Raw genomic sequence first — 57,671 nt, forward strand, 5'->3', positions numbered from 1 at the left:
CCGTCGAAAGCGGTCTGGTTTACCATATCTTATCGCTTCCGCGGCATCACCCGGCCACGATGCCTATTGCCGATCATATGCGCTCCAGCGCTTCGCCCAGCGCCGCCCTGATGCGGCTTGCGATCCTTTTTGCGGTCATGGCGATTCCGGCCATGGCCCGCGCCGAAAGCGCGGTGCCCAGCGATGTCTATGTCGAGCGGCAGGAACATCGTGCGGACGGCAGCCGTCAGATTCGGCTGGAGCCTGCCGCGCAGGTGCGCAGCGGCGACACCCTGGTCTTTCGCCTGCGCTATCAGCCCGGCAATCAGGGCAGTAACAGCCGCAAATTGCTCACCAGCGCCGTTCCAGAGGGCGTGCGCTTCACCGGCGGCGGAGACATTGTATCGGTGGATGGCGGCGCCAGCTGGGGCCGCCTGGATGATCTGGTTCTGCGGGGCCGCGATGGCCGCACACGGCGCGCCACGCCCGAAGACGTGACCCATGTCCGCTGGACCGTCGATGGCGCGGCCACGAGGCGTGCCGGCCTGCTGTTCAGAGGCCAGGCACGCTAAGCAGGCCGCATATCAGTCTGCAAACAGCAGCACCGGTGTTTCCACCAGCTTTTTGAGCGCCTGAACGAAGCTGGCGGCATCCCAGCCATCGACCACGCGGTGATCGCAGCTGATCGATAGGTTCATCAGCTTGCGCGCTTCCAGCACGCCATCGACAAAGGCCGGGCGTTCGACGATCTTGTTGGGGCCGATGATGGCCACCTCCGGCTTGTTGATCACCGGCGTGGTGGCAATGCCACCGAGCGGCCCGAGCGAGGTCAGCGTCAGCGTGGCCCCCTGCAGCTCATCGGCCTTGATGCTTCCATCGCGCGCGGCATTGGCCAGGCGGTCGATCTCGCTCGCCAGCTGCCAGACATTTCGGTCCTGCGCATTGCGAATCACCGGAACGGTCAGGCCCTTGTCGGTCTGCGCGGCCATGCCGAGGTGGATGGCGCCATGGCGCGTCACCACGCCGCCCTCGTCATCGTAGCGCGCGTTGATCATCGGAAAATCCGGGATGGTCTTTGCGATCGCGACGATCAGCAGCGGCAGCACGGTCAGCTTGGGCTTCGCACCGCGCGTCTTGTTGAGATCGGCGCGCAGATCTTCCAGCGCGGTAACGTCCAGTTCTTCGACATAGGTGAAGTGCGGGATCGCGCGCTTGGACGCAGCCATGTTCTGCGCGATCTTACGGCGCATGCCGATGACCTTGATGGCCTCGTCTTCGCGCTTGGCGGAGGCGCCTGCGGGCCGATAGCCCTGCGCGCCGCCATAATTCAAATAGGCATCCAGATCGCCATGCCGGACATGCTCGCCTTGATGTTTCACATCGGCCAAGTCGACGCCCAGCTCCTCGGCACGCTTCCGCACGGCAGGCGATGCCAGAATCCGCTCGGCCGGCTTGGCGGAATCGGAAGGCGTGTGTCTGTCGTCGCCGCCCTTTGCCGGGGCACCGTCAGCCTCTTTAGCCGGAATGCTGGCCCCATCCTTGGGCGAAACCTCGGTGCGCGGGGTATCGACCTGATTGTCCTGCACACCGGGATCTTCCGCCGCGACGGTCGCCACGTCCATGCCCGGGCCGGCATCCGCCGCTTCGGCCACGCCTTCACGGTCTGCCGGCTGATCGTCCACGCGTTCGGCCGAGCCATGGCCGTCATCCTCGACCTCGCCTTCCGTCTCGATCACTACGAGCATGGACCCGATCGACACGGTATCGCCCGCCTCGCCGGCCATTTCCACGATCTTGCCGGTGGCCGGGGCTTCCATTTCGACGGTGGCCTTGTCGGTCATCATGTCGGCGATCTGCTGGTCTTCCTCGACCATATCGCCGAGTTTCACATGCCATTCGACGATTTCCGCCTCGGCAATGCCCTCGCCGATGTCCGGCAGGTTGAAGGTGTAACGTCCCATCGAATTAATCCTTCATGATCCGGTCGAGCGCGTTGCCGATACGGACCGGCCCCGGGAAATAGCCCCATTCCAGCGAGTGCGGATAGGGCGTGTCGAAGCCCGTCACGCGCTCGATCGGCGCTTCGAGATGATAAAAACAGCGCTCCTGAACGAGGGCGCTGAGCTCTGCGCCAAAGCCTGCGGTGCGCGTGGCTTCATGGATGATCATGCAGCGCCCGGTCTTCTTCACCGAGGCTTCGATCGTCTCGATATCAACCGGAACGATAGACCGCAGATCGATCACTTCGGCGTCCACCCCATGCTCGGCCACCACGCCAAGGGCGACATGCACCATGGTGCCATAGGCCAGGATCGTCAGATCATTGCCTTCGCGCACCACGTTCGCCTTGCCCAGCGGGATACGATAGGCCTCTTCCGGCACTTCGGACGCCGGGTGCTTGGCCCAGGGCTTCACCGGGCGATCATAATAGCCGTCGAACGGACCATTATAGATACGCTTGGGCTCGAAAAAGACGACCGGGTCGTTATCCTCGATCGCCGAAATCAGCAGGCCCTTGGCGTCATAGGGCGTGGACGGGATGATCGTTTTCAACCCCGACACATGGGCGAAGATCGCTTCCGGGCTCTGGCTGTGCGTCTGTCCGCCGAAGATACCGCCGCCGAAGGGCGAGCGGATCGTCATCGAGCTGGTGAACTCGCTGGCCGAGCGATAGCGCATGCGCGCCGCCTCGCTGATGATCTGGTCGAGCCCGGGATAGATATAGTCCGCAAACTGGATTTCCGGCACGGGCCGCATGCCATAGGCCGCCATGCCCACGGCCACGCCGATGATACCGCATTCGGAAATGGGGGTATCGAAACAACGCGTCTTGCCGTGCTTTTCCTGCAGGCCGGCGGTCGCGCGGAACACGCCGCCGAAAAAGCCCACATCCTCGCCCATGATGACGACATCGGGATCGGCGGTCATCGCGCAATCGAGCGCGCTGTTGATCGCCTGGATCATGTTCATGCGTGCCATTATTCGTTCCCCCGCGGCAGGCCCTTGGGAAATTTTTCCTTGCGCTCCGACACCGCCATTTCAGCCTGCTCCTTCAGATGCCAGGGCATTTCCTCGAACACATCCTCGAACATGGTGCGGAAGGGCTGATGCATGCCATGGCCCAGCACACCGAGCTTCTCGGCTTCCTTGCCGGTGACGCGCACCAGCTCGGCCAGCTCCTTGTCCTGCGCGGAATGGCGCTCCTCGTCCCAGATGCCCCGGGCGATGCAATGTTGCTTCAGCCGGTTGATCGGATCCCCGAGCGGCCATTCATCCTGTTCCTGCGCGCTGCGATAGCCCGAAGGATCGTCCGACGTGCTGTGCGCTTCGGAGCGGTAGGTGAAATATTCGATGATGGTCGGGCCGTTGTTGGTGCGCGCCCGGTTGGCGGCCCATTGCGTGGCGGCATAGACCGCCAGCGCGTCATTCCCGTCCACCCGCAGGCCGGCAATGCCATAGCCCACGGCGCGGGCGGCAAAGGTGGTGCGCTCGCCCCCCGCAAAGCCTGAGAAGCTGCTGATAGCCCACTGATTGTTCACGATATTCAGGATCACCGGCGCGTTGTAAACAGCGGCAAAAGTAGCCGCCGAATGAAAATCGCCCTCGGCTGTCGAACCCTCGCCCGTCCAGGCGGCAGCAATGCGCGTATCGCCCTTGGCGGCGCTCGCCATCGCCCAGCCCACCGCCTGCGGATATTGCGTCGCCAGATTGCCGGACACGGTAAAGAAGCCATCCTCGCGGGAGCAATACATGATCGGCAGCTGACGGCCTTTAAGTTTATCGCCGCTGTTCGAGAAGATCTGGTTCATCATCTCGATCATCGGATAGCCGCGCGCGAACAGGATGCCCTGCTGGCGATAGCTCGGGAAGCACATATCCTCCCGGTCCAGCGCGAAGGCGGCGGCCACGGAGGTCGCCTCCTCGCCGGTGCATTTCATGTAAAAGCTGGTCTTGCCCTGCCGCTGCGCGCGGAACATGCGCTCGTCGAACGCGCGGGTCAGCGCCATGGTACGCAGCATTTCGAGCAGCTGATCGTTGCTCAGGCGTGGATCCCATGGCCCGCCCGCCTGATGCTCCTCATCCAGCACGCGAACCAGGCCATAGGCCAGTTCGCGCATATCATCAGGAGCGGAGGATTCATCGGGCCGCGGAGTCTCGCCCACGGCAGGGATCGGAATGCCACTGAAATCGGCCTTGTCGCCGGGGCGAAATTTGGGCTCTGGCACATGCAGCTGGAGCGGCGGAAGATTGGACTTTTCAGATGCGGCCATCTCGTTCGAAGCTCTCTCCTGTGCGTCGGGCTTTTGCCCTCCGCTGCAATTGCAATATTACTGCGCCTTATAATTATGTTACCGCTTGCGCAAGACGTGGCAGGCGGCATTCCGCTACGCTCAAACAGCGACGGGCGCGCGGATATGTTCCTGCGGCGCATAGTCCGTCACTGAAAAATCCTCGATGGCATAATCATAGATACTGCCGGGCGTCCGCGCGATATGGAGGCGCGGTGCGCCCGCTGGTGTGCGGGACAATTGCTCCTCCACCAGATCGGCATGATTGAGATAAAGATGCACATCGCCGCCATTCCAGACGATCTCGCCTGGCGCCAACCCCGTCTGCTGCGCAAGCATCCGCGTAAACAGCGCCAGCGAAAAGATGTTGAAGGCAAAGCCGAGGCCCAGATCACAGCTGCGTTGATATAACAGGCCGGATAATTTTCCATCGGCCACGTAGAATTGATAGGTCTTGTGGCAAGGCGGCAGCGCCATGGCGCCAAGCTCCGCCACGTTCCAGCCCTCTATGATATGTCGCCGCGAGCCTGGGTTCGTCTGCAGGCTATGGACCAGCTCAGCGACCTGATCATGGCCCCGCGCACGTCGCCGGAACAGCCCCTCGCCAGCCTCTTCATAGACCGGCCAGTCGGTCCACTGCTTGCCATAGACCGGCCCCAGATCGCCCCAACGCTCGGCAAATGCCGGGTCCGCCACGATGCGGGCCTCGAACTCGTCCTGCGCAATCGCCTCCCCCGTTTCGCGCCGATAGCGATCGAGCGGCCAATCGGTCCATATGCGCACCTTCTGCTCCAGCAGCGGCCGGATGTTCGTGCCCCCGGACAGGAACCACAGAAACTCCCGCGCCGCTGTTTTCCAGAACACCCGCTTGGTGGTCAGCAGCGGCACTGCATTATCGGCGAGCGAAAACCGCATGTCGGCCCCGAACACCGCGCGGGTGCCCACACCGGTCCGGTCCGATCGCTCGTCTCCCTCGGTCCAGATGCGGCGCATCAGATCGAGATATTGCTGCTCATAATGCTGTGCCATGACGGCGACGCTAGGCGGTTGAGCCGGTGCGCTCAAGTGGTCTCCGGCAGCTTAGAATTATGGTTGCAGCCCCCGCGCGCCCTGACTATAGCGCACGCCTTGCCTCGCGCCGGAGCCCGTCTCCGGCTCGGTCGGGGAGTAGCTCAGCCTGGTAGAGCACTGTCTTCGGGAGGCAGGGGCCGGAGGTTCGAATCCTCTCTCCCCGACCAATTTCAACAGCTCATCCCTCGCAGCAAGCTCAATCCTCCGTGGAGCAGCCTGGCGTCCAACGAAGCCGTTTTGCATCGGCCAGCGCGGCGCGTCGTAGTGCCACGCCGCGACATCAGCTCCGTTAGAAATAGCGAGTCATGGCAAAACGGATGCGGGGGTCCTGATTATCCGTGTCGTAGCGATCGCCTGACAGGGGAACGGCAATCTCCAGACCTGCGTCGGTGCGGCTATTGACGTCTGCGCGAATGCCGCCACCGGTCGAAAATAGCGTGCCGCTACCGAAGCCGCCTTCCAGGTTCATGGCCTTGCCGCCATCGGCGAACGCATAGAATTCAAGTCCCCTGACCACGCCAAGGTCATGTTTCCAATCATAATTCAGTTCGAAATAGCCGGTGACCGATTGATCACCGGAACGCTCGCTATAATCATAGCCGCGCACGAAACTGGCGCCGCCGATGCCCATCTCCTCCGAAACCAACAGCGGCTGGCTGGCAAGCTGGGAACGGACGGCGATGTTCGTGCCGAAGTTGCTGACGATTTCTTTTTTCCAGTCGGCGAAAAAAGTGATCGTGGTGAAGGTGCCGTCCGCATCGTCCCGAGATGAAAGCGGGTTGGAGCCCTTGGTTGCTCCAAAAAGGTCCAGACCCTGTGCAAGCGATGTGTTGATGCGAAGGCGCCCTCCGGCTAGATCGGTATAGCCATAGAGGCCCAAGCGCGCGACCGTCAGCCGGTCCTTTCGCGCCAGAATATCCGTGCGGCGCTGCGCTATTTCGCGATAGGACAGGGATGCATCCAGCCACAGACTGGTCTGGCGGGAACGTTTCAGCGGATGAAGTGCGCCGATGGCTGCAAACCAGCTTTCGCCCTCAATATCGAACGCCTCAAGATATGCGCCGGGCGCGTTGCGTGAGTATGATCCGGTCAACGAGATTTCCGTCCCGCCCGGGCTGACCCTCTTGCCATATCGCAGGCGTGCAAACGACAGTTCGCTGAGCTGCGGCACCGTGTTGAGCGCAAATATCTGCAAGCTGTCGTCAGCGGCAAGAACGCCATTGAACCGAGCGGTGCCGAACAACTCCAGCGGGCCAAGCGGTTTGCTGCTGTCATTATCGAAGGTGATCTGCGCCCGGAAAGCGTCATGCCCCACTTTGACCAGCAGGATCGTCTTGCCGTCCTGTCGCTCTATGCGTGTTTCCCCCAAGGAAATTCCGTCGATGTCGCCAGCGATCAGCAGTCGCCGTTCAAGTTGTGCGGTTGTAACAGGCTGCCCGCTCGCAAGCGGCTGCAGAGCAGCCATCACCGCCGAATTTTGCACGCCGTCCAATCTGATCTCGTCGATCAGTCCTTCGTCGATGCGAACCCTCAGAACGCCCGCTCGCAACGCTTGAGGTTCGATTGCCGCGCTCGCCATGGGGTATTGCTGGCGTGCACGACGTGCGATCTGATCGGTCAGGGAAGCAAGGTCGTCCGAAGTGAGTGATCGACCGATAAAGCTTCCGACAATATCGGAAAACGCGCTTCTGGACATGCCCTGCAGGCCCACGATATCGATCGCGCCCACATCATAACTAAGATCGGGTTGCGCAGCAGCGACCTCGGTCCGGCCGCCATTTTCGGTAAAGATTTCTTCTTCGACTACAAGCTGCGGGACGTTGTCCGTTTCTTCGGAGATCTTCTCGAGCGATTGATCCTCCAGACGCGCGGGGTTCACCCTGTCCAGGTTCTGCTGGCTATGTGCAGGGCTGGAGGCAGCGATGAATACAATCGCCAAGAGAAATCGATAACGCACGCCGACCTCGAAGAGTAACGGTTTCAAAGCCCTTCATCTATCGCGAAGATCTTTAAAAAACGTCAAAGTGAAGGACTTTGCTAACCACTTCCGGAAAGCGACGATGAACACCTGACGAGCTATTGGATTATGCAAGGGAGCGTAATTCCATGTTCAAGTTCACACGTCGTCTGGCTGCTACCGCCTTTTTGTTAGGTGCCAGTACGCAGGCTATCGCCGGTTCCGAAGGCTGGAGCGTGAGCGAAGCCAGCGGCAGCGTGTTTCTGCAGCATGATGGCAAACGGGTTATCGCCAAGCGCGGCGCCAGTGTCCAAGCTGGAGATAGCATCGTCACCGGCCAGGGTGGCCGCGCGGTGCTAGTGAAGGGACAGGACTTTGTAACGGTTGCTTCCAACAGCCGGATAAGCATCCCGCAGGAACAGGCGGGCTCCGCGTTCACGCGTTTCGTTCAGGACCTTGGCAACGCCATTTTCCGCGTGGAAAAACGCGCGTCACCCCATTTTTCCGTCGATACCCCCTATCTGGCCGCCGTCGTCAAAGGCACGACGTTCTCCGTGACAGTTGGCCGTGACGATACTTCTCTCCAGGTGATCGAGGGTGTCGTGGAAGTCGCCACCGTGGATGGCGGCGCACGCGAGCTTGTGCGCCCGGGATCGGTGGCGATGATCGCCGCATCCGATCGCTATCGCCTTTCCATCAATGGTGACCAGGCACGCGTCGTGGATTCGCCGCTACGACCGGACAGCACAGTGACGGTGCCGGAACCGCAGTCCGGCGCAACGGATATGTCGGTGCCGGTCGCGCCGGCTCCGGCCGTACCAGAGAGCAACGCGGCTCCGGGCAGTTTGCTGATGAAGGACATGGCGAGCGCTGTGCAACCCTCCGCAAACGCTTCTGGCGCGAGGTTCATCGAAGCCGCCATAACCAGCAAACCCGTCGATATGGGCAAAGCGACCGACGGCATGGTAACGGGCAATGTGCCGACCATCATTGCGTCGAGCCTGGTCAGTCCGGCCACGAACCCGACATTTGCCAAACCTGCCGAAAAGTCTCCGTCGGACACCGCTTCCGAATCCAAAGCTGGTCAAGATGACGGCAGCATTGAACCGGCAACGGATCCCGGCAAGGCGGATGACAAGGGTGATCAGTCCGACAAGGATGACGGCGAGGACAAGGGCGGCAAGTCCGACAAGGACGACGGCGAGGACAAAGGCGGCAAATCCGACAAGGATGACGGCGAGGACAAAGGCGGAAAGTCCGATAAGGACGACGACAAGGACAAGGGCGGCAAGTCCGATAAGGATGACGGCGAGGACAAGGGCGGCAAGTCCGACAAGGACGACGACAAGGACAAAGGCGGTAAGTCCGATAAGGATGACGGCGAGGACAAGGGCGGCAAGTCCGATAAGGACGACGCCGAAGACAAGAGCGGCAAGCCCGACAAGGACGACGCCGAAGACAAGAGCGGCAAGCCCGACAAGGACGACGCCGAAGACAAGGGTGGCAAACCGGACAAGGACAACCCCGAAGACAAGGGCGGCAAACCCGACAAGGACGACGCCGAAGACAAGGGCGGCAAGCCCGACAAGGATGATGGCAAGGATAAGGGCGGCAAGGCCAGTGCAGCGAACGGCGACACGCCAGTCAAAGACGTGGACGACGTTACGATTGCCAAGCCAGGCAAGGATTCGAATGTTGGGAACGACAGCAAAGCCGACAAGGGCAGCAAGCAGCGTGGTATCCAGAAACTACAGTTTGACGTCATGAACAAATTGTAAAGCTGTCCCAGTGTATCGTCGGGCTTCCGATAGGCGCACCCAATGGTCGCTTGGTTGTACGGGCGAGCGGAATTTTGATCCACCTACGCGTTCCACTACTCATCGCACTGATCATGGCGTTGCTCGGAGTCACGGCTTCGGCCACCGGTGCGACGGACGAGATTGAAAACGCGTTTCGAGCCCCGTTTTTTGCAGCGCAATCCCACCCTGCAAGCGGGCAATTGCACATCGTTGAGATGGACGCGGCGAGCCTGGCCAAAATCAAGCGCTGGCCATGGTCCCGAGATCACTATGCCAGGGTCGTGGACCGTCTGAACGCGGCGGGCGTCCGCTCGATCACGTTCGATGTAGACTTCTCCAGCCCCTCCGAACCGGTGGCTGATTCAAGGCTGGCCGCTTCCCTGGCCAAGAGCAGAGCGGTGATAACGCTGCCGACCTTTGGGCAAGTCGCCGGATCCAGCGATATGCGGACCCTCGATGCCTTGCCCATAGCCGTGCTCCGCAAACATGCCGTCATCGCGTCGGTGGCGGTTCTGCCCGATCGAGATGGTCTGGTGCGACGCATGCCGCTCGGTACCATGACCGATGGCGTTCCACGGCCGTCGCTAGCGGCGCAGATTGCTGGACGGGGCGGCACCGTCGGGCACCCCTTCCCCATTGATAGTGCCATCGAACCGGAATCGATACCGCGCCACAGCTTTGTCGCTATCGAGAACGGGAATTTTGATCCGTCACGGCTTGTGGGCAAGGATGTCCTGATCGGCGCTACAGCCATCGAAATGGGCGATCGCTATGCCACGTCCCGTCACGGCGTTCTTCCCGGCGTCGTGATCCAGGCCATGGCGGCTGAGACCCTGTACTCCGGCACGCCCGTCGAGGCCGGGAGCGCATTTCTTTTGCTCGCCGCGACCCTGCTCACCATCTGGATATTGCTGGCTGCGTCGCGCAAGACCGGACTGGTAAGAGGGGCCGCTTCGCTGTTCCTTCTTGCCATGCTCCACTGGCTCGGCTGGTCGGCGGCGAGAATGCTGTTCGACATTGTTCCAGCCTTTGCGATGATCCTCGGCGCCACCATGATCATGCTGGTGCAGCAATTCCAGGCGGATCAACGGCATCGGCGGATGCATGACACAAGAACGGGATTGCCGAACCGGTTTGCCTTCGACAGCAGGATGGGTGACCCGGCCATCTTCACGATCGCGGCGACCATCGGCGGCTATGAGCGGCTGGAGACGGTGCTGGGGGATACAAAGGCAGATCAGCTGATTTGCCGGATCACCGAGCGCCTGACCATGGGAAATGGCGGCGAAAGCGTGTTCCGGGTCGAGGACCGCGCCCTCGCCTGGATATTCAATGGCGAGCAGGACGAGCTGAAATCGACGCTGTCAGGGCTTGCCGCCCTGATGCGCTCCCCGCTGGAAATTGGCGGGCGCATGGTCGATGTGCAGATGGGCTTCGGCATTGGGCAGGGCCGGGCGCTGTCCGAGGCAGTCCATGCGGCCAGCCAGGCGCTGCAAAAAGGTGAACCCTGGAGCTATCATGTCGCCGCGGAGGAGGCCGCGCTCGAACGCGAGATATCGCTGATGGGTGAGCTCGACGCGGCCATCGCCGATAACCAGCTGGAGGTTCTTTATCAGCCCAAATTGGCGCTGGCAGATGATCGCATCACCAGTGTCGAAGCGCTCGTCCGCTGGAACCACCCGGAGAGAGGCTTTTTACGGCCCGATCTTTTCATTCCGATGGCCGAAGAGACCGACCGTATCAACAGCCTGACCTTGTTCGTTCTGCAAAGGACGATCGACGACAATCTTTCGTGGCGCGCAAAAGGTTTGCAGGTCAGGTCCGCCGTCAACATTTCTGCGCGCCTCGTCGTTTCTGCCGCGTTTCTTTCGGCCGCCGAAGCGATGCTGTCGCGATCGACGATCCCGCCGGAAAACCTGATATTCGAGGTCACTGAGTCCGCCGCTATTGCAGATCCGAAGGCTGCAGCCGCCGCATTGACCCGGTTTCGCGACATGGGCGTATCGATTTCCATGGATGATTACGGCACCGGCCAGGCAAGCCTCACCTATCTAAAGAACCTCCCTCTGTCGGAGCTCAAGATCGACCGCAGCTTCGTGCAGTTCGCCCATCGCGATTCCGGCGACGCCATGCTCGTACGCTCCACGGTCGGCCTTGCCCATGAACTTGGTCTATCGGTCGTTGCAGAGGGCGTGGAAGATGAAGAATGCCTCGAATTCCTGCGCACGGTAGGCTGCGATTATGCCCAAGGCTATCTGATCGGGAAGCCGATGCCAGCGGAGGCATTGTTCGCTTTGGCGCGCGAGGCCAGACGCGCTGCAGCCTGAAATCTTGCGGTCGCTTGAGGGCAAAAAAGCTTTCCGTTGGATCGCGCTATGTTAGTCCGCTTCCACCATCTAAACAGACCGGTGCTGATGCTCCCGGTCGTCGCTATGATCCTTGGCGCGCTTGCAGGCAGGGGTGGACTGCAAGCCTATCGTTCATGGCCTGATGGCTCAAACTCACCCCTGCCCGCTCTCACCGCGCCCTAGAACCCGGCAGTGATGGAAGCCTTTACCGCGCGCGGCCCGCCCTGCAGCAAGGCGTTGGAGAAGCTGTCGAAGGCGGAGGCCCAGTAGCGATTGTCGGCGATATTTTCTGCAGAAACCCGCACCGTCACCGGCACGTCTCCTGCGGCCAGAACATAGCGGGCACCCAGGTCGAACCGGGTCCAGCTGTCGATTTTCAACGTGTTGACCGCATCCACCCATTGTTCGCCGGTGTGGATTACCCGGCCCGTCAATGTCAGGCCCGGCACGAAGCCCAGATCCCATTCGACATCGGCATTGGCGGTATATTCCGGCACGCCGGGCACATGGCTGCCGCCGTCCAGCTTGGCATCGGTATAGGCAGCGCCGCCGATCAGCCTCAGCCCGGGCGCCAGAGAACCGTTGACGGTGAACTCCACGCCCTGATGCCGCTGATCGCCTAGATAGCCAAAGCTGCCATCATTCAGCACGCCCTCGCCCGGCCGTTCGATATGATAGCCCGCCAGGCCGAGAAAAACGTCCCCGAGCCGAACCTTGCCGCCAATCTCATATTGGACCGAGCGGCGCGGAGCGAGGACGGCGCCGGGATTGGTCACGATGTTCGGATCGAGCGGGGCCGTCGGTCCTTGCTGCAGCGCCTCGATACGATTGGCGTAGAGCGAGACGCCGCCGGCCGGTTTCACCACTATCCCGGCGACCGGGGTGACTGCATCCTCATGATATTCGCTATCCAGCGCGCCCGTGAAATAGCTGTATGTTTCAACATCGATGGTCTGCAGACGAAGTCCGCCGGTCAGCAGGATGCGATCGTCCAAGAAGCCAGCCGTATCCGACGCAAACACGCTGGCGAGCCTTGTGCGTGCGATCGGGAAGGGATCGTCCAGATCGCCGCCAACCAGGGTCGACGTTGGCAGCGCCAGCTGCGGCGTATCGTACAGATTGGTGGCGAAGCCGGCGAAATTGGGGCCGTAGAGAAAATCATAGGCATTGCGGTTCACCTGCCAGCTGGCATTGCCACCGAAATTCACCTCATGCGTCACCGCCTCACCCAGCTTGACGCGCAGCCCCGCCTCTACCGCTTCGTTATTGTCGGTGCGCGGCACGATGAGCGCATTGCCATTGGCCGCGCCTGTCGCGGTGTCGGTGACGGTGATATTGCCGTAAATGCCCTCCTCGCGTCCGTCACGCGCACCGGCGCGGGCATATAGCAGGGCATTATCGGCCACATCATATTCCAGGCTGAGCGTTCCGAAGACATCGCGCAGATCGGTATAGGTATAGGCCTGCGCATAATTGGCATCCGCATCCGGCACGGTGGGCACCGCGGCGCTGCCGATCGTTACCTTATGCCGCAACCGATCGACGCGGATGTTCTGCCAGGCCACGTCCAGGGCGGCGCGGAAGGGGCCGCTGTCATAATCGAACGCGCCGCCGATCACCGCCGTGCGCCGGTCCTCCCCGTCGATCGCGGTCTCGCCGTCGCGATAGGTCGCGTTCAGCCGCACACCCCATTCACTGCCGGCGCCGAAACGCCGGGACACATCCACGCCGCCGCCGAAGCGGCTCTTCGCCTCATAGCTGGCGGTGACGCGATTGATATCCTGCTGCCCTGCCCGTTTCAGGCGCAGATTGACGCTGCCGCCAAGACCTGTGCCGCCCGGTGCTGCACCGTTCAGAAAAGCGCTCGCCCCGTTCAGGACCTGCACGCTCTGCAACAGTTCGGGCGCGACCAGTTGCCGCGGCGTGATGCCATATAATCCGTTCAGCCCGATATCATCGCCGAACAAGGGAAAACCCCGGATGACGAACAGTTCGGCGGCCGTACCGAAGCCGTAGCTCGTGCGAATGGTCGGATCATTCTCCAACACATCTCCCAGCGTCTGTGGCTGCTGGTTGAGGATCAGCGTCTCGTCATAGGCACGCAGATTGAACGGCAGATCCTCGGCCGCCTTGTCGCCGAACACGCCCAGGTCGCCGCCATTGGTGATCTGGGTGGCGTTGTCGCGCTGCGCCGTCACGATGATTTCGTCCTCGGCCATGTTTTGCGCATGGGAAGCGGTGGCCAGTGTGCCCGCCAGAATGAGGAGCGAGGAGCGAGCGAGGAAACGCGTCATAAGGGACCTTTTGGATTGTGCGATTTAAGGGAGGATTGGGAAGAATATAGTTTCAGCAGAAGCATGAGCGGCGCGATGGCGGTCAGGGTCCAGGCGGCAACATCGCCTATTCCATCGCCCGTCAGGCCCAGGATGAGCCCGGCGATCATGGCCATGCCGATAGCGAGCGGCGCGGCGAACAGGCGCGCGAGCGATTGCCGCGGCCGGATCATGCCGACACCGCAGCGCGGCCGCCGCGATAGATTTCATCCACCCGCCGATCGACATAACCGCGCCCACGCCGCCACCAGAGAAGCAGACCCGTCCAGAGCACCCAGATGGTGGCCATGGTAAGGGCCGCCCAGATGATCTTGAGCGGCAGACCGCCATAATCGCCGAAATGCAGCGGCTTGGACATCATCAGCGCCTGATTGAGCGCCGGCATGTCGCGCGCATCGCTCAGCTGCCCGGTGCTGGCATCCACCAGGGCCGGTGTCAGCAGGTTCTCGGTCAGCTTGCTGTCGCCCTGGAAGAAGATCGCATAATGATGGCCGGTCGACCAGTCGCCGCCCGGAAAGCCGATGAATTGCGGGCTTCGACCGGGCAAGGCAGACTTGGCAGCCGCCATGGCGCGGTCGATCGAGCCATAGTAGGCTGGGGCCAGCGGGGGCTTATCGGCAAAGGCTGCGGTCATGTCCGCCAACGCATGGTCGCGCCAGCGATCGGTCAACGGATCGGCAAAGGCGTTGATTGCGCCGGTGATGCCAATCACCAGCATCCAGGCAAGGGCCACGATGCCAAAAAGATTGTGCTGATCGAGCCGCTTCACGCGCAGGCTGCGCCCGCGCCGGACGGTGCCAAAGGCCAGCCGCCGCATGAACGGAGCATAGAGCACGGTGCCGGAGACCAGCGCGGCAATGAACAGCACGCCCATCACCCCCAGAAACAGCATGCCAGGTAGCCCGAGGAACAGATCCGTGTGCATATCGAGCAGAAACGCGATCAGCGGATTGACCGGCGCCGGCCCCAGAGCCGCGCCGCTCGCACGGTCGTAGAAAAGAAGCAACATATCCTTGCCCGCCGCGTCCGCGGTGGGGCCGAGTGTTACCGTGATCAGCGGGCTTTCCTGGCTGAAGCCGATGAACAGCGGCACATTGCCGGGTTTTTCCAGGAGCGCCTGCCCCACGATGCCGTCGAGCGGAAGGCCGCTTTGGGCGGAGGGCGATCCCGTCAAGGCAGCGGCGCTATCGCCGACCGTTGCTGCTTCGATCTCGTCGCTGAAAATCAGCGGCAGACCGGTCACGCACAGCATCAACAGAAATGCGGTGGCGATCAGGCTGGTCCATTTGTGGATCAGAAACCAGGTGCGGATGGTGCGGCGCGTCACGACGGGCGACCTACCGACACGCCTGCGCAAGGTCAATGCGAATGATTTGCAATAGACGCCGGAGCCTATGTCCGGTCAGATGCCTGCTTGGACGGCGCGCTGAGACGTGTCGACGAGCGGGCTTTTGACCTCATTTCCCGGTCGGGAGACGTGCCCCGCATTCTGTCGGTTGGGTTTTAGCGGCTTGTCAGCTCGGCGCATACAAAGGGGCCTGCCCCAGCGATTGGAGCAGGCCCCTTTTTTACTTCATGCAATCTTGTGCGTTCAGGCGGCGAACTGGTTCATGGTGTTGTCCTTGCCGCCCGCCTTGAGCGCCGCTTCGCCAGCGAAATATTCCTTGTGATCGTCGCCGATGTCGCTGCCCGACATGTTCTGATGCTTCACACAGGCAATGCCCTGACGGATCTCTTCGCGCTGAACGTTGAGCACATAGCCCAGCATCGCTTCCTCGCCGAAATAGCGCTTGGAAAGATTGTCGGTAGACAGCGCCGCGGTGTGATAGGTCGGCAGCGTGATGAGGTGGTGGAAGATGCCCGCCTCGCGCGCCGCATCCTTCTGGAAGGTGCGGATGCGCTCATCGGCTTCCTTGGCCAGCTCGGTGCTGTCGTAATCGACATTCATCAGCTTGTCGCGATCGAACTGCGAGACGTCCTTGCCCGCTTCGCTCCACGCATCGAACACCTGCTGACGGAAGTTCAGCGTCCAGTTGAAGCTGGGGGAGTTGTTATAGACCAGCTTCGCGTTGGGAATAACCTCGCGGATACGGTTCACCATGCCACCGATCTGGCCGATATGCGGCTTCTCGGTTTCGATCCACAACAGGTCTGCGCCGTTCTGCAGCGACGTGATGGAGTCCAGCACGCAGCGGTCCTCGCCCGTTCCCGCACGAAACTGGAACAGGTTGGACGGCAGACGGCGTGGCTTCACCAGCTTGCCATCGCGGCTGATCAGCACATCACCATGACCGACATTACCCGCATCGACCTCTTCGACGTCGAGGAAACTGTTATACTGGTCGGCCAGGTCGCCCTCTTCCTTCACGAAGGCGATCTGCTTGGTCAGACCTGCGCCAAGCGAGTCGGTACGCGCCACGATGACACCGTCTTCGACGCCCATTTCGAGGAAGGCATAACGGACCGCGCGGATCTTCTGCAGGAAATCCTCATGTGGCACCGTAACCTTGCCGTCCTGATGGCCGCACTGCTTTTCGTCGGACACCTGGTTTTCGATCTGGATCGCGCAGGCACCGGCCTCGATCATCTTCTTGGCCAGCAAATAGGTCGCCTCGGCATTGCCGAAGCCGGCATCGATATCGGCAATGATCGGGACAACGTGCGTCTGGAAGTTGTCGATCTTGTTCTGCAGATCGCGCTCCTTCACATCATCGCCCGCCGCCTTGGCCGCGTCGAGATCGCTGAACAGCAGCCCCAGTTCGCGGGCGTCTGCCTGCTTGAGGAACGTGTACAGCTCCTCGATCAGCATGGGCACGCTGGTCTTTTCGTGCATCGACTGATCGGGCAGTGGGCCGAACTCGCTGCGCAGAGCGGCGACCATCCAGCCGGACAGATAGAGATATTTGCCCTTGGTTTCGCCGAAATGCTTTTTGATCGAGATCATCTGCTGCTGGCCGATGAACCCGTGCCATGCGCCGAGCGACTGGGTGTAGTGCGTAGGATCGGCATCATAGGCATCCATATCGGCGCGCATGATCTTGGCCGTATATTTGGCGATATCCAGACCGGTCAGGAACCGATTCTGGAGCCGCATGCGGGCAACGGCTTCCGGCTCGATATCGGCCCAGGGCGCGCCGTTCTTGCTGATCAGCGTCTGCGCCTCGGTGATCGAATTGGTGTAGGTCATGATAGTACTCCAAACTTCCAATATGATTTACAGCATGTTCACCATGGCCGGACGGTATGAGCGGACGACAACACTGGAAAACTGTTGCCTCAGTCTATGGATGGCGCCGGACCATCCCGTCAAATCTTTGTTGTAAAAATCGTGTGGATTGGTATGGGATATGCCGTTTTATTCTGTAAATCTGTAAAGATGTTTACTTATGATCGACACCCTTTCCCTCCCCGATCGCAAGATTTTTGCTGGCCCCAGAGTCCGGCGCCTGCGCGGTCGGCTCGGCCTGGCCCAGAAACGCATGGCGGAAGAACTTGGCGTGTCGGCCAGTTATCTGAACCTGATCGAACGCAATCAGCGGCCATTGACGGCCCCTTTCCTGTTGAAACTGACCAAAACCTATGACGCCGATCTGCGCGAGCTGATTGCCGAGGACGATGAGCAGGTGGAGAAGGACGTGGCGCAGGCGCTGGCCTCGCCCGCTCTGGCCGGTCTGGATATCGGCAAGACGGAGCTGCAGGAGTTCGTCGCAGCGCAGCCTGGCATTGCCCAGGCTCTGATTCGCCTGCACCACATCAGGGATAGCGACGCCGACAGCGCCCCCACGCGCGGAAAGGGGCGCACGCCATTGAACGCGGTGAGCGAATTCATCGAAGGCGCGCGCAATCATTTCGCAGAACTGGAAGAATTGTGCGAAGCGCTGGCAGAAGAGCTGCGCTTGGCCGGACCGCATTTCCTCAGCAGCGTGTCCGATCGCCTGCGCGTGAAGCATGGCTTTACCGTGCGGATCATGCCGGCCCATGTGATGCCACGGCATCTGCGGCGCTTTGATATCCACAATCGGCAGGTGCAGCTGTCAGAGGTGCTGGACAATGCCAGCCGGTCTTTCCAGGCGGCCTATCAGCTGGCCGGGTTCGAGCTGAAATCGTCCATCGAAGCCATCGCCGCGCGGGCCGATATGCCGTCCAAGCCCGCCGAGCGTCTGCTGGTGCAGAACCTCACCAATTATGCCGCCGCCGCCTTGATGATGCCCTATCGGCGCTTTCATGACGCAGCGGAGGAGACAGGCTATGACATCGCCCTGCTGGAGGCGCGTTTTGGCGCGGGATTTGAGCAGGTTGCCCATCGGCTCACCACCTTGCAGCGTCCGGGCACGCGCGGGGTGCCCTTTTTCCTGATCCGGCTGGACCGGGCCGGCAATATTTCGAAACGCTTTTCTGCCGGCAATCAGCCCTTTGCACGGGCCGGTGGCGGCTGCGCGCTCTGGAACGTCCACCGCGCGTTCGAACGGCACGGACAGATGCTGACCCAGCTGGTCGAGCTGGAGGATGGCACCCGCTTCCTTACGCTGGCGCGCACGGTGACCGCCTATCGCCAGCCCTTCGGCCAGACCGCGCCGGAATATGCCGTCGCGCTGGGCTGTGAGACCCGCCATGCGCATAGCCTGACCTACGCCGCCGGGCTGGATCTGGACGGTGCGGCCATGCCGATCGGCCTGAATTGCCGCGCATGCACCCGGCCGGACTGCCGCCAGCGCGCCGTGCCGCCGGCCCATCGGCAATTGCTGATCGACGAAACCCAGCGCGGCGCCAATGCCTTCGATTTCTCACGGGAATGAGCTGCGCACCGATGCAGTCGTCCCGGCGTGCTTTCGGAAGCAGTGCTGGCCATAGGCTGGCTCGCTGCGCTAGCACTGATGCCCTCAGACGATGCCCATGCGCTGCGCCAGACAGGAATTTTACGACCCGATGATGCCCGAACGCCTCAATATCATGCTGCAGCATCTGCTGCCCAAGAAGCGGCTGACCCTATTGGCCGGGCGCATTGCCGGGGCAAAGGGCGGCGCGGCAACCACCCGTCTGATCCGCTGGTTCGTGCGCAAATATGGCGTCGACATGACGCAGGCGGCCAACCCAGATATCGGCAGCTATGCGAGTTTCAATGACTTCTTCACCCGCCCCCTGCGGGACGGTGCTAGACCGCTGGCCGATGCGGCGTTCATCTGCCCGGTCGATGGCGCGATCAGCCGCTTTGGCACGATCGACGATCATCATATCATCCAAGCCAAGGGCCATCGCTTCACGACCACGCAGCTTCTTGGCGGAGACCCCGGACTTGCCGCGCGGTTCCGGCATGGCAGCTTTGCCAATCTGTATCTCTCGCCCAAGGATTATCACCGCCTGCACATGCCCTGCGACGGCATGCTGACCCAGATGATCTATGTGCCTGGGTCTCTCTTCTCGGTGAACCCGGTCACGGCCCGCGGCGTACCGAACCTGTTTGCCCGCAATGAACGCGTGGTCTGCCTGTTCGAATCCGAAGAACATGGCCCATTCGCCATGGTGCTGGTTGGTGCCACCATCGTGGGCAGCATGGAAACCGTGTGGCACGGCGTGGTCAATCCCAAGCGCACAGGCACCGTGGCGCATTGGCGCTATGAAACGGGCGAGGTGATGCTGAAAAAGGGGGAGGAAATGGGGCGCTTCCTGCTAGGCTCCACCGTGATCATGCTCTGGCAACCGGGCGTCATCACGTTCAACCCCGATTGGGAACCGGAACGCCCGGTGCGCTTGGGCGAGGCCATGGGACAGCAAGACATCTGACCGATCATTCTTCCGCCTATGGATCGCTCGCCGGCGAAATGGCGCGGCATGCAGCCGATCAATCGATCGTCATAACGTGATAAAGCTGGCGCGCCTTCAGCTGCACAACAAATGCTATTCGAAAAGCCGGTCACGGAACACATGCGGTCGTGACACGCTGTCCTTTCACACCAACCAGGAGAGACCGCATGGCCCTTAATTCCCTTAAAGACGTCTATATCGACCAGCTGCAGGACATGCACAGCGCCGATCGTCAATCGCTCGACGCGACCAAGAAGATGCTCGACGTTGCCAAGAACAAAGAGCTGCGCACTGCTCTGGAAAACGGCGTGAAGGGTATTGCCAGCGGCATCGAGACCCTCGAAGCCATCCTGAAAGGCCATGACGCCGATCCGAAGGGCGAATTCTGCAAGGGCATGGAAGGCCTCGTCAAAGAAGTGCATGCCCATGTGCTGAAAGCGGATTTCGGGGATGACGATGCGCGCGATGCGATGATCATTTCACAATATCAGCGCATGACCCATTACGGCATCGCCGGCTATGGTTGCGTGGCCGCTTTTGCCCGCCGCCTGGAGCTGAACGACAATGCCGATCGCCTGCAGGAATGCCTGGACAGCACCTATGAAGGTGACCGGGAAATGAGCCGCATTGCAGAAGGTACGGTCAACGCCGACGCGGTCTGATCGCCGCAAGTAGCCGAGAGTATAAGAAAAGGGGTTCGCCGAGAGGCGCGCCCCTTTTTTATTGCCCTCTTGGGACAGTGGTTAATGAGCGTACCGGCATGAAGATGTCTGGGCTATCGTCTGCAAAGATCCCCGTGGGCAGCGACTTGCTCTTGCACTGACGATGCGTCACACATCTCACGACGATGATGCAGCCGATGGCATGTATCGCAACCTTTGATCCGGCAAGCGACAGGACCGCTTTATGACCATTGCAACGAAAGCTTCCCTCCTGAGCCTTGCCATAGGAATGATGATGACAGCAGCGCCTTCACAAGCTCAGGACAGCCATGTGCCTGGCCCCGATTCCGATCCCTTCATCTGGCTGGAGGAGGCGCGCAGCGACAGGGCGCTGGACTGGGTACGCGCCGAAAATGCACGCACCGAGACCGAGCTGACCAGCGATCCGCGCTTCGAAACGCTGAAGGCCGAGGCGCTGGCCATCCTCGATTCGGATGACCGCATCCCTTATGTGTCCTTCGGCCCGGACGGCATGATGTACAATTTCTGGCAGGATAAGGAGAACCCCAAGGGCATCCTGCGCCGCACCAGTTTGGCGAGCTATCGCAGCGACAATCCCGCGTGGGAAACGGTACTCGACGTCGATGCACTGGCCGCCGCCGAGGGGCGCGAATGGGTTTATGGCGGATCGACCTGCTATAAGGATACGCCATTGTGCATGGTCGCGCTGTCCGATGGCGGCAAGGACGCCAATGTGCTGCGGGAGTTCAATCGCAAGACCGGCCAGTTTGTCGAAAATGGTTTTGTGCTTGCAGAAAGCCAGGGCGGCGTTTCCTGGATCGATGAAAACACGCTGATGGTCTCGCGCGATTTTGGCGAGGGCACGCTGACCGAGAGCCAATATCCCTTCGTCACCAAGATATGGACGCGCGGCAGCGATCTGGCCGATGCGCAGGAATTCTATCGCGGCGCGCCCAATGATGTGTCTGCCGGTGCCTATCCGCTGCGCGACAACAAGGACGAGATTCAGGCCATGGTCGCCTATCGCGGCCTCAGCTTTCACGAACGGCAATATGCGCTGCGCAAGGATGATGCATGGGTGACGCTGAACATGCCGAAAAAGGCCGGACTGTTCGGCATCATCGATGGCCAGATCCTGTTTTCGACCGATGAGGACTGGACGGTGGGCGAGCAGACGTTCCCCGCCGATGCGCTGGTCGCCGCCGATCTGGAGGCGTGGAAGGCCGACCCGAATGGCGCGGCCAAAACGCTGGTCTGGGCACCGGGCGATCGGCAGACCAAGCAAGGCGCGGCGATCACGTCCGAAAGCCTTTATGTGGGCCTGCTCGATAATGTGCGCGGCAAGGCGCTGAAGTTCGATTTCGTTGACGGGGCGTGGGTCAGCAGCGCCGTGGACGTGCCGCGTAATGCCACCGTCAGCATCGGTGCGAGTGACGACAAATCCGATACGCTGATGTTCAACGTCACCGATTTCCTGTCCCCTTCGCGGCTCTATCTGTACGATGGCCAGACCGCGCAGCTTGACCAGATCAAGTCCGCCCCGTCCTATTTCGATGCAGCCGGTATGTCGGTGGAACAGCTCGAGGCAACCTCTGCCGATGGCACCAGAATTCCCTATTTCCTCGTCAAGCCGGATGGCATGAAAATGGACGGCAGCACGCCCGTCCTTCTTTCCGGCTATGGCGGATTTCAGGTGCCGCGCCTGCCCTCCTATCTCGGCACCACCGGCAAATTATGGCTGGCGCGCGGCGGGGCCTATGTCCTGGCCAATCTGCGCGGCGGCGGCGAATTCGGCCCGATGTGGCACCAGACCGCTATCCGGGAGAACAAGCAGAGGACCTGGGACGATTTCATCGCGGTGGCGCAGGATCTGGTCGACCGGGATATCACCAGCCCGGCGCATCTTGGCATTCAGGGCGGCAGCCAGGGCGGCCTGCTGGTCGGCACCGCGTTCACGCAGCGACCGGACCTGTTCGATGCGGCCATTGTGCAGATTCCGCTGTTCGACATGCTGCGCTATCATGAGATCGGGCGCGGCGCGTCCTGGATCGGCGAATATGGCGATCCGCGCATCGCCGAACAGCGCGCCTGGATAGAACCCTATAGCCCCTATCAGAAGCTGGACGAGGACAGGGATTTCCCCAAGCCCTTCTTTATCACCAGCACCGCCGACGATCGCACGCACCCGGCCCATGGCCGCAAAGCCGCCGCCAAGATGGCCGCGAATGGCGATGATTATCTATATTACGAAGATATGGTCGGCGGGCATTCCGGCGGCGTGGACAATGAGCAGCGTGCCAAATTGCTGGCGCTGCAGAATGTCTATCTGATAAAGCAGCTGATGGACTGATCGGACGCGGCGACAGATTGCGGGCGCCTGCGCAACCCGCAGCGTCGCGTGCCGTTGATGGCCTGTATCGCCTGCACGGGCGCCTTCGGCGCACCTGCAGACAACAGCCGTCAAAGGACATGTCATGAAAGCCATCAAAGTACGCCATCCCGCCTCGCTCGATAATCTGGAGCTGGTCGATCTGCCCGATCCCGGCGCGCCGCAAACGGGCGAGGTGCGCGTGCGCATCCATGCCAGCTCGCTCAACTATCATGATTATGGCATCGTATCGGGCAACGCCCCGACCGAAGATGGCCGCATTCCGATGTCGGACGGAGCAGGCGTGGTCGAGGCGATCGGCGATGGCGTCAGCGATTTTGCCGTGGGCGACCATGTGGTGTCCACCTTCTTTCCCAACTGGCTGGCCGGGCCACCGGAGATCGCGGACTTTTCCACCACGCCGGGAGACGGGATCGATGGCTATGCCCGCGAATATGTTGTCCATCCCGCCCGCTATTTCACGCACGTTCCGGCTGGATATTCCCATGCCGAAGCCGCCACGCTGACCACGGCAGGGCTGACGGCCTGGCGCGCGCTGGTGGTCGATGGGGGCGTGAAAGCCGGTGACAGCGTGCTGGTGCTGGGAACCGGCGGCGTGTCCATATTCGCGCTTCAGCTGGCCAAGGCCATGGGCGCCATGGTGATTGCCACCTCTTCCTCGGACGAAAAGCTGGAACGGGTGCGCTCCATGGGTGCGGACCACGTCCTGAACTATAAGAAAACGCCCGAATGGGGCGCCGCCGTCCGCGATCTGACCGATGGACGCGGCGTCGATCATATAATCGAGGTCGGCGGCCCTGGAACCTTGCCACAGTCGATCGATGCGGTGAAAACGGGCGGCCATATCGCCCTGATCGGCGTGTTGACCGGCATGGGCGGCGACGTGCCGACGGCCACGCTCATGAGAAAACATGCGCGGCTGCAAGGCCTCATCGTGGGCAGTCGCCGCGAACAGCAGGAATTCGTGCGCGGTCTGGAGGCGATGGACATCCGGCCCGTGATCGACAGCAGCTTCCCGCTGGAAAAGATTGCCGACGCGTTTCGCCACGAAGAATCGGGCGCGCATTTCGGCAAGATCGTGCTGGAATTCTAGGCCGACGCGCTGGGAAAGATTTTCCGCGCCCGGTGACTAAGCGGCAAAGGCATCATGCTGGGCCACCGTTTTTTCCGCTGCCGTCAGGTGCGGCCGGTCCAGCATCTTGCCGTCGATCGCGACGGTGCCGACATCGGGGTTGTCCGCAAACCGGCTGATAACCTGCCGGGCAAAGTCCACTTCCGCAGCGGTGGGCATGAAGCTGTCGTTGATGATGCTCACCTGCGCCGGATGGATCGCAAGGCGGCCCGAAAAGCCCTCCTGCCGCGCTTGCACCGAGGATGCGCGAAGACCGGCATCGTCCTTGAAGTCCGCATGCAGCGTTTCGATGGCCGCAACATCGGCGGCATGCGCGGCCATCAACGTCAGCGATCGTACCATCTGGTAGGTGGTGGCCCAAACGCCATCGCTGCCCCGATTGCTGCTTGCGCCAAGCGCGGCCGAGAGATCTTCCGCACCCCAGGTCAGGCCCGACAGACGGCCGAGCCCGGCACCGGCATAGTCACCCAGCTGAAACGGTGCGCAGGCGGTTTCGGTCGCTACCGGCAATATCCGCACGCCCGGGCCCTCGATGCCCGCCTGCGCCTCCAGCGCGTCGCAATAATTGGACAGCAGGCGGACATGCGCCGGCCCGTCGGGTTTGGGCTGCATGATGCCGTCCGGCGCCCCGCCGATGACCGCGCAAAGATCGTCCAGCACCAGGTCGCTGTCGACGGGATTTACGCGCACCCAGATTTGCATGCGGCGTTGATCCTTCGGGCGTTCGCTCAGAAAATCGGCCACCAGCTGGCGCCCCGCCGCCTTGTTGGACTGCGCCACCGAATCCTCCAGATCGAGAATGATCGCATCCGCGCCGCAATCGTCCGCCTTGCCGAGCTTCTTCTCGCTATCGCCGGGGATGAACAGGAAGGAGCGCGGCGTTACCATTTTGATTTCCTTATGACGGTACAAAGCAGCATTGCGCTGCCGAAAAACTGGGCGCTGCCGAAAACTGGCCGAAACGGGGCGTTGTCGGGATGCTCTACTGTCGCGGTGCATTGGACAAGGTCAACCCGCCTGCTAATATTTCTGCATGACCGATTTTCGCACCTTCTATCCGCCCATCGATCCCTATGACAGCGGCATGCTCGATGTCGGCGACGGGCACCGGATCTACTATGAACGCTGCGGAACGCCGGGCGCAAAGCCGGTCGTTTTTCTGCACGGAGGCCCCGGAGGGGGCTGCTCGCCGCAGCACCGGCAGCTGTTCGATCCGACGCGCTACGACATCATGCTGTTCGATCAGCGCGGTTGCGGTCGATCCACGCCGCACGCCTCGCTGGAAGCCAACACAACCTGGCATCTCGTGGCCGATATCGAGAAGCTGCGCATGATGGCCGGGGTCGACCGCTGGCAGGTATTCGGCGGGTCCTGGGGTTCCACGCTGTCACTCGCCTATGCGCAGACGCATCCGGACCATGTCAGCGAGCTGGTGCTGCGCGGAATCTACCTGCTGAGCGATGCCGAAATGCACTGGTACTATCAGCATGGCGTGTCGGAAATGTTCCCGGAACGCTGGGAAGCGTTGCGCGCGCTCATTCCCGAACGGGAACGCGGCGACCTTCTGACCGCTTATTATCGCCGTCTGACCGGCTCCGATGAAAAGGAACAACTGGCGGCGGCCAAGGCCTGGTCGGGATGGGAAGGCGCGACCATCACGCTAATGCCCAATCCGGATCTGGTCGGCGATTTCAGCGCCGATCGGTTCGCCATCGCCTTTGCACGGATCGAAACGCATTATTTCGTGAACAAAGGCTGGCTGGAGGACGGGCAATTGCTGCGCGATTCCCACCGCCTGGCAGGCATCCCGACGGTGATCGTGCATGGCCGCTATGATATGCCCTGCCCTGCTTCCAGCGCCTATGCGCTGCACAAGGCCATTCCCGGTTCGCAGCTTCATATTATCGAAGGCGCGGGCCATGCGTTCGACGAACCTGGCATCCTAGACCGGCTGATTCGAGAGACCGACGCTTTTGCGGCCTGACGTTCAGGTCTTACAGCCAGTCATCATGGCTCAGGCGGCTTCGGCCCGGTCATCCTCTCTATCCACCGCCACGCCGCCAAATTGGGCAATGAGCGCCGGCACTTGCGCGCCCGGCACGGGGCGGCTGAACCAGTAGCCCTGCACATGCTGGCAGCCTTCCTGCCGCAGCGTTGCGATCTGCTCTTCCTGCTCCACGCCCTCGGCCAATGTCTCCATGCCCAGCGCCCCGGCCAGCGTGACGATGGCCCGAATGATCGCGCTGGCACCGGGGCCGCTGGCGAGATCCGTCACAAAGCTGCGGTCGATCTTGATCTTGTCGAACGGAAAACTGCGCAAATAGCTCAGCGAGCTGTAGCCTGTGCCGAAATCGTCCAGCGCAATACGGATGCCAAGACTGCGTAGTTTGTGCAGCAGGCCCAGCGTCTCGTCGATATCCGCAATGAATACGGATTCCGTAATCTCGATTTCCAGCCTGTTCGGCGCGAGCCCGCTCTGGGAAAGCGCCTGCAAGATGGCATTCTGCAGATTGGTGCTCTTGAACTGCACCGATGAGACATTCACCGCCACGCGCAGTTCGCCCGGCCAATGGGCAGCCTGTCGGCACGCTTCGCGCATCACCCATTCGCCGATCGGAATGATCAGTCCAGTCTCCTCGGCCAATGGAATGAACTCGACGGGAGACACCATACCCCGTTCGGGATGCTGCCAGCGAAGCAGCGCCTCGAAGCCCGAAAGCTGTTCCTTTTCCAGGCTGTAGAGCGGCTGGAAATATAGCTCGAACGCCCCTTCGCTGATGGCTTTGCGCAGATCCATCTCCAGCTGACGGCGCCGGCGGGCGGCATCGTCCATCGATTGCTCGAAGAACTGATAGCCGGCCTTGCCCTCCTGCTTGGCCCGATACAGCGCCAGATCGGCATTTTTCAGAAGCGTTTCGGCATCGCGCCCATCATGGGGCCAAAAGGCGATACCGATGCTGCTTTGCACGGGGAAGTTCTGCCCATCGACGACGAACGGCTTTTCAAAACAGCGGAACAGCCGGTCGGCATGGCCAAGCATGTCGTCATCGGCGGCGATATCGGGGATCATCAGCGCAAATTCATCACCGCCCTGACGGGAAACCGTGGCTTCGGGCATGAACGCGGTGAGCCGCTGGGCCACCTGCTTGAGCACCTGATCGCCAATCGGATTGCCAACGGTATCGTTGATTGCCTTGAAATTATCGAGATCGAGATAACAGATCGCGACATGCCGCTCATCACATGCCCGGGCCAGGGTCGCTTCCAGCTGTTCGGCAAACAATTTGCGGTTTGGCAGATCGGTCAGGATATCGTGCAGGGCGATATGGGTGATGCGCTGTTCGCGCTCCTCGATCGCGTCGATCATGCGATTGAAACTGGTCGCCAACCGTCCAACCTCATCATTGGATCGCACATCGACGACGGCATGATGTCCCTCGCTCACCCGCTTCGCTGCCTTGCTTAATGTCGCGATCGGCCGCGTGATGCTGCGCGCGATGATCCAGCTGAGCGCAATGGTCGCCGCGATCCCGAGCAGGCCGAGCAGGGCCAGTTTCCAGATGATCGAACGATGTTGCGCCAGCGCCTGCGTCAGCGAATGCCGCAGCAGCAGCACCGGTTTGCTATCCCCGCCGAGGGAGGCCACCGGATTGGCGCGATAGAGGATACGCTCGCCATTTTCTTTGACCTCGACTGGCGCACTGCCAGTCGTGCCGCGTACCGCGCGTGGCAGCCGTTCGAGGCTGGTGATCCGGCTTTCGAGCGGAATGGCGGACAGACGGGCCAGGTTTGCCAGGCCTTTTTCCGACAAGGGCTCACCCAGGACCAGCCAACCGGCCAGATCCGGCAATTTGATCGGCGCGGCCACCGCGCCGGCCGACTTGTCGGCAAGGGTGATAATCCCGCCCGTCTGGCCTGCATCAAGCGCTGCCACAAGCCCGCGACGATCGGCTGGTCGAAGGTCGCTGACCTTGCCGATGAAGCGTCCGTCGACGCCGACTACGAAAGCATAAGGCACATTTGCGCGGGTCTTCAGACTGTCCAGCGCGCTTTCAATGGTGGGGATATCGCCCAGCGCCACCGCTTTTCGAAACCCGAAATCGCCGGACAGGACATCGGCCTGTGCCATCCGCTCATTGCCGCGCAATTTCAAGACTTCCTCGAACACATCGGCGTTGGCCGCCATTTCCCGCGATATGCTGCGCTCTGCATATAGGGTGAGGCCACCAGCCGCGATCAGGACCAGGGCGCCAAAAGCGCATGCGAACAGAAGCGCGTACACGAATGCGATCCGCGTGCCCAATGAGCCCGGGCGCCAGTTCAGGCGCTGCAGTTTGTGCAGGAGTGGCATGCCGGTCATCGGCGCAGCGGAAGCACCACGGCGCGGCTATTCAGCCCAGCGCCCAGCACCGTATCGTGATCGGCTTCATTCTTGCTGGCCATGGCCGCCGGATGCCATATCCGCACCTCGACGGCACCGGTCGGCAGTCCATCAAGGACGACACGCCCTTCGCGATCCGTTTTGGCGGCATAGGGCGTATCGACCACCTTGATATAGCCGCGCATCTGATCATGAATATTGCAACCCAGCGCGACATTGCCGGCAATGGGAAAACCCTGCGATCGCGTCTGATCCCGGCCGTAGAGACTGATTTCGAATTTTGCGGCATCGGAGAAGCTGTAGATCGAATGGCGGACCCGGTCGAAATTCGGAAAGGCGACCCGGGTGCCCTTGGGCACGATCAGGGTGCCGGGCACGAAGCTCAGGTCTTTCTGGCCCATGGCGCTCGGCCAGAGAAAGCTGGTGGGCGGCGCGGCAGCTTTGGCCGGAAACACCGTCACCACGGCATCCTGTATCGGCAAACCTCTGTTATCCTTGACGACCACTTTGAGCGTTGCAACATCGCCAGCATGGGCCGAGACCGCAAAAAGCGCAGCAAGGGCGAGGATCAAGGCTAAAATAGACGCGGTCCGATTCATGACTCTCCAAATATTTCAAAAGGTTAAAAATTTGGATAAGCCCGCATACCAATAATGGGTCATCGCAAACGCAGTTGGTATGGCGGAACACCAACGTAACCTGCTGTTTACCGGAAGAACTTATCTGGGCGGGATGCAGTGCATTCGCTCCATCTTAAGCGGCCTCTTCAGTCTGGTTGCTGCCACCCTTGGCTTGCTGCCCACGCCCGCGCTGGCGCAGAGCCTTATATATGATCCGGCTGTGTTCACCCTCGAACCGACGGCCATGCAAATTGAGGCACCTCATCGGTCGGCGCCGACCCGCGAATTTGCGGCAGACAGCGTTGCCCTTGAAGAGGGTGGCATGACCATGGTCGATGCGCCGGCTCGACCGAATGAACCGCTGGCAGCCTACGCCGCGCTGCCCCCGCCCCCACCGTCGATCGATCGCAATATGGCGCAGGCGGACGCTCCTGCCGTCGATCAGGGGCGTTCCTATGGCGGGCTTCGCTGGGGAGGCAAATTGCGCCTGACCAACGGGGTCGCTACATTGGATGGCGCATCCGGCGGCGGATTGGCGGGTTGGGCGGTGATAGCCGGGCGAGAGACGGTGGAAGGCATTGGCGGATCAGCCCATCTGACCTTTGCCGAGCTACCCGATTATAACTGGCAGAGCCATGGCGCGGCGATCGGCCTGTTCAACCGGCTGGAGCTATCCTACGCGCGCCAGAACCTGGATCTCATCGATGTTGGCGCAGCCCTGGGCCTGGGCCGCAGCTATGTGCTGAATCAGGACGTCTTCGGCGCGAAACTGCGTCTGTTTGGCGACGCGGTTTATGGCGAGCCCTGGGTTCCGCAGCTGTCCGCCGGTGTGCAGTACAAAAACAATCTGGATGAAGCGGTCACGCGCTTCGTCGGGGCCAAATCCAGCGATGGCACCGATTTCTACCTGGCGGCCACGAAGATCCTGCTGGCCCAGAGCACCTTGGTCAACGCCACGCTGCGTTATACCAAGGCCAACCAGCTTGGGCTGCTTGGCTTTGGTGGAGACCGGTCCGACGATCGATCGGTGCAGTTCGAAGGCAGCGTGGGCTATATGCTGTCACGCAATCTGGTCCTGGGCGCGGAATACCGGACCAAGCCGGACAATCTGGGCATCGCCGAGGAAAATGACTGGCTGGATATCTATGCCGCATGGTCGTTTGGCGATCATATCACCTTTACCGCTGCCTATGTGGACCTGGGCACGATCGCCATTGCCGATGAGCAACGCGGCGCCTTGCTCTCGCTTCAGGCCGCCTTCTGAAACCGGAGAAAAGCATGTCGTTCTTTTTGTCCTTGCTGCTGACCACGCAAGCGGTGGCACTGCCGGGCGACGAGGCCGTGCCGCCGGTCGACTGGGCGCGGCAGCTGGGGATCGAAGAAGAGCAGCGCGATCCGGCGACCGGCGAATTTCCCGTCGCCCCCTATCGACAAAGCAACGCCAATGCCGGTGCGACCCCGGTTGGCGGCAACCGTCTTGCCGATCAATTCGGTGGTCAGGCTGGCATCCGCGATGTGACGGACCGGCTGGTGGCCATCAGCCTGGAAGACCCGCGCATCTCGGCAACCTTCAAGGGGCATGACATGGTCCGGTTGCGCCGCACTCTGTTCGAACAGGTCTGCTATCTGCTCAATGCCGGCTGCGATTATAGCGGGCGGGACATGCAATCGGCGCATCGCGACATGGGGCTTCAGATGGACGATCTGAACGCGCTGGTGGAAAATCTGCAGCAGGCCATGCGCGAGAAGCGCATTCCCTTCAGCAGTCAAAACCGCCTGTTGGCCAAGCTGGCACCGATGAAGAACGACGTCGTGCAGCCCTGAACCCCGGCCCTCAATGCCCGGTCGGCGTGCTGTCCGTACCGGCTGTATCGCCCAGCTTCTTGACGATCTTTCCTATGGTGGAGCCCTGCACCAGCACCGAAAAGAGCACGACGAAAAAGGTGGCGGCCAGCAAGGTATCGCGCGTTTGCCCGGCTGGTAGCGAGAGCGCCAGCGCGATCGAGATACCACCGCGCAAGCCGCCCCAGACCAGAATTCTGTAACCGCCCTCGCCCACCAGCCCCAGGGGCCGGAGCAAAATCATCGGCCCGCCGACGGCGAGCGCCCGTCCGATGAGCACGAGGGGGATGGCGAGCACGCCCAGTATCGCCAGCTGCGGACTGATGGCGATCACGATGATTTCCAGCCCGATGAGCAGGAACAGGACGCTGTTCAGCATCTCGTCGATCAGCTCCCAGAATTTCAGCACATAATCGCGCGTCACGTCGCTCATCGCATAGGTCACGCCCTGATTGCCGATCAGCAGCCCCGCAACCGCCATCGCCACCGGGCCGGCCAGATGGAAGGATGAGCAAAAGGAATACCCGCCCATGACGACCGCCAGACTGATCAGCACCTCCAGTGCATATTCGTCCACACTGCGCATCGCCCGATAGGCCACATAACCGGTGACCAGACCCACCAGGATGCCCCCGCCCGCCTCTTCTGCAAACAAGGTCAGCCCTTCCATGAAGGAAAAATCCGCACCGGTAATGGCCGCGCTCAACAGAATGGTGAACACCACGACGCCCACACCATCGTTGAACAGGCTCTCCCCGGCCACCGTGGCTTGCAGCGATGGCGGCACGGCGAAACGGCGCAGAATACCCAGCACGGAAACCGGGTCCGTAGGGCTGATCAAGGCACCGAAGACGAGGCACCAGATGAAAGCCGTCGGCAAACCGATGAAGCTGGTGAGAATGAAAAAAGCGCCGCCAACGATGACGGTGGACAGCAACACGCCCAGCGTGGACAGCAGCAGCACCGCCAGCCAGCCTTTCTTCAGCTCGTCCAGATCGACATGCAGCGCGCCGGCAAACAGAAGGAAGCTGAGCATGCCCTCCATCAGGGTCTGCGAAAAATCGATTTCGTTGATGAAGCTTTCCACCTGATCCGAAATGGTCAGCCCCGGAACCGCCCAGTCCAGAACGATCAACAGCACGGATACGATGGAGCCCATCACGGTCAGCCCGATGACATGGGGAAGCTTCACGAATCGGTGGTTGATATAGGAAAGAAAGGCCGCGACCACGATGATGATGGAGGCGGCATCAAAGGCCGAAAGCGTGGTCGTTTCATGCATGGCGTGGATCCTTGCGGGCAATCAGGCCGAAAGGCCACCCGGCAACCAAAGAAATTTGCAGCCGGGCAGCCGGCCACCGGATTTGGTTAACTAAATGTAGAGCAACTGGACCTAACGCCTCATGTCATGAAGGCACGCGTTGTCATAATCGATGATCGTCCGACGAATCTGCGCATTTATGCACAGTTCGTCAAACTGATGGGCGATGGCTATCAAGTTAACTGCTTCGAGAATCCCGTGCGTGCGCTCGAGTTTCTTGATCAGGAGCAGGCTGACCTGCTGATCGTGGACTATCGCATGCCGGAAATGACGGGCGCCGAATTCATTCGCCGCGTCCGCGCCATGCCGGCAGGCGGCGAAGTGCCCGCCATCGTCATCACCGCCCATCAGGATCGCGAATGTCGCATCGCGGCGCTGGATGCCGGTGCCACCGATTTTCTGCAGAGCCCCGTCTCGCAAGCCGAGTTCAAGGAGCGCTCGCTGCATCTGCTGGAGCAGCGCAAGCGGAAGAAAGAACTGGCGGCGCGCGCCGACAGCATGGGCCGATCGGCACCGCGCGAGATTGGCGATCGCAGCACGGAATCGGCCAAGTCGATGCTGGAGCAGATCATCGATACCATCCCGATCATGATCAATGCGATCGACAAGGATGGCAAATGCCTGTTCCTGAATGCCTATCAGGCCGCGATGTACGACAGGCTGCCAAATGAGTTGGTCGGCCGCGACGTCTATTCGATGACGACCACAAAGCTTGCAGAACGCGAGCGCCGGCGGGACAGCATAGTCCTGAAAACGGGCGAACCGCTCCCGCATTATGAAGAGCGCATCAGCAAGGATGGGCTGGACTTCATTTTTCACTGCAACAAGAACCCGCTCAAGAATCGAGAGGGTGAAGCCATCGGCATCCTGACCACGGCGGTGGATATCACGGCCCGCAAATTTGCCGAAGAGCATCGCACCCATCTGGCGCTGCACGATATTCTGACCGGCCTGCCCAACCGGGCCCTTCTCGGCGAACATCTGGAGCAAGCGCTCGGGGAATCGGCGCAAGGTTCCGAAAGCGCGGCCCTGCTGCTGCTCGATCTGGACCGGTTCAAGATCATCAACGACACCCGCGGCCATCAGACCGGTGACATTCTGCTGCGCGAAGTGGCAGGGCGGCTGGACGCTTTTCTGCAACCCGATGAGATTGCCGCGCGAATCGGCGGCGATGAATTTGCCCTCGTCCTGCGGAATCTGAAAAATGTCGACGAGATCAACAGCCGCTGCGCCGCCCTGCTTCGCGAAATCAACCGGCCATATCAGATCAACGGCGTAGAGCAGGTCGTCGGTGCCAGCATCGGCATCGCACTGCTTCCCGGCGACGGGGACGATGCCGACGAATTGCTGCGGCTGGCGGATCTGGCGATGTATGATGCCAAGAGCCGCGGCCGTAACGGGTTTTGCTTCTTCTCACCGGAATTGAACCGCATCGCACAGTTCAACGCGCAGACCGAAATGGAATTGCGTGAGGCCATCGTGCTGGACCAGTTCGAACTGGAATATCAGCCCGTCGTCTCTTTGGAGACCGAAGATTATGTGGGTGTCGAGGCGCTGATCCGCTGGAACCATCCGACCCGCGGGCGGCTGCTGCCCAAGGACTTCCTCACCGTTGCCAATGACAGCGGCATGATGGATGCCATCGGCAAATGGGTGATCGAGGCGGCGTGCAAGCAGATCGTTTCGCTGCGCGATCAGGGCATTCGAAGCCCGCGCATATCGGTCAATGTGTCCCCTCGGCAATTCCAGACGCAGGACGTGGTCAAGGAGATCGTCACCCGGCTCGAAAAATATGATATCGAACCGGACCTTCTGTGCATCGAGATTACCGAAGAGGTATTTCTTGAGCGCAATGCGGAAATCCTGGAGGCGCTGGCACAGCTGCGCAGCCTGGGCATCAACATCTCCATCGACGATTTTGGAACCGGATATAGTTCGCTGCAATATCTGCGCGATCTGCCCGCCACCAGGCTCAAGATCGATCGGGCCTTTGTCTGCCGCATCACGGAAAGCTCGGTCGACCGTGCCATCATCAGCACCATCTCGCATCTCGCCCACGCCCTTAAAATGAAGGTGGTGGCTGAGGGCGTGGAGACACAGGCGCAATTCGATCTACTGCAGGCCGCCGGATGTGATGAAGTGCAAGGCTGGTTGACGGGCCGGCCGATGCCGAGCGCGAAGCTCGCGCATCTGCTGACGCACAGCGACGAACGCAAGATCTGGGGAACACAGCCGTGATGCGGTTATTTTCTAGCGAGAAGATCCCATCATCCGACAGACGCCTGGCCGGAGAGCGTCAGATATTGCTGAACCGCGCCGTCATTGGCGTGGTGACCACTCTCATCTGCATCTATCTGCAATTATCGACTTATATCATCGCCGCATTCGGCATCTATCTTGGTATCAACACCCTGCTGATGCTGGGGCGTCTCACGGCGGTGAATCCCCGGATACGCTGGTTTATGGCCATTGTCCTCGATGCGGTGATGGCCAGCGCCATTCAGTTGCACGATCCGGAGGGGATGGCCTTTGTCTACCCCATTCTGATCTGGTCGATCCTCGGCAATGGATTTCGCTACGGCACCCGCTGGCTGTGTATCGCATCGATCGCCAATTTCCTTTCCTTTGCCGTTGTCCTTGCATCTGCGCCTTATTGGCAGGCGATGCCGATTCTGGCCGCATCGCTGCTTTTCGGCCTTCTGATTTTGCCGGCCTATTGTTCCAAGCTGATATCAGGCCTGTGGAAAGCGACCAATCAGGCCGAAGCGGCCAACCGCGCCAAGACACATTTTCTAGCCAGCGTGAGCCATGAACTGCGTACACCGCTGAACGCCATCATCGGTTATGGCAGCCAATTGGCGGAAGAGGATCTCACGCCGCGCATTCATGGCATGGTCGCCAGCAGCCACCACGCCGCCGAACATCTGCTCTATCTGATCGATCAGCTGCTTTATGCCTCCCGCAGCGAGAAAACACAGGCAACGGCCGAGCAGATCGATTTTACCTTGCCCGACCTGGTCGTAAAAACGCGTGAAATCGTGCTGTTACAGGCGGCGGACAAGGGCGTGAGCGTGCACTGTCATGCAGCGCCGGGAAGCGACCGGTTGCTCAACGGCCCTGCCGACATGCTGCGCAACATGATGGTCAACCTCGCCAGCAACGCGGTGAAATTCACCGATGAGGGCCGCGTGGTGATCGAATGCGGCCTGGAAAGCGGTGCCATGGGTCATCAGCTATGGTTCGCGATCAGCGATAGCGGCATCGGCATTGCCGACGATGCACGGCAACGGATTTTCGAACCGTTTACGCAGGCCGATGCCACGGTGGCAGGCCGCTTTGGTGGCACCGGTCTCGGCCTGTCCATCTGCCAGCAAATGGCAACGCAGATGGGCGGCACATTGGAGGTGGAGAGCGATCTTGGTGTCGGCAGCCGCTTTATCTATCGTGGCCCCGTCCATCTGGCCGATCAGCAAATATCGCAGCAAACCGAACAAAGCATCCTGCTGCTGAGCCCGGAAAATCGCTCCGCTATTGCAACGGACGCCGCCGGGGTGGCGATCGAATGGATCGCCTGCAGCAATGCAGAGCAACTGGTCAATCTCCTTCCGGACATCGACCTGCCCCGGTACGATATTGTCGTCATCGACGAATCGATTCTGGAAACCGTGCAGGCCGACAGCGACCTCTGGCCCTCGTTCGAACAGGCAAAAATTCCTGTCGTCCTGCAACGCTCCACATCGGCGCTCGAACTGGATGACATCCGCCTGCGCGCCGCTTTTGCATCGATCATTCCCGATCAGGCGGATTTTTCCACGCTGCGCAGCGCCGCCCGGATCGGCACATCCTTTCGCACTGCACTGCCGGAAGAATCCACCGAACCGTCAAGGCATGTCGCCCAGCTTGCCGCCCATCCGCGCCGGGTGCTCGTTGCGGATGACAATCGCACGAACCGCGAGGTGGTGAAGACCATTTTGGAAACAGCGGGCCACCGCGTTGACCTTGCCGTGGACGGGGAAGACGCTCTGGCCGCATTGGAACGGCATACGGCGGATCTTGTCTTTCTGGACGTCAACATGCCCAAAATGTCCGGCATCGAAGTCTGTGCGATGTGGCGCCAGATCGAGGGCCCCAGAGCGCATGTCCCGATCCTCGGGCTCACCGCCGACGCTACCGAAGAAACTGAAAAGCTGTGTCTAGACGCCGGAATGGACGCCCGTCTGACCAAACCGATCCGGCGGGACCAGCTTCTCGAAGTCATCGAGCAGTATTGCCCGAATGACGAGTCCTGCCCCGCCCCCATTTCGGCAGATCCGCTCGGCAAGGTGGTTTCGCTCAACGGCGATGCGCTGGTCCAACTTGTGGCCCTCGATCGCGCGCAGGTAGACGATCTGCTCGATATGGGCGGCCTCGAATTTCTGGCGTCTCTTGCGGAAAGCTACGCGGAAGACGTGCACAAGCTTCTGCACGATCTCCAATTGGCCGTGTCGCGCGGCGATCTGGAAAAGTTTCGTTTTGCCGCGCACGCCATCAAGAGTTCGGCCGCGAACATGGGGGCCAGCACGTTGAGCGCGCTATGTCACCAGATGGAGGTGATTTCCGCCCCGGATTTTCGCAGCGAAGGGTCCAAGCTGGTCGGCAGGACCACCGAGCTGGCCACGATGGTGGAACAGGAACTCGCGCAACTAACCGCCGGAACGAGCGCAGCCGCCTGACTGCCTGCGGTTGCAGGCCAGTCACGCGGCGTCTTACAGCGCGCGTGGGCGTTGCCGCGCCATCCGGTGCTCCTGCGCATTAGCGAGCCGCTGCATCTTGCGCACATCGGAATCGCTCAGTTGCATGGCTGTTTCCGCCCAGATATTCGTAATATCGAGCAACTCGTCCAGGCTGACCGGATTCGCCGCCTTGCGCGCCGCATAGACGGCACGTTCCGCATGAAAGCGTGCACGGTGCTTGCGGGTATAATCGATGATGGCCGCCTCGCCGGCTCCGTCGTCCACCAGAATGTCGACGATCCCCATCTCGTGAAGATCTTCTGCGCTCATGATCTTGCCGCCAAGGATCAGCTCCTCGGTCACCTTCCTGCCGACACGGCGCAGCAGAAAGCTGTAGGCGCCCATGCCGGGAAACAGGTTGAACACGATTTCGGGAAGACCAAATCTGGCGCTGCGCTCGGCCACCAGCACGTCGAACGCCAGGGCATGTTCGAATCCGCCGCCCAGGGCGTCTCCCTGCACCAGCGCCATGGTGATGACCGGCGCGCCGAAACCCGTCGCATGGGCATATTGCATGCGCACGCAGGTCTCCGCATAGGCCCGCATCGCCGGCAGATCACGCGTCATGATCTTTTCCGCAAAATGCCGAAGATCGCCGCCAAGGTTGAAAACGCCCGGTGTTTTGGACGCGCTGACGAAATAGCGCAGATCGTCCGACGGCCCCTGGTCTACGAAGGCCGACCGGCGCTCCACCCAATCGTGCACCTGCTGGATCTCCGCCCCCAGCGCATAGGTGTAGCTGGGCCGGCCCTTCTGGTTCATGTGACACCAGAAAATACCGTCCTCGACATCGTGACGCAGCGAAATCTCTTTGAAGTCACGCGAGAAAATGTCCGAGTCCATCTCGGCAATGCCGCTCGGCGTGTGATCATTGGCTATGTGCGCATGCAGAACCATTCGGCGTACCCCCTACGGTCGGCTAAACATAACCGGCCACCCCTGCCAGCACCGGCATCATAGCAGAATTTCGAGTATTGCAAGGCAACAATAACAATTACCTTTCAAAATGTGACGCACGCGCAACAGATTCCATTTCTATGACGCAAGAAAATGGCCGGAGCCTTTTCTTTCAACCACTTGGCCTTTCATTTCACGCCACTGTCACAGCCGCGTCTTCAAACCTACTCGCGAATAGCATCTGGCCGTCATCGACCATCCCTAGGGGTCTGCCGACGGCGATGGGGGCAGACAGGATTCGTCTACGCATCGTCTCTCGAACGGCCCTCTCAGGGCGCTAACGTTTCGTTGCGGAGACCAAATCGATGACCAACTCAAAATTACGGGCAATCTTGTATGTAACGGCTGCGGCTGCCGTACTGACCGGTTGCGGAGCCGACGATGTCGCATCCCCTGGTGAAGGCAATGTGGTAATCATCACGCCGCCCTCGGCGCCGCCGCCACCACCGGCCCCTACGCCAACGCCAACGCCGACCTCGCCAACCACCGGTCCGGCAGCCTCCTGCCCCTCTGGCACCACCAGCATCGGCCTGGTCGGCCCCAATGATCAGGCGCGTGGCTGTCAGCTGCCGAACCAGATCAGCGGCACCTATAATGTCCAGAACCTGGCCGGCGTGGTCTACGCCTTCAGCGGCCGCGTGGAAGTGGGCCGCGATGTCGGCGGTGACGGTGCTGTCAGCGGCGGCGCAGCGGCCACGTTGAATATCGAAGCTGGCGTCACGCTGTTCGCACAAAGCCAGACCAGCTTCATCGTCGTCAACCGCGGTTCACGGATGAATGCTGTCGGTGAAGCCACCAAGCCGATCATCTTCACGTCGCAGGCCAATGTCGAAGGCACGGCGACCGACAGGGATTACGGCCAGTGGGGCGGCATCCTGCTGCTCGGCCGCGGACCGATTTCCAATTGCCTCGGCACCGGTGCTACAGGCGGCAGCGCCAGCTGTCAGCAGCTTGCCGAAGGAGCTGGACCAAACGACTATTACGGCGGCAACCAGTCGACCGATAACAGCGGCACCATTCAGTATATCCAGATCCGCTATACCGGCCGCGCGGCCAGCCCAAACAACGAACTGCAGGGCCTCACCCTGGCCGGCGTCGGATCCGGGACCATCCTGGACTATATTCAGTCGCACAATTCCGGCGATGACGGCATCGAGATCTTTGGCGGCACCGCCAATCTGCGTCACCTTATCCTGACCGGCGCCGACGATGACAGCTATGATACCGACCTTGGCTTCACCGGCACGACGCAGTTCGTGATCGGGGTGCAGAATCCTGGCTTCGGCGACCGGATGTGGGAAATCGACTCCGAAGACGGCGCGGAAGATGCCACGCCGCGTCAGGACACCACGCTGGCCAACTTCACCTTCATCCAGCAGGGCCGTGAAACCTCTTCCGCTATCACGGCGCGCGGTGGCCCGGATATCACGCTGCTGAACGGCGTGGTCAAAGGCCCCAATACCTGTCTCGATATCGATAGTGCGCAAACCGTGCAGGCAACGGGACCGGACGAGAATGGCCCGCCACGTTTCCGCTCGGTGGTGTTCGATTGCGACGGCGGTGCCTTCAACGGCGATAGCGATACCTTTGAAGCGGACTCGTTCAGCACCGCGGCCGGCACCAACAACAACGCCGATTTCACCACCTCTCTTCAGTCCGTTTTCATCAACGGTGCCAATGAGAATGGTGTCACTGCCGTGGCGAACATCCAGTCGTTCAGCCCGTTCCTGCAGCAGGTCGATTATATCGGCGCCGTCAAGGACGCGAACGATACATGGTATCGCAGCTGGAGCTGCAATGCTTCCTATGTCGGGTTCAATTCGCCCTTTACCTGCGCGAATTCACCGCTCAGCGACCGCTAAGGCGCTTTCGGGGGTGGCGGGCCATTTGGTCCGCCGCCCTCTTTCCATGCAAAATACAGGACAAATCGATGGTCAGAACAGCGATCATGACAGGGCTTTTGGTCTCCACCGCGCTTGGCAGTGCCGCCGCATTCGCGCAGACGTCGCCGCAAATCCTGCCGCCCGTCGGTGAAGATGTTGCCGAGCCGACCCAGACCGATGACGAGACCGGGGATCAAGACGGCACCATCGATCAGTCCGTGGACCGGGATGACGAAGGCAGCCCCGACATCAGTGCACCCGGCGCAGGCGGCCTGGGGGACGAGATTGTCGTCCAGGGCCGTTTCATCCCCAACGAGACGCGCAGCACTGCGTCCGTGATTTCCGTGCTGTCCGCCGAAGATATCGCCCGTCAGGGCGACGGCGATATCGCCAGCTCGCTGGAGCGCGTAACCGGCCTGTCGGTCGACAATGGCGGCTTCGTCTATGTCCGCGGTCTGGGCGATCGCTATTCACAGGCCCTGCTCAACGGCACACCCCTGCCCTCTCCCGAGCCGCTCAAGCGCGTCGTTCCGCTGGACCTGTTCCCGACGAGCGTTCTGGCCAGCGCAACGGTGCAGAAAAGCTATTCGGTCAACTATCCCGGAGAATTTGGCGGCGGCGTCATCAACCTGACCTCCGCAGCCCTGCCGAAAGAGAATTTCCTGACCGCCGGTCTGGGCATCGGCATCAACACGGAAACCACCGGCAAGCTTGGCTATACCTATTATGGCAGCGCGTCCGACTGGACCGGTTTTGACGATGGCACGCGCGACATTCCCGATATCCTGAAGTCCGCGCTCAACAGCGGTTCGCGAATCCAGAGCGGCTCCACCTTCACCAATGAAGATCTGCAGGATATCGGCACCAGCCTGGTCAACGCAGAAACATCGCTGTTGCAGCGCAATTTCGATATCCCGCCGATCTGGAGCGCCAGTCTGAGCGGTGGCTATACCGTGCCGATCGGCGCGGCCGATCTCGGGATCATCGCCAATGCCAGCTATTCGAACAGTTTCAACACGCGCGATTCGATCCAGCAGGATGGTTTCAGCAGCCCGTCCAGCTCCGTTCTTGTCGAGGATGGCCGGCTTGTCCGCACCGATCACAACATCGTCGTCAGCGGCCTGTATGGCATGGGTCTCGATCTGGACGAGCACAAGATCCGCTGGACCAATGTCTATATTCGCGACACCCTGAAACAAGGCGGGCTCTACGCCGTCGACAATCTGGATATCGCCGGCGGTATCGATCCCACGAACCGGGCCGGCATTCTGCGTCAGCAGACGATGTGGATCGAACGCCAGCTTATCGACACCGTGCTCAGCGGCGAGTTCCGCTTCGGCGCGTTCGACGTGAATCTGCGCGGAAACTATGCCAATTCGCAGCGCGAGGCCCCGTATCAGCGCGAATTCAACTATGTCTATAATGACCGGATTGGCGACTATCAGAACAATCTGCAGGAGAATGGATCGGGCGCCAGCATCGCTTTTTCGGACCTGAACGAGGACGTCTGGAGCGGCGCGGTCGATGTGGCTTATGCCCTGCCCACGGCGCGCGATTTCGTCCTGTCCGCCGGCTACGCCTATAACAGCCAGAACCGCGATGCCACTCGCCGGGATTTTGCTTTCCTGCCGCTCGGCTCATCGCTGCCCCAGCCGGTTCCGCAGCAGCGCCCGGACTTTCTACTGTCGGACCTGAACATCCGCGGTTTCTATACCCCGCTCGTTCCCGGCGACGGCATCGTCTTCACCGAAGCGCTCACCACCGCCGGGTCGCAAGCTTATGAGGCCGATCTTGAGGTGCATGCAGGCTATGTTCGCGCCGAGGCGGAGATCCTGCCTTTCGTCACCATGGAAGGCGGCGTCCGTTACGAAACGGCCAGACAGCAGGTAACCGCGCTCGACATTTTCAACGAAGGCAATCTGGACCAGACGGCGCCGCTGAAAAATGACTATTTCCTGCCCGCCGCCACGGTGACCTGGAATTTCGCCGAGGATATGCAGCTGCGCGCCAACGCGTCCAAGACGATTGCCCGCCCGCAGTTCCGCGAGCTGGCCCGTCCGCAGTTCATCGATCCGGACACCGGCCGTATCTTCAGCGGCAACCCCTTTCTGGTCGACAGCGAACTGTTCAATGCCGAGGCGCGCTACGAATGGTATTTCGACCGGGATCAGCGGTTCAGCCTGGCCGGTTTCTACAAGCGGATCGACAATCCGATCGAGCCGGTATCCGATCTGCCGGCCGGCCAGACGGGCTTGCGCACCACCTTTGCCAATGCCCCCAAGGCGGAGCTTTATGGCGGCGAAGTGGAAATCGTGAAATATTTCGATCTCTTCGATCTGGGGTCCTTCTTCGAGACCAAGCGCATTTTCACCAGTGCCAATTATACCTACACCCTCTCCAATCTGCAGGTGAAGGACGGCGACCAGACCATATTGTTCGATACCCGCGGCCTGCGCCCGGCATCCGAAGTGTTCTTCGATGGCACCGCGCTCACCGGCCAGTCGAAGCATATCGCGAACCTGCAGATCGGTTTCGAGGATACGGATCGGCTGCAGCAGATCACCATGTTGCTGCGCTATGCCAGCGACCGGGTGACCACCCGCTCCATCGCCGGCGGCAATCGGCAGCCCGATGTGATCGAGCAGCCCGGCCTGCAGCTGGACATCGTGGCGCGGGAGGAGCTGACCATCTCCGGCCAGCCCTTCGAGATGAAGTTCGAGGCCCGCAACATCACCGGCACACGCTTTCGCGAATATCAGCCCGCGTCCGGGGACAACGGGATCGAGATTATCCGCCAGCAATATGACCGTGGCACCACGCTGGCGCTAAGCGTCGCCGCGCGTTTCTGACACACCCTAACCGATGACCGTGAAAAAACGCCTTCCCCATAACGGGAAGGCGTTTTGCATTTGGCGGACCAGGCTTCGGGCAACCGTCCTGATGACACAGACCCGCCTTGCGCTTGTCGCTTGACTGTAACATCCGCCGCATAGCAAGGTCCTCTAAGGACCGGGGGCATGCGCCTCCTGCCGTAAACCTATGCGGCTCGCTTGGGTGGGGAACATTTTTGCGCAGCTTATTCGAGACCGGTTTCCGTACCGACCGCCTGCGATCCGTGCCGCGCCCGACCCCGTTCGCGCTGCTGTTCACCATCGCCTTGCTGGCGCTGCTCGTGCAGATGGCGCGGCTGGGCTGGACCATTGTAACGCCGGTTTCTCCGGTGGGCGATTGGCGACCGGCCAGCGCGGTCGTCCTGCCCTTCGCCACCCGCCAGGCACTGTTTACCAGCTTCGATCCGTTCTCACGCAATGCCCCGGCCAGCGACGGCGCGGCGGTCATCACCTCGCTGCAGATCGAACTGTTCGGCACGCTGACCAACGGCAGTTCCGGCCTCGGATCGGCGATTATTGCCGGCAGCGACGGCGTTCAGAACAGTTTTGCCGTAGGCGAAGAAATCCAGCCCGGCGTCACCCTGACCGGTGTCGCTTTCGATCATGTGACCATCAGCCGCGCAGGCAATGAGGAGCGGATCTATCTCGACCAGTCCGTTCCGGCCGATGTGGTTGGCGCCGCGCCAGCCGCGCCCGGCAGCAACGCAGGAAGCGCGGCCCCCGCCGTTTCGGGCGCCACCGTGTCCGGCGCGGGCAACCCGGCGCGCACCGTGGACAATATCAAGCGTTTCGTGTCCTTCAATCCGCGGGTGGTGGGCGGCAAGATCACCGGCGTGGTGGCCGCGCCGGGCAGCGATGCGGCCGGTTATCGCGCCATGGGTTTTCTGCCGGGCGACATTATCACGTCGGTCAACGGCCGCAGGATCGCATCCGCATCCGATGCCGCCTTCGTACAACAACAGATCAAGCCCGGTGCCCGGCTGTCGCTCATGGTTGAGCGCGGTGCCGACACCGTCCCCCTTGCCATCAATCTGGAGCAGTAATTGCTACGCAAGTTTTCCCTGGTTGCCGCCGCCTTCATGATGGTCGTCGCCGAGCCTGTCTCGGCGCAATATGTGATGAATGTGCGCGATGCCGATATCCGCGCCTTCGTGCAGGAAGCCGCGCGCGTGACGGGGCGCACCTTCATCGTCGACAGCAGGGTGCAGGGCACGGTGTCCGTGGTAACCGAACGCCCGCTCAGCCGATCTGAATATTTCGAGATCTTCCTGTCCACCCTGCGGGCCAACGGGCTGGTGGCCGTGCCGACCAGCGGGGGCGCGTATCGCGTGCAGCAGGCCGATGGCGCGGCCACGCAGCCCAGCCGCATCGGCAGCCGGGCGCGCTCGGCGAGCGAGTTTGTGACCGAAGTCTTCCGTCTGCGCTCGATCGACGCGACGCAGGCCGTCGAATCGCTCCGTCCGCTGGTCAGCCGCGAGGGATCGCTCACCGCCAACCGCAGCGCCAACAGCCTGATCGTGGCCGATTATGCCGACAATATCCGGCGGATGCGCCAGCTGATCGGTCAGATCGACCGGGACAACAGCGCCACCCGGATCGTCAATCTTCGCAACGCCGATGCAAGCGAGATCGCGCAGTCGCTGCAGGCCCTGGCCACGCAGGGCGTGGCAGGCGAAGGCGCGGTGGCCCCTGTGTCGGTCGTGCCCTTCCCCACCAGCAATTCGATTGCGCTTCGCGGCGATGCAGCCTCCGTGGCCGAATTCGTCAAGATTGCCAGCGATCTGGACCAGCGCTCACGCAGCACGAGCGAGGTGAAGATCTACCGACTGGATTATGCCGATGCCGAAACGCTGCTGCCCGTGCTGCAGCAACTGGTCGGGCAACAGCAATCCCAGACGGTGACCGCGCCCAGCGCCGATATTCCGGCCATCGCGCGCAATGTGACGCAGGGTTCCCCCACCGTATCGTCCGGCAATGCAGCGGCGGTCAGCACCGTGACGACCAGTAGCGGAGGCGCTGGCGGCATCGCCGGTCGCCGCCCAGCCATCATTACGCGCTATGCCGGCACCAATGCCATTATCGTGGCCGCCGATCCGGACACGCAGCGCACGCTGGGCGAGGTGATCCGCCAGCTCGATATCCGCCAGAACCAGATCCAGGTCGAGGCGATCATCGTCGAGATATCGGATTCGCTGGCCAAGGAGTTGGGGGTCCAGTTCCTGTTCGGTGACAATAATGTCGGCTATGGCGTTTCCAATTTCAGCAACATCCAGCCGAACATCCTGGATGTCGCCGGGGGTATTCTCGCGAACGAGCTGGATCAGACCACCACAGTGGTAAATGGCACCACCGTCACCACCTCCACCAACAGTTCCACCGGGGATTTGCTGCGCAACAATGCCGCGCAGGCGGTGCTTGGTGCGCGCGGCGGCTTCCTTGGCCTGGGCATCCCGCTTGGCGGCGGCGGCATTCTGGGCGCGCTGATCAACGCGGTGCGCGCCGACACCGAATCCAACGTGCTGTCCACGCCGTCGCTTACCGTGAACGACGGGCTAGAAGGCTCGATCCTGTTCGGTCAGGAAATTCCCGTCTCGACGGGTGAGGCGCTGTCGAACAATTTCGACAATGCCTTCCGCACGATCCAGCGGCAGAATGTCGGCATCGAGCTGATTGTGACGCCGCAAATCAATGCCGGTGATGAAATTCGGCTCGATCTCAACCAGGAAGTCAGCTCGATCGCCGGGCCGGTGTCCGATGATTTCAACGAACTCATCATCAACAAACGCGAGATCAAGACCACGGTCACCGTGGGCAATGGCGAGATCGCCGTGCTCGGCGGATTGCTCGACGACAATGAACGGCGAACGATCCAGAAAATCCCTCTGCTCGGGGATATTCCGATCATCGGCGAGCTGTTCAAATCCCGCGCGCGCAGCCGTGTGAAGACCAATCTGCTCGTCTTCATCCGCCCGACCATCCTGCGCAGCCGTGCGGATCAGGCGCGCCTGACGGCACAGCGATATGGCTATATTCGCAACCAGCAGCTGCTCCGCCGTCCCGGTGAGGAGCCGACACTGGACCAGCTTGTGCGCGATTATCTGGACACCGTGCCGCCCGGCGGTCCCTATGTCTATCAGAGCGGAGACGTGCTGATCGGCGCCACCGGCGACGTACTGCCGCCGCCGGCCGAAGGCACCGTGGTCGTGCCAGTGGCCGTGCCCGCCAGCGACGTCGACGGTGGCGAGCTGCCACCGGTCTATGACGCGACACCGCAGTGAGGATGGTTGCATGAGGACGGGACTGTGAAGATCGGGCGCGGAAAAGCTTCGCAAGCCGAACCTGCGCCGAGCGTTCTGGCGGCCGCGGATATCCCGGAGACGGCGTTTGCCGCGCCGCCCAGTGGCGGCACCGGTGCGCCGCTGTTGGATATTCCCTACGGGTTCGCCCGCGAACATGGCGTCGTGCTCCTGAAACAGGAAGACAAGCGCCTCTCCGTTGCGCTCCGCGAGGGCGCGGACCCCATGATCCTGCTGGAAGTGCGCCGCCATCTGGCGATGCCGTTCGATGTCGATTTTGTGGATGTGCCAACCTTCGACAAGCATTTGAGCAATCATTACGCGATGGACGGCAGCGCCGCAGAAATGGCTGGCGCGCTCGATATCGGATCGGATGGGATCAGCGATCTGCCGACGGCCGACGATCTGCTCGACAGCGCTGACGATGCGCCAGCAATCCGCCTGATCAACGGCATTATTGCAGAGGCTGCGCGCCAGGGTGTGTCCGATATTCATATCGAACCCTATGAGACCGGGCTGGTGGTGCGCATGCGCGTGGACGGCATGCTGCAGGAAAAGCTGCGCATGCCGCCGCATGTCGCGCCCGTGGTGGTCAGCCGTATCAAGGTGATGGCCCGGCTCGATATTGCCGAGCGGCGCATTCCGCAGGATGGCCGAATCGGACTTACGCTCGGCGGAAAGCTGCTCGACGTGCGCGTCTCCACCCTGCCCAGCCGCGCTGGCGAGCGAGTGGTGCTGCGTATTCTCGACAAGGAAAATGCCGGGATCGATCTCGACCTGCTCGGCATGTCGGACACCGCCGAAGTGATCCTGCGTGAGGCGCTGGCCGAGCCCAATGGCATCATCCTCGTCACCGGCCCCACCGGCTCGGGCAAGACGACGACGCTCTACGCCAGCTTGCGCCAGCTGAACGACGGCAGCCGCAATATCCTGACGGTCGAGGATCCGGTAGAATATGCCGTGGATGGGGTCGGCCAGACGCAGGTCAACCCCAAGGTCGGCATGAGCTTTGCCGCGGGTCTGCGCGCCATTCTGCGGCAGGACCCGGACGTGGTGATGATCGGCGAAATACGCGACCGAGAGACCGCAGACATTGCCGTGCAGGCTTCGCTCACCGGGCATCTCGTGCTTTCCACGGTGCACACCAATGACGCGATCGGCGCGATCACGCGGATGCGGGATATGAAGGTGGAGCCGTTCCTGCTCGCCTCCACCCTGCGCGCCGTGCTCGCCCAGCGGCTGGTGCGGCGGCTGTGCCCGGAATGCCGCAAGCCGGTAGAGGCCAGCGGCAGCGTCGCCTCGCTGCTCGGCATCGACAGCGGCACCATCGTCTATGAGCCGGTTGGCTGTCCGTCGTGCAACAATACGGGCTATGCCGGACGTATCGGCGTGTTCGAGGCGGTGCGGATCGACGAGACGATCCGCCGCCTGATCAACGACAATGGAGATGAGGCGATCATTGCGCGGCACGCCTTCCTGAAACAGCCCAATCTGTCGAGCGCCGCGCGCAAACTGGTCGCCAGCGGGCAGACCACGCCGGAAGAAGCCATCCGCATTTCCCGCCGCGAGGATGTGGATGCCTGATTTCGCCTATGTCGCGCTCGATCCCGCCGGCAAGGAACGCCGCGGACGGATCAGTGCGGCCAATGACGATGCCGCGCGCAGCCGCCTGTCCGAACGCAGTTTCTATGTCGTCAGCTGCGAACCGGCCCAGGCGAAAAGCGCTGGCCAGTCGCTGAGCTTCGGTGTCGGTGGCAAAAAGCTCGGCAACAAGCAGCTTACATTGTTCACGCGCCAGCTCAGCTCGCTGATCCAAGTCAGCCCGCTCGAAGAGGCGCTGCGCACCGTCAGCCGCCAGAACGAGAAGGAGCATGTCCGCGACATTCTCTCCAACGTCCATTCCGGCGTGCTGGAAGGCCAGCGCCTGTCCGAGGCGATGAAACGCGAACCCAAAAGCTTCCCGCCGCTGTTCCGCGCGATGGTTTCGGCGGGCGAAACCTCCGGATCGCTGCCGCAGATCGCCGAGCGGCTGGCCAATTTGCTGGAGCGCCAGGCCGAAATGCGCGGCAAGCTGATCAGCGCTTTGGCCTATCCCATCGTGCTGGCGCTGGTGGCGATGATGGTGGTGTTCGGCCTGATGATCTCGGTCGTGCCCCGCGTGGTCGAACAGTTCGACGATGTCGATCAGCAGCTGCCGCTGATCACGCGGATCGTAATCGGGATATCGGGCTTTCTGGCGGCCTATTGGTGGGTGATCGCGCTGCTGCTGGTGGCGGGCGGCATCCTGATGTGGCGGCTGCTGAAAGATCCCAAGATCCGCTATGGTTTTGACGCATTCATCCTGCGCCTGCCGCTGCTCGGCCGTCTGCTGCGCGATCTGCATGCCGCGCGCATGGCCCGCACCATGAGTACCATGGTCGCCTCCCGCCTGCCCGTGCTCGAAGGTCTGCGCCTGACCTCGCAGACCGTGCGCAACAGCGTGCTCAAGGAAGCGACCGAGGGCATTGTCGAGGCGATCCGCGGCGGCGGCAGCCTGTCCGGCGCGATGCGTGCGGCGGGCGTGTTTCCACCGCTGCTCGTCTATCTCACCGCCAGCGGGGAAAGCTCCGGCCAGCTCGATGGCATGCTGGAACGGGCCGCCGATTATCTGGAGCGGGAGTTCGACAATTTCACCTCGACTGCGCTATCCTTGCTGGAGCCCGCCATCATCGTGGTGATGGGCGGCATGGTTGCTGTCATCATTTTGGCCATTTTGCTGCCTATATTGCAGCTTCAGAATTTCACCGGAGCCTGAAAGGTCCACATGTTCCCAACTCTTCAACGCTGTCTTCGCGTGCTTACCGCGCGTCACCGCCGGGCGAAATCCCCGGAAAGCAATGGCTTTACGCTGGTCGAGCTGATGGTGGTGATTTTCATCATCGGGCTGCTGGCCACCGTGGTCATCATCAACGTCCTGCCAAGCCAGGACCGCGCGATGACCACCAAGGCGCAGGCGGATATCTCCATACTGGGCCAGGCGCTCGAGCAGTACCGGCTCGACAATCTGACCTATCCCTCCGGCAGCGACGGGCTGAACGCTCTGGTATCCGCACCGGCGGGTCTGGCCCAGCCAGCACGCTACCGCCGTGGCGGCTATATCCAGCGTTTGCCGGATGATCCATGGGGCCGCCCCTATCAGTATCAGAACCCCGGCCCGGACGGCGGACCGGCGGTATTCTCGCTAGGGGCGGACGGTGCGCCGGGCGGTGAAGACGAGAATGCGGATATCTATCAACAATAAGCGCGCGGCGATGCGGCAGACAGGCCGCCGCAGCCGGCGCCCGGTCGATGGTACGCAGCGCGGCTTTACGCTGGTCGAACTGATGGTGGTGATCTTCATCATCGGACTGGCGGCGGGCGCGGTGGTGCTGAACCTTCCGGGAGACGAACGCGCAATCTCCGACGATTCCAGCAAATTCGCCGCCCGCCTTGCGAATATTCGCGACGAGGCGATCCTGCAATCGCGCGGCATGGCGGTCTGGGTCGCGCCGTCGGGCTATGGCTTCGAACAGCGCGTGGGCGGCGCGTGGCAGCCGATCGCCGACCCCGTGATGCGCACCACCGACTGGAATGTTGGGACGCAGGCGATCACCAACGAGGCACAGGGCCAAGCGCGGATCAGTTTCGACAGCACCGGCCTGCCCAGCAGCCCGCTCGACGTGACCCTGGTGCGCGGCGACCGGCAGATCATGGTGCGCGTGAACGCCGCCGGAGAGGTGAGCGTCGGTGGCGAATGATCGCGCCAGCAAATATGTGGCATCACCGCGCGGCAAACCGCCTGAAAATGGCTTCACGCTGCTGGAGATGATGGTCGCGCTCGCGGTGTTCTCGCTCGCCGCGCTGGCGCTCATCCGCCTGCAGGCCTACACCATCCGCACCGCCGCCGATGTCGAGCGCATCACCATGGCGCGCATCGTGGCGCAAAATCTGGCCACCGATATCCTGACCGATCCGGCCCCGCCCCCACTCGGCACCGAACAGGGCAGCGAAGTGAATGGCGGCGTGCCATGGGCCTGGCAGACCGAGGCCAAAATGACGGAAGATGCGCGCATCATGCGCATCGATATCGGCGTGGCCAGCCCGGACGGCGGATCGCCCTATATCCTCACCATCGTGCGCCCGCTCCAGCTGTGACCGGCCCCGCGCGCCCTGCACCCGCCAACGGCTTCACGCTCATTGAACTGCTGGTGGCGCTGTTCATCTTTGCGCTGCTGTCCGCGGCCGGCGTGACCCTGCTGCGCACCAGCACCACCGGGCAGGAGGTGCTCGGAAACAGGCTGGATCAGCTCTCGATCATCAACCGTGCAACAGGCGCACTGACTGCCGACCTGCTGCAGGCTGTGCCGCGCCTTTCGCGTAACGAACTGGGCGATCCGCTGTCGGCATTCTCGGTGAACGGCGCATCGGTGCCGGGCGAGCTGTTCGCCTTCAACCGCGCCGGATGGAGCAATTACGATCAATCGCCCCGCGCGTCGATCCAGCGGGTTGCCTATAGCCTGGCCGATGGCGAACTGCGCCGCAGCAGCTGGCCCAGGCTCGATGGCGCTGCGCCAGGCCCGCCCGCCACATTGCTGCGCGACGTCGAGACGGTGCAGCTGCGCTATCGCAGCTATGATGGCAGCTGGCGCGACGACTGGACGCCGACCGACCCGATGGAAATGCCGCGCGCGGTGGAGCTGCGCATCCAGCCACGCGGCTTGGCCGAATTCCGTCTGAGCCTGATCGTAGGGCCGCAGGGGCGCGCCGATCCGGCACAACAGGGCCTGGACTATACACCGGAAGACTCGACGGAATTCTTCCGATGATCGGGAAGGAACGGAAGGCCTCGAAGAAGCCCCCCGAAAATGGCGTGGCGCTCCTCACGGTCCTGCTGCTCGTTGCCGTCATGGCGGTGATCGCGGCGACCGCGCTCGACCGGCTGCAACTGTCGACGCGCCTTGCCGCCAATGCCGGATCGATCACGCAGGCCCGCGCCTTTGCCCTGGCGGCGGAACAGATCGCCACGGCCCGGATCGAGGATCTGGTGAGCGCAGATTCCGCGCAGACCACGCTGGCAGGCGGCTGGATGGGAACCGAACGGCAATTGCCGATCCCCGGCGGCACGGCGGTGGCCAAAGTCGGCGATGGTGGCAATTGCTTCAACCTCAACAGTCTGGTGAAGGAAAGCCCGAATGGCGAGCTGATCGCGGTGCCCTTTGCGCTGCAGCAGTTCGTCAGCCTGATGGGGCATATCGGGATCGATCGGGACGCCGCCTATGTGATTGCCACGTCGGCAGCGGACTGGATCGACAGCGATCAGTCGCCCATTCCCGGCGGGGCCGAGGATGGTTATTATCGCGGTCTGGAAACCGGCTATGTACCGCCCAACCAATTGATGATCAGCCGTAGCGAACTGCGCGCCGTGAACGGGGTCATGCCGGAATATTGGGATCTATTGCGCCCCTGGGTCTGCACGCTGCCGATTGCCGAACTCTCGCCGATCAACGTCAATACGCTACTGCCCGAACAGGCTCCCCTGCTCGCTATGCTGATACCGCAGGCCAATCTCGATACGCGCGCGGCGGCGGCCTATCTGTCTCGGCGGCCGGACAGCGGCTGGGGCAGTCTGCCGCAATTCTGGTCCGAACCGTTGCTGGCGGATTTGAACCCGCGCATGCAGGCGACCACCCAGACGAAGCTTAAAACCGATTGGTTTACCCTCGACGCGGTGGTGACATTGGGCGATAGCGAAGTCACGGAACGGGCATTGATCGATGCGCGTGAGGCCCCGGTTCGGGTCCTGTGGCGCGATTGGGGGGAAGACAGTTGAGCGGAGCAGACGGCCTGATCGTCACCCTGCCGCTTGGCGGAGAGGAAGCGCTGCACTGGTGGCGGATCGACGGCGGCGTCATCACCCAGCGCGGCCAGGATGAGGATGTGCGCGATGCCGCCGGCCTGCCGTCCGCACGCCCGGCCGAGCGGATCATGGCGCTTGTGCCCACCGAGCTTACGCATATTTCCTGGCTGTCCTTTGCAGATCTAAAGCCCAGACAGGCCGAAGGTGCCGGCCGCATCGAGGCGGCCCGGCGTGCGATCGGCGGCACGCAGCAGGTGCACGCAGCCACCCGTGCGCTGGAAAATGCGGACGGCGACGTGCTCGCCGCCACCATTGCTCCGGCGGCGCTGTCCGGCGGACTGGCGCATCTGCAGGCCATCGGGATCGATCCCGATTATGTCACACCGGTGGGCCTCCTGGTGGCAGTGGATGACGAGGAATGGCTGGATGCCGAAATCGGCGCGGAGCGGTTCCTGCGCGCGCGCCGGGCCGTGCTGCCCGCCGAGACCACGCTGATCGACCTGTTCGTGGGCGATGCCACCCCCGTGATACTTCGCGACGACGAGATCGACGCCGCTCTGGAAATCGGTTTTTCCGATCCGCCGCTCAATCTGCGCCAAGGCCGTTTCGCCAAGCGGCGCACCATGCAGACATTCGGCAAACGCCAGTGGCAGCTGATCGCGGCCACGCTTGCGCTGGCCGTGCTTGCCACCCTTCTGATCGCGCTGGTGAGCTGGGCCAAATACAGCTTCGGTGCGGATCGGCAGGATAGCCGGGCGCTGGCCACGGCACGCACGGTGGTGCCGGAAGCGATCGATCTGGTCGGCGCGGAACAGGCGCTGAACCAGCGGCTCATGGCCGTCGGCGGCGGCCCAAGCTTCGGCGCGGCGGCGGCAGCGCTGTTCCAGTCAATCCAGACGGTGCCGAACGTGACCATCAACCGCGTCGCCTATGCTCCGGACGGTACGCTCAGCGCCACGCTCAGCGCGCCGCAAGCCGACTTGCTGAACCAGGTACTGGTGCCGCTGCAGGTCAATCTCGGTTATGTGCTGACCCAGTCTCCGCGCGAAGCAGCTGGTGGCGGCACGGCCATCGATATCACGGTACGCACGCCATGATCCGCCGCAGCCGAGACTGGTATCTGGGGCGTACCCGGCGGGAACAGATATTGCTGGCGGCAGCCGGGGTGATATCCGTCATCCTGATAGCCGTCTTCCTCATCGCCATTCCGCTCAACAACGCGATCGATACGGCGCGCGATCGATACGCCGAAGCGGTCATCCGCCATGGGCGTATCGATGCCAAGGTGGAGGCCTTGAAGGGTAGCGACGGCGCCAGCGGACGTGCGCCCGGCGGTCCGCTGATCGACTTTGTCCGCCAAAGTGCGCAGGCGGCCGGCTTCACGCTGGATTCCGCCGATGCCGCTGGCGCCGGGCAAGTGACCATTCGCATAGGCTCTGCAACGCCGCAGGCCGTGTTTGCATGGCTCGGCGGGCTGGAATCGCGGGGGATCGCGGTCGACAATCTGACCGTCGATCCTGCCCCCAATGGCGGCGGCACCCTCAGCGTGGGTGCCACCTTGCGGAGCGTGTCATGACCCGGCCGCGCCGCCTGCCCCCCATCCAACGCCCCAGGCTGACGCTGACGGTGCTGCTGGTCTTCCTGCTGCTGCTTCTGGTTTTCATGCCCCTGCGTGCTGCGCTGGGCTGGGCTGATCTGGGATCGCGCGGGATCGGCGCCCGCGAAGTGGGCGGGCTGGTATGGAGCGGCTATATCGACGATCTCACGGTCGGCCAAACGTCCGTGGGGGGCGTGGCAGCCGGGCTCGATCCGCTGGCGCTGTTTATCGGCCAGCTGCGTTTCGATCTGAACCGGGAAGGCGCGCTGGGTCGTCCGCCCCTGACTGCGGAGATGTATAGCGGCCTTGGGCGGTTCGGGGTCCGCAATGCCAATCTCAGCCTGCCCGCAGCCGGCCTCTTCGGCGCGCTGCCGATCGGGGAATTTGTGCTGCAGGATATCGATATCGCCTTTGTCGGTGATCGCTGCATCCATGCCGAAGGCACCGTGCGGGCCACCGTCACCGCGCTCTTGCCCGGGCTGGACCTGCCGGGCGGCATGGTCGGCACGGTGCGCTGCGATGGGGACCGCCTGCTCGTGCCGCTCGCCAGCCAGTCCGGGCTGGAAACGCTCGATCTACGCATCGCCGGCGATGGCCGCTACAGCACTCGCTTGCAACTGGGCGGGGACCGGTCTGCGGTGGCCCCGCTGCTGGCGGCCGCCGGGCTGGTGCAGACAGGCGACGGATTTGTGCTGGAGAGCGAGGACCGCTTCTGACCAGCCTGGCCGCTAGCATAGCCGGCTTGCCGATATGGCTGCTGGCCATTCTCTTCGGATCACTCGGCGCCATATTGGGCAGCTTTCTGGCGGCGCTGTGCCTGCGTTGGCCAGCGGGAGAAAGCGTGGCGAGCGGTCGGTCCCGCTGCGACAGCTGCCGTCGCACGCTGAGCGCCATCGAACTGGTGCCGTTGCTCTCGGCCCTCTGGATCGGCCATCGCTGCCGAAGCTGCGGCGCGAAGATAGACCCGGCGCATGGACAGATCGAACTGGCTGCGCTGCTGGCCGGGGCGGCACCGTTCCTTTTCCTGCCCGCGATGGCAGCCGCCAGCTGGGCGGTGATGGCGTGGCTGCTCATTCCGCTCATCTGGCTGGACCACCGCTATCTCTGGCTGCCCAACGTCCTTTTGATCCTGCTTGCCATCGGCGGATTGCTTGTCGGCGGATTCCTCAGCGGCGAACCATTGACCGCAAGGCTGATTGGCGGGGCTGCGGGCGTTGCCAGTCTTGCGATCCTAGCCGCCGGTTTCCGCTTTTTCCGCGGCAAGAACGGCATGGGTGATGGCGACCCCAAGATGCTAGGGGCCCTCGGCCTCTGGCTGGGCTGGCAGGCTTTGCCCTTCCTTCTGGTGCTCGCCAGCGCTTTCGGCCTGGCCTCCGCACTTCTGCGCGCCCGAACCCAATCCTTGCGGGAACAGAAGATTGCGCTGGGCGCCGTGATGGGTCTTGCGGCCATGCTGATCGGCCTCATCGCGCCGCCGGCCTGATCCGAAATGGAGCAGTTCCTGATGGCAGCGATGGTGCCGCCGCCATAAGCCAATGCCATGAGACTTCGCGACATCGCTTCATCCTTCTCCAATCCCGTTCCGCTCGATGGTGCCGATTCCTTCGATCTTCTCGATATCGCGGCGTCGGCGCTTGCCAGCACGCTGTCTCTGGCAGCGGCACGCGGGGTGCAGGCGAAGGAGGTTCCGGCCCTGCTCCATGAGATTGCCGACACGGTCGAAGCCAGTGCGGGGACCGGCACCGACATCCTGGCTGTTCCCTATCTGGCAGCGCGGCTACGCGATATTGCGAATGATCTGCTCGACTAGACGGTCATGGACGATAAGATGGCAGACATGATCAGTCGACTTACCGACAAGGAAAAAGACTGCCTGCGCGGCGTGGCCGAGCTCAAGAGCTCGAAGACGATCGCGCGCGACCTCGGCATTTCCTCGCACACCGTTGATGCCCGCCTCAAGCGCGCCATGGCCAAGCTCGATGCTGTCGACCGGTTCGAGGCGGCCCGCGTCTTCCAACAGGAGACAGAGGCGGAAATTCAGCCTTCGGACATGGTCCGGACATTGGCATATCAAGCTCCGGATGTTCCGGAATACGCCGCATTTGCGCCATCTCCTGGTCCGTCACCCGACGAGGTCGGGAAGGACGGAGATAGCGCCACCAGGCTGCGCGACAATGCGTTCGCATCAGACTGGACACGCGATACCTCCTACTTCCCGGTCCCGACCTATCGGGGGGAGCGCAATTCGCTTAATGGATTGCAGCGTATCGGCTGGATCGTCGCGATCGCAGTTGGCAGCGTTGTCATATTCAGCGGCCTTATGGGTGGCCTCAGCGCTCTCTCCACGCTGTTCTCTTGAACGGCGTTCATGTGCGGATGCGCCGTCACGGCGTGTCCTCTGGGGAGTTTAGTGATGAGAAACGAACGCATTGCCGCCGCCCGTGACGTGGCCGCAAAACTGCTCGCCGCCGAAGCCGCCATCGATGAGGCCTTTGCCCGCGTAGCGCAGCTCAACATGGCGCTGCCCGAAGCGCGCCGCATGGCCAATCTTTCCGCAGTCGTCGGCCAGGAAGCCTTTTCCCGCGCCGCCTCCAGCATGCAGCATCTGGCTGCCGCGCGTCAGGACATGGTCGAAGCGCATAACGGTCTGTTCGAGACGCAGACCAATATCGGTCTGCGCGCAATGAATTTTGGCGGCTCGCCAGACAAGGGTCTGAACAGCGCCAATAACGGTCTTCAGGTGGTTTCGGACGCCGCCTGAGGGGGGAGGCCACGGGATTGACTGTGCCCACCCCAAAATGGTTCAGTCAATCCCGTGGTACTTTATCTCTTCTATCTTGCTTTCATGACATCATGCTGCGGCTACGCTCTTTGTTACGGGGGAAAACCGGAACGGATCGGCGCGGTGATCGTGATCCTGGCCAGCTTTCTGACATCGGATCTCGCCCCGCATGGCCTGGGCTGGGCCGATGCGAGTCTGAGCCTGCTCATCATCGACGGGATGACGATGCTGGCCATTACCACATTGGCACTGAGCACCAATCGTTACTGGCCGATGTGGTTCGCCGGGTTTTGCCTGGTCGGCCTGATGACCCATGTGGCCGCCGCTGCGATGCCGGAATTCGCGGCGAAGGCCTATTCCCTTTCGCAGGGGTTCTGGGCTTATCCAGCGATCGGATCGATGGCGCTGGGAACATGGTTTCAGCATCGCCGGAAGAATATCATGCCCTCCGACGCCTGATCGGCGCTTTTCCGGCATCATCCTGCGATCAGGCGCGGCGCTTACTGGCCAGATTCGGTTCGCTCGCCGCGGTTCTGGATGCCGAACAGCGATTGTTGCAAACCATGGTGCCGCATGACGTGGCCGAGCGTATCAGCGCTGCACGCGCAGCCCATGTCTGTGCCCTCACCGCCAGACTTTCGACGGCGCCCATCCTGGCAGATTCCCGGCTTTTGCAAGATTATCTGAGAACCCGCATGGCCCATCTCGGCCGCGAAGAGGTTCGCGCGCTCTATCTGGACAATGGGGCGCGGCTGGTAGCCGATGAAGTCTGCTGTCACGGCACCGTCGACGAATCGGCGATCTTTCCGCGTGAAGTCGCCCGGCGGGCGCTCGAGCTTGATGCCACCGCGATCATCCTGGCCCATAATCATCCTTCGGGCGATCCCAGGCCGAGCAGCGCCGACTTGCGGGTGACACACCATATCCAGCGCGCGCTCGGACCCCTCAATATCCGGCTGATCGATCACATCATCATAGGTGGTCGGAATTTCTCGATGCGTGACGCGGGGATGCTCCATTGAGCTGATCGGAATCTGCAGGGCGCAATTTTCGGCGTCCAATGATATTGACGCGCCCGGCAGTAACTGGTTCGAAGCTAGCGGTCACGAATAGCAAGGACTGCCATGGACCTTATCGGCCCCACTTCGCAAAGCCTGATCTCCCAGCGGACCCGTCTGCATTATGTGGACTGGGGCAACCCGGACGCGCCGCCCTTGATCCTGCTGCATGGCGGGCGCGATCATGCCCGCAGCTGGGATTGGACGGCGCAGGCGCTACGCAATGACTGGCATGTCATCTGCCCCGATCTGCGCGGCCATGGCGATAGCGAATGGAACGGGCCAGGCGATTATCCCATCACCAGCTATGTCTATGATTTGGCGCAGCTGATCCACCAGCTCGGCCTTGCCCCCGTTACCCTCGTGGCACATTCGCTGGGGGGCAATATCGCGCTGCGTTATGCCGGGCTGTATCCGGACAATGTGCGCAAGCTCGTCGCGATCGAAGGGCTCGGGCCCTCGCTGGAGATGCAGGAGAAACGCCTGGAGACGCCGTTCGATGAGCGCATTCGCGGCTGGATCAGCGACAAGCGAGCCGCCGCCGCCCGGCTGCCCAAACGCTATGAGAGCTTCGATATGGCCTATGACCGGATGCGCGAGGCCAATCGCTACCT

Annotated in this window: 49 protein-coding genes and 1 tRNA gene (1 of these 50 cut by a window edge); 36 read left to right on the top strand and 14 right to left on the bottom strand. The window is 61.9% G+C overall.

Going from position 1 to position 57,671, the window contains the following annotated elements; genetic code table 11:
* Positions 1-59: 59 nt before the first annotated feature.
* Positions 60-551, top strand: coding sequence for a hypothetical protein (locus tag G410_RS0104355; protein WP_051137207.1), 492 nt, complete (start codon positions 60-62; stop codon positions 549-551).
* A gap of 12 nt (positions 552-563) precedes the next feature.
* Here G410_RS0104355 and G410_RS0104360 read toward each other — a convergent pair whose 3' ends face one another.
* The 4 genes from G410_RS0104360 to thyA form a co-directional block, all read right to left on the bottom strand.
* On the bottom strand, positions 564-1,940 hold the full coding sequence (locus tag G410_RS0104360) for a dihydrolipoamide acetyltransferase family protein (protein WP_022672433.1): 1,377 nt from the start codon (positions 1,938-1,940) through the stop codon (positions 564-566).
* Positions 1,941-1,944: 4 nt separating this feature from the next.
* Positions 1,945-2,949 (bottom strand): alpha-ketoacid dehydrogenase subunit beta, encoded by a 1,005-nt coding sequence (locus G410_RS0104365; protein WP_028971051.1) that lies wholly within the window; start codon positions 2,947-2,949, stop codon positions 1,945-1,947.
* Between the two features lie 8 nt (positions 2,950-2,957).
* On the bottom strand, positions 2,958-4,250 hold the full coding sequence (locus G410_RS0104370) for a 3-methyl-2-oxobutanoate dehydrogenase (2-methylpropanoyl-transferring) subunit alpha (protein ID WP_022672435.1): 1,293 nt from the start codon (positions 4,248-4,250) through the stop codon (positions 2,958-2,960).
* A 120-nt stretch (positions 4,251-4,370) separates the two neighbouring features.
* Positions 4,371-5,297: a thymidylate synthase gene (thyA, locus tag G410_RS0104375; protein WP_022672436.1), complete on the bottom strand. Its 927-nt coding sequence runs from the start codon at positions 5,295-5,297 to the stop codon at positions 4,371-4,373.
* 132 nt (positions 5,298-5,429) lie between these two features.
* Between thyA and G410_RS0104380 the strand changes: the two genes are divergently transcribed.
* Positions 5,430-5,506: transfer RNA gene (locus G410_RS0104380), tRNA-Pro, on the top strand.
* Positions 5,507-5,628: 122 nt separating this feature from the next.
* On the opposite strand, the gene G410_RS0104385 is transcribed toward G410_RS0104380, so the two are convergent.
* A complete protein-coding gene (locus G410_RS0104385) occupies positions 5,629-7,050 on the bottom strand; it encodes a ShlB/FhaC/HecB family hemolysin secretion/activation protein (protein WP_162604066.1) in 1,422 nt (473 codons plus the stop codon).
* A 36-nt stretch (positions 7,051-7,086) separates the two neighbouring features.
* On the opposite strand from G410_RS0104385, the gene G410_RS17930 reads away from it, so the two are divergent.
* The 3 genes from G410_RS17930 (at position 7,087) to G410_RS15575 (ending at position 11,422) form a co-directional block, all read left to right on the top strand.
* Complete coding sequence (locus tag G410_RS17930; RefSeq protein ID WP_156851852.1) at positions 7,087-7,314, top strand: hypothetical protein; 228 nt, start codon at positions 7,087-7,089, stop codon at positions 7,312-7,314.
* 131 nt (positions 7,315-7,445) lie between these two features.
* Positions 7,446-9,074, top strand: coding sequence for a FecR domain-containing protein (locus tag G410_RS17300; protein ID WP_051137208.1), 1,629 nt, complete (start codon positions 7,446-7,448; stop codon positions 9,072-9,074).
* Positions 9,075-9,187: 113 nt separating this feature from the next.
* Positions 9,188-11,422 (top strand): putative bifunctional diguanylate cyclase/phosphodiesterase, encoded by a 2,235-nt coding sequence (locus G410_RS15575; protein ID WP_022672438.1) that lies wholly within the window; start codon positions 9,188-9,190, stop codon positions 11,420-11,422.
* A gap of 200 nt (positions 11,423-11,622) precedes the next feature.
* Here G410_RS15575 and G410_RS0104400 read toward each other — a convergent pair whose 3' ends face one another.
* The 4 genes from G410_RS0104400 to G410_RS0104415 form a co-directional block, all read right to left on the bottom strand.
* Complete coding sequence (locus G410_RS0104400; protein ID WP_022672439.1) at positions 11,623-13,737, bottom strand: TonB-dependent receptor; 2,115 nt, start codon at positions 13,735-13,737, stop codon at positions 11,623-11,625.
* Positions 13,734-13,892, bottom strand: a complete 159-nt coding sequence (locus G410_RS15580; RefSeq protein WP_162604064.1) for a hypothetical protein — start codon at positions 13,890-13,892, stop codon at positions 13,734-13,736. Before G410_RS15580 ends, G410_RS0104400 begins: the two co-directional genes overlap by 4 nt.
* Before the next feature lie 53 nt (positions 13,893-13,945).
* Positions 13,946-15,103: a PepSY-associated TM helix domain-containing protein gene (locus tag G410_RS0104410; RefSeq protein WP_022672441.1), complete on the bottom strand. Its 1,158-nt coding sequence runs from the start codon at positions 15,101-15,103 to the stop codon at positions 13,946-13,948.
* A gap of 264 nt (positions 15,104-15,367) precedes the next feature.
* On the bottom strand, positions 15,368-16,963 hold the full coding sequence (locus G410_RS0104415; protein WP_022672442.1) for an isocitrate lyase: 1,596 nt from the start codon (positions 16,961-16,963) through the stop codon (positions 15,368-15,370).
* Between the two features lie 199 nt (positions 16,964-17,162).
* Between G410_RS0104415 and G410_RS0104420 the strand changes: the two genes are divergently transcribed.
* From G410_RS0104420 to G410_RS0104440, 5 genes are all read left to right on the top strand, one after another.
* A complete protein-coding gene (locus G410_RS0104420; protein WP_022672443.1) occupies positions 17,163-18,572 on the top strand; it encodes a helix-turn-helix domain-containing protein in 1,410 nt (469 codons plus the stop codon).
* Positions 18,573-18,669: 97 nt separating this feature from the next.
* Positions 18,670-19,557, top strand: a complete 888-nt coding sequence (gene asd / locus G410_RS0104425) for an archaetidylserine decarboxylase (RefSeq protein ID WP_342662451.1) — start codon at positions 18,670-18,672, stop codon at positions 19,555-19,557.
* 188 nt (positions 19,558-19,745) lie between these two features.
* Positions 19,746-20,240, top strand: coding sequence for a ferritin-like domain-containing protein (locus G410_RS0104430; protein WP_022672445.1), 495 nt, complete (start codon positions 19,746-19,748; stop codon positions 20,238-20,240).
* 295 nt (positions 20,241-20,535) lie between these two features.
* Complete coding sequence (locus G410_RS0104435; RefSeq protein ID WP_084489018.1) at positions 20,536-22,611, top strand: prolyl oligopeptidase family serine peptidase; 2,076 nt, start codon at positions 20,536-20,538, stop codon at positions 22,609-22,611.
* A 124-nt stretch (positions 22,612-22,735) separates the two neighbouring features.
* Positions 22,736-23,743 carry a zinc-dependent alcohol dehydrogenase family protein gene (locus G410_RS0104440; RefSeq protein ID WP_022672447.1) on the top strand — a complete coding sequence of 336 codons (1,008 nt, stop codon included), beginning with the start codon at positions 22,736-22,738 and terminating at the stop codon, positions 23,741-23,743.
* Between the two features lie 36 nt (positions 23,744-23,779).
* Here G410_RS0104440 and G410_RS0104445 read toward each other — a convergent pair whose 3' ends face one another.
* On the bottom strand, positions 23,780-24,670 hold the full coding sequence (locus G410_RS0104445; RefSeq protein ID WP_022672448.1) for an HpcH/HpaI aldolase/citrate lyase family protein: 891 nt from the start codon (positions 24,668-24,670) through the stop codon (positions 23,780-23,782).
* Between the two features lie 145 nt (positions 24,671-24,815).
* On the opposite strand from G410_RS0104445, the gene pip reads away from it, so the two are divergent.
* Positions 24,816-25,766, top strand: a complete 951-nt coding sequence (pip, locus tag G410_RS0104450) for a prolyl aminopeptidase (RefSeq protein WP_022672449.1) — start codon at positions 24,816-24,818, stop codon at positions 25,764-25,766.
* Positions 25,767-25,796: 30 nt separating this feature from the next.
* Here pip and G410_RS17305 read toward each other — a convergent pair whose 3' ends face one another.
* Complete coding sequence (locus tag G410_RS17305; RefSeq protein WP_245559296.1) at positions 25,797-28,064, bottom strand: putative bifunctional diguanylate cyclase/phosphodiesterase; 2,268 nt, start codon at positions 28,062-28,064, stop codon at positions 25,797-25,799.
* Between the two features lie 74 nt (positions 28,065-28,138).
* Positions 28,139-28,645: a cupredoxin domain-containing protein gene (locus G410_RS0104460; protein ID WP_245559297.1), complete on the bottom strand. Its 507-nt coding sequence runs from the start codon at positions 28,643-28,645 to the stop codon at positions 28,139-28,141.
* A 460-nt stretch (positions 28,646-29,105) separates the two neighbouring features.
* Here G410_RS0104460 and G410_RS0104465 point away from each other — a divergent pair, with 460 nt between their 5' ends.
* Together G410_RS0104465 and G410_RS0104470 are read left to right on the top strand one after the other, a co-directional pair.
* Positions 29,106-30,047, top strand: coding sequence for a DUF3034 family protein (locus G410_RS0104465; protein ID WP_245559298.1), 942 nt, complete (start codon positions 29,106-29,108; stop codon positions 30,045-30,047).
* A gap of 14 nt (positions 30,048-30,061) precedes the next feature.
* The gene (locus G410_RS0104470) at positions 30,062-30,607 is read left to right on the top strand and encodes a group I truncated hemoglobin (RefSeq protein WP_022672453.1); all 546 of its coding nucleotides are present in this window, start codon (positions 30,062-30,064) and stop codon (positions 30,605-30,607) included.
* Positions 30,608-30,617: 10 nt separating this feature from the next.
* Here the strand turns inward: G410_RS0104470 and G410_RS15590 are convergent, their stop codons facing one another.
* A complete protein-coding gene (locus G410_RS15590) occupies positions 30,618-31,907 on the bottom strand; it encodes a cation:proton antiporter (protein ID WP_022672454.1) in 1,290 nt (429 codons plus the stop codon).
* Positions 31,908-32,033: 126 nt separating this feature from the next.
* Between G410_RS15590 and G410_RS15595 the strand changes: the two genes are divergently transcribed.
* Together G410_RS15595 and G410_RS0104485 are read left to right on the top strand one after the other, a co-directional pair.
* On the top strand, positions 32,034-34,184 hold the full coding sequence (locus tag G410_RS15595) for an EAL domain-containing response regulator (RefSeq protein ID WP_022672455.1): 2,151 nt from the start codon (positions 32,034-32,036) through the stop codon (positions 34,182-34,184).
* Positions 34,184-36,658: a hybrid sensor histidine kinase/response regulator gene (locus G410_RS0104485; RefSeq protein ID WP_084488957.1), complete on the top strand. Its 2,475-nt coding sequence runs from the start codon at positions 34,184-34,186 to the stop codon at positions 36,656-36,658. The genes G410_RS15595 and G410_RS0104485 overlap by 1 nt, the downstream gene beginning before the upstream one ends.
* A gap of 33 nt (positions 36,659-36,691) precedes the next feature.
* On the opposite strand, the gene G410_RS15600 is transcribed toward G410_RS0104485, so the two are convergent.
* Entirely contained in the window at positions 36,692-37,615 is a 924-nt protein-coding gene (locus G410_RS15600; protein WP_022672457.1) for a crotonase/enoyl-CoA hydratase family protein, read from the bottom strand.
* Between the two features lie 365 nt (positions 37,616-37,980).
* Between G410_RS15600 and G410_RS0104495 the strand changes: the two genes are divergently transcribed.
* From G410_RS0104495 to G410_RS0104595, 21 genes are all read left to right on the top strand, one after another.
* On the top strand, positions 37,981-39,537 hold the full coding sequence (locus G410_RS0104495) for a hypothetical protein (protein ID WP_022672458.1): 1,557 nt from the start codon (positions 37,981-37,983) through the stop codon (positions 39,535-39,537).
* 86 nt (positions 39,538-39,623) lie between these two features.
* Entirely contained in the window at positions 39,624-42,407 is a 2,784-nt protein-coding gene (locus G410_RS0104500; protein WP_022672459.1) for a TonB-dependent receptor domain-containing protein, read from the top strand.
* A 218-nt stretch (positions 42,408-42,625) separates the two neighbouring features.
* The gene (locus G410_RS15605; protein ID WP_022672460.1) at positions 42,626-43,492 is read left to right on the top strand and encodes a type II secretion system protein N; all 867 of its coding nucleotides are present in this window, start codon (positions 42,626-42,628) and stop codon (positions 43,490-43,492) included.
* Positions 43,493-45,727, top strand: coding sequence for a type II secretion system secretin GspD (gene gspD, locus G410_RS15610; protein ID WP_022672461.1), 2,235 nt, complete (start codon positions 43,493-43,495; stop codon positions 45,725-45,727).
* Positions 45,728-45,817: 90 nt separating this feature from the next.
* Positions 45,818-47,329, top strand: coding sequence for a type II secretion system ATPase GspE (gene gspE / locus G410_RS0104515; protein ID WP_051137221.1), 1,512 nt, complete (start codon positions 45,818-45,820; stop codon positions 47,327-47,329).
* Complete coding sequence (gene gspF, locus G410_RS0104520) at positions 47,322-48,539, top strand: type II secretion system inner membrane protein GspF (protein WP_022672463.1); 1,218 nt, start codon at positions 47,322-47,324, stop codon at positions 48,537-48,539. The genes gspE and gspF overlap by 8 nt, the downstream gene beginning before the upstream one ends.
* A 9-nt stretch (positions 48,540-48,548) precedes the next feature.
* Positions 48,549-49,025 carry a type II secretion system major pseudopilin GspG gene (gene gspG, locus G410_RS0104525; RefSeq protein ID WP_022672464.1) on the top strand — a complete coding sequence of 159 codons (477 nt, stop codon included), beginning with the start codon at positions 48,549-48,551 and terminating at the stop codon, positions 49,023-49,025.
* 10 nt (positions 49,026-49,035) lie between these two features.
* The gene (locus G410_RS0104530; RefSeq protein ID WP_022672465.1) at positions 49,036-49,521 is read left to right on the top strand and encodes a GspH/FimT family pseudopilin; all 486 of its coding nucleotides are present in this window, start codon (positions 49,036-49,038) and stop codon (positions 49,519-49,521) included.
* Positions 49,511-49,918 carry a type II secretion system minor pseudopilin GspI gene (gene gspI / locus G410_RS0104535; protein ID WP_022672466.1) on the top strand — a complete coding sequence of 136 codons (408 nt, stop codon included), beginning with the start codon at positions 49,511-49,513 and terminating at the stop codon, positions 49,916-49,918. The genes G410_RS0104530 and gspI overlap by 11 nt, the downstream gene beginning before the upstream one ends.
* Complete coding sequence (gene gspJ / locus G410_RS15615; RefSeq protein WP_022672467.1) at positions 49,915-50,589, top strand: type II secretion system minor pseudopilin GspJ; 675 nt, start codon at positions 49,915-49,917, stop codon at positions 50,587-50,589. Before gspI ends, gspJ begins: the two co-directional genes overlap by 4 nt.
* Complete coding sequence (gspK, locus tag G410_RS0104545) at positions 50,586-51,593, top strand: type II secretion system minor pseudopilin GspK (RefSeq protein ID WP_022672468.1); 1,008 nt, start codon at positions 50,586-50,588, stop codon at positions 51,591-51,593. Before gspJ ends, gspK begins: the two co-directional genes overlap by 4 nt.
* Positions 51,590-52,717, top strand: a complete 1,128-nt coding sequence (gene gspL, locus G410_RS17310) for a type II secretion system protein GspL (RefSeq protein WP_022672469.1) — start codon at positions 51,590-51,592, stop codon at positions 52,715-52,717. The genes gspK and gspL overlap by 4 nt, the downstream gene beginning before the upstream one ends.
* Positions 52,714-53,196 carry a type II secretion system protein GspM gene (gspM, locus tag G410_RS15625; protein WP_022672470.1) on the top strand — a complete coding sequence of 161 codons (483 nt, stop codon included), beginning with the start codon at positions 52,714-52,716 and terminating at the stop codon, positions 53,194-53,196. The genes gspL and gspM overlap by 4 nt, the downstream gene beginning before the upstream one ends.
* Positions 53,193-53,933 (top strand): type II secretion system protein N, encoded by a 741-nt coding sequence (gene gspN, locus G410_RS0104560; RefSeq protein ID WP_022672471.1) that lies wholly within the window; start codon positions 53,193-53,195, stop codon positions 53,931-53,933. Before gspM ends, gspN begins: the two co-directional genes overlap by 4 nt.
* Before the next feature lie 26 nt (positions 53,934-53,959).
* A complete protein-coding gene (locus tag G410_RS0104565) occupies positions 53,960-54,700 on the top strand; it encodes a prepilin peptidase (protein WP_022672472.1) in 741 nt (246 codons plus the stop codon).
* Between the two features lie 57 nt (positions 54,701-54,757).
* On the top strand, positions 54,758-55,027 hold the full coding sequence (locus G410_RS0104570) for a hypothetical protein (protein ID WP_022672473.1): 270 nt from the start codon (positions 54,758-54,760) through the stop codon (positions 55,025-55,027).
* Between the two features lie 18 nt (positions 55,028-55,045).
* Positions 55,046-55,576, top strand: a complete 531-nt coding sequence (locus G410_RS15630) for a helix-turn-helix domain-containing protein (protein WP_162604067.1) — start codon at positions 55,046-55,048, stop codon at positions 55,574-55,576.
* 54 nt (positions 55,577-55,630) lie between these two features.
* Positions 55,631-55,978, top strand: coding sequence for a hypothetical protein (locus tag G410_RS0104580; RefSeq protein WP_022672475.1), 348 nt, complete (start codon positions 55,631-55,633; stop codon positions 55,976-55,978).
* 54 nt (positions 55,979-56,032) lie between these two features.
* Positions 56,033-56,458 carry a hypothetical protein gene (locus G410_RS18120; RefSeq protein ID WP_162604068.1) on the top strand — a complete coding sequence of 142 codons (426 nt, stop codon included), beginning with the start codon at positions 56,033-56,035 and terminating at the stop codon, positions 56,456-56,458.
* 119 nt (positions 56,459-56,577) lie between these two features.
* The gene (locus tag G410_RS18125) at positions 56,578-57,021 is read left to right on the top strand and encodes a JAB domain-containing protein (protein ID WP_162604069.1); all 444 of its coding nucleotides are present in this window, start codon (positions 56,578-56,580) and stop codon (positions 57,019-57,021) included.
* A gap of 102 nt (positions 57,022-57,123) precedes the next feature.
* Positions 57,124-57,671, top strand: the 5' portion of a protein-coding gene (locus G410_RS0104595; protein ID WP_022672478.1) for an alpha/beta fold hydrolase. It continues 322 nt past the right edge of the window; only the first 548 of its 870 coding nucleotides appear in the window; its start codon is at positions 57,124-57,126; its stop codon lies beyond the right edge, outside the window.

The sequence above is a fragment of the Novosphingopyxis baekryungensis DSM 16222 genome, from assembly GCF_000420305.1.
GTDB classification, from domain to species: domain Bacteria; phylum Pseudomonadota; class Alphaproteobacteria; order Sphingomonadales; family Sphingomonadaceae; genus Novosphingopyxis; species Novosphingopyxis baekryungensis.

Coding starts and splice junctions, on each gene's coding strand:
- G410_RS0104400 (WP_022672439.1), bottom strand. CDS start 13,737: ATGACGCGTTTCCTCGCTCGCTCCTCGCTCCTCATTCTGGCGGGCACA.
- G410_RS17300 (WP_051137208.1), top strand. CDS start 7,446: ATGTTCAAGTTCACACGTCGTCTGGCTGCTACCGCCTTTTTGTTAGGT.
- gspG (WP_022672464.1), top strand. CDS start 48,549: ATGTTCCCAACTCTTCAACGCTGTCTTCGCGTGCTTACCGCGCGTCAC.
- gspM (WP_022672470.1), top strand. CDS start 52,714: ATGATCCGCCGCAGCCGAGACTGGTATCTGGGGCGTACCCGGCGGGAA.
- G410_RS0104580 (WP_022672475.1), top strand. CDS start 55,631: ATGAGAAACGAACGCATTGCCGCCGCCCGTGACGTGGCCGCAAAACTG.
- G410_RS0104495 (WP_022672458.1), top strand. CDS start 37,981: ATGACCAACTCAAAATTACGGGCAATCTTGTATGTAACGGCTGCGGCT.
- G410_RS0104435 (WP_084489018.1), top strand. CDS start 20,536: ATGACAGCAGCGCCTTCACAAGCTCAGGACAGCCATGTGCCTGGCCCC.
- G410_RS0104420 (WP_022672443.1), top strand. CDS start 17,163: ATGATCGACACCCTTTCCCTCCCCGATCGCAAGATTTTTGCTGGCCCC.
- G410_RS15580 (WP_162604064.1), bottom strand. CDS start 13,892: ATGGCCATGATCGCCGGGCTCATCCTGGGCCTGACGGGCGATGGAATA.
- G410_RS0104370 (WP_022672435.1), bottom strand. CDS start 4,250: ATGGCCGCATCTGAAAAGTCCAATCTTCCGCCGCTCCAGCTGCATGTG.
- G410_RS15595 (WP_022672455.1), top strand. CDS start 32,034: ATGAAGGCACGCGTTGTCATAATCGATGATCGTCCGACGAATCTGCGC.
- G410_RS0104470 (WP_022672453.1), top strand. CDS start 30,062: ATGTCGTTCTTTTTGTCCTTGCTGCTGACCACGCAAGCGGTGGCACTG.
- G410_RS15630 (WP_162604067.1), top strand. CDS start 55,046: ATGGCAGACATGATCAGTCGACTTACCGACAAGGAAAAAGACTGCCTG.
- gspK (WP_022672468.1), top strand. CDS start 50,586: ATGATCGGGAAGGAACGGAAGGCCTCGAAGAAGCCCCCCGAAAATGGC.
- G410_RS15575 (WP_022672438.1), top strand. CDS start 9,188: ATGGCGTTGCTCGGAGTCACGGCTTCGGCCACCGGTGCGACGGACGAG.
- asd (WP_342662451.1), top strand. CDS start 18,670: ATGCGCTGCGCCAGACAGGAATTTTACGACCCGATGATGCCCGAACGC.
- gspN (WP_022672471.1), top strand. CDS start 53,193: ATGACCCGGCCGCGCCGCCTGCCCCCCATCCAACGCCCCAGGCTGACG.
- G410_RS15600 (WP_022672457.1), bottom strand. CDS start 37,615: ATGGTTCTGCATGCGCACATAGCCAATGATCACACGCCGAGCGGCATT.
- G410_RS0104530 (WP_022672465.1), top strand. CDS start 49,036: ATGCGGCAGACAGGCCGCCGCAGCCGGCGCCCGGTCGATGGTACGCAG.
- G410_RS0104415 (WP_022672442.1), bottom strand. CDS start 16,963: ATGACCTACACCAATTCGATCACCGAGGCGCAGACGCTGATCAGCAAG.
- G410_RS0104440 (WP_022672447.1), top strand. CDS start 22,736: ATGAAAGCCATCAAAGTACGCCATCCCGCCTCGCTCGATAATCTGGAG.
- G410_RS0104430 (WP_022672445.1), top strand. CDS start 19,746: ATGGCCCTTAATTCCCTTAAAGACGTCTATATCGACCAGCTGCAGGAC.
- G410_RS0104355 (WP_051137207.1), top strand. CDS start 60: ATGCCTATTGCCGATCATATGCGCTCCAGCGCTTCGCCCAGCGCCGCC.
- gspF (WP_022672463.1), top strand. CDS start 47,322: ATGCCTGATTTCGCCTATGTCGCGCTCGATCCCGCCGGCAAGGAACGC.
- G410_RS0104365 (WP_028971051.1), bottom strand. CDS start 2,949: ATGAACATGATCCAGGCGATCAACAGCGCGCTCGATTGCGCGATGACC.
- G410_RS0104485 (WP_084488957.1), top strand. CDS start 34,184: ATGCGGTTATTTTCTAGCGAGAAGATCCCATCATCCGACAGACGCCTG.
- G410_RS15590 (WP_022672454.1), bottom strand. CDS start 31,907: ATGCATGAAACGACCACGCTTTCGGCCTTTGATGCCGCCTCCATCATC.
- G410_RS0104570 (WP_022672473.1), top strand. CDS start 54,758: ATGAGACTTCGCGACATCGCTTCATCCTTCTCCAATCCCGTTCCGCTC.
- G410_RS0104500 (WP_022672459.1), top strand. CDS start 39,624: ATGACAGGGCTTTTGGTCTCCACCGCGCTTGGCAGTGCCGCCGCATTC.
- G410_RS0104445 (WP_022672448.1), bottom strand. CDS start 24,670: ATGGTAACGCCGCGCTCCTTCCTGTTCATCCCCGGCGATAGCGAGAAG.
- G410_RS0104465 (WP_245559298.1), top strand. CDS start 29,106: ATGACCATGGTCGATGCGCCGGCTCGACCGAATGAACCGCTGGCAGCC.
- pip (WP_022672449.1), top strand. CDS start 24,816: ATGACCGATTTTCGCACCTTCTATCCGCCCATCGATCCCTATGACAGC.
- G410_RS0104360 (WP_022672433.1), bottom strand. CDS start 1,940: ATGGGACGTTACACCTTCAACCTGCCGGACATCGGCGAGGGCATTGCC.
- thyA (WP_022672436.1), bottom strand. CDS start 5,297: ATGGCACAGCATTATGAGCAGCAATATCTCGATCTGATGCGCCGCATC.